The organism is Ochrobactrum sp. 19YEA23, from assembly GCF_029909865.1.
GTDB classification, from domain to species: Bacteria; Pseudomonadota; Alphaproteobacteria; order Rhizobiales; family Rhizobiaceae; genus Brucella; species Brucella gambitense.
In genome coordinates, this window is the sequence record NZ_JASAMQ010000003.1 from 173,015 (window position 1) to 230,685 (window position 57,671).

Below are 57,671 nucleotides of genomic sequence, written 5' to 3' on the forward strand. Positions count from 1 at the left end.
AACCATCAGGGATTCCTGAATTTCAGGATAATCATTCTGGTCGATCGTATCGATGATGCGGTCGAGCGTGAGAATGAAATTGAACAGGATTTTATTCGTTGCGACGTTGGAGGGAAGCACCAGACCGTGCAGGTTTTTGCCTGGGAAAGCCTTGTTGAGCTCCTTACGTGGAAGAGCGAGCGTTACGCGCGCGCCAGCATCCTTCTTGCTGGCCATCACCTGTGTCAGATCCATAAGGAATATATCGCCGGGTTTCACATCAACATTTCTGCCGTTGAAGTCCCCACGATAATCGCCTGCCAGCACGAGTTGAATGAGATAAAGGTCGAGGTCCGTTCTCGCGATAATTTTCGGCGTCCGATCACAAAACTGATTGCTGAATGTGGTGTTGCCGACAACCATGTCGCCAAACAGGCGTGAGCGGACAGAACCGCTCATGACCTTTTCGCCGCGTTCAAGGGTAGGTGAAACCTCATAAATGATAGACGACGTATCCCGCCAGAAATCATTGCGGTTTTTCTCGTCGACCATATCTGCCGATATATAATGGCCGCTCTTCATGTGCCCCACCCCCGACAGCTATCAGCCGATAACGCGGCATGCGGACACTCCCATGCAATCGTCAGGCATCAAACCGTGTCGTATTACTCCCTAGTTGAAATCGAATCTATCAAATTTGTCCCTCTAAACGCAATATGGGACAAATTTGTTCTATATTGGGGATTCGAATGTATTGCATGCTGAAACACGCAGGCTATTTCTATGTATTCGGGATCTTTATTGTCATAATTTGATAAAACGTCGAAATAAGCATCTGTATTTTGATATATCACGTGAGATACAGAGCAGATTTTCCTAATAGATTCATCCTGACGAGATGTGAACGGGAAAAAAATTGGGCTCTAGGATCAAATATTTCTTATGTTTAAAGAAAATGGTCGGTGATAGGGGTAGAATTATACAGTGGTTACAATTCAGGATTGTCGAAATTTCGTTCTGTTTGCGACAGACGAAGTCGTATCAGGTCAATCCGTCATCGAAATTATCCCCTGCAAAAAATACGATCTGATCGGCAGCTTCAGACGCCGTCGTCGCCTGTCGAACATGGGCCAATCAGCATTTTGAACGGTTCGGCTGGAATGAAATCGCCCTCTCATATCGCAATGAACCGCTTTATCAGAAAGGATCGATAATGATCATAAAGCGAACAAAGCTGTTGCTCTCTTGCATGGTGGCGCTGGCACTTGCCTCGCCGGTGCAGGTCGCGTTCGGTCATGACTGGCATCATGACCACTGGGGACATCATGACCATGATTTCCCCCCCTTTGGCCATGATCATGATTTTCATCACCATCACGACCATGCGGGTGCGGCCGTTGCCGCTGGTATTCTCGGCCTGGCAATTGCTGCAGCAGTCGCAGACAATGGCAGCAACCGCCACTCTGACGTTTACGCGCCGCCGCAACCTTACTATGCGCCTCCGCCCCCTTATCGCTTGAGCAATGGCAACACCTGCTATCCGGCACAGCGGGCCTGTTACCTTCCAAACGGGCATTACGCAGGCATCACGACCCATACCCAGTTCGGCAATTAGGACATATTATGAAGTTTCATCATCTTTTACTGGGCGCAGCTCTGCTTGCAGCCTTTCCGAAAGTGGCTTTTGCGGAAGATGCTTCCAATAACCGCCTTCATGCGGCGTGGGACGCATTGGCGAAAGGTGAGGGCGAGTTTCTGTCATCGCAGCAATTTGCAAGCTTGAACAACCTCGCCTATCAGGCGGCCATCGTGAGAATCTGCGAAGGTCATGAGCTTGACCATGAATCGTTCCGCAGGAAAATCGAAGACGTCATCAACCATGCCGATAAAGACCTCAGCGACGAGCAGGCCGACCTGCGCGAGGCAGCCGTTCTTGTAGCGTTCGGCGCGCGTTTCGGTCTGTTTTTGGCCGAAGGCAGTGATGACAACGGTAAAGCAGGCTTTTGTGCATCTGCTGACGAGATCAAGGCCTCGCAGGATATTTCTGTTCTGGCCAAATAAAATTACCAGACAAAACAAAGCCTCCCGCGTGGGTGAATGTCCACGCGGGAGGCTTTTTTATTGACGATCAAGCCGTATGAGGCTCGACTTTGCGCCTGCGGAACCAGCGAGCGCTGGCCAGGCGGTCAATCTCGACGAAGATCACCGGCGTGATAAACAGTGTGAGAACCTGACTGAGCAGAAGACCGCCTACCACTGCAACGCCGAGGGGCTGGCGCAGTTCGGACCCTTGACCGCTTCCAAGCGCTACTGGAACTGCTGCCAGAAGTGCGCAGAATGTCGTCATCATGATCGGCCGGAATCGGCGAATGGCAGCTTGATGGATGGCCTCTTCTGCCGGATGATTTTCATCACGTTTCAAAAACAGCGCGACGTCGACCATCATGATTGCATTTTTCTTGACGATGCCGATCAGCATCAGCAAGCCGATCAGTGCAATAATCGACAGATCGAAGCCGAAAAGCTGGAGCGTGATCAGCGCGCCGAAGGCGGCTGACGGCAAGCCCGACAGAATGGTCAGCGGGTGCGCGAAGCTTTCATAGAGAACGCCGAGCACAATATAGATGGTCGCGACGGCAGCGAGGATCAGAAGTCCCATATTGCCGGTTGATTGGGCGAAGATCTGCGCTGCGCCCGATGGCTGCGCCGATACGGATGCTGGCATTCCGATTGCGGTGCGCAGGGCTGTCACCCGGTCCGTGGCCGTGCCAAGCGACACCCCTGCGGGCAGATTGAACGACAGCGTAACCGATGCGAGCTGTCCGGACTGGTTGACGGTCACAGGCCCGTTGGTTCGCGTGATGGTGGCAAAACTTGCCATTGGAACGAGGGTACCTGACGATGATGGAACGCGCAGCGCACCGAGCTGCGTTTCATCCCACTGGCGGCTTTGGTCGAGTTCCAGAATGACGTCGTAGCTGTTGCCGGTGGTCTGTATTTGCGAAACGGTCAGCGTGCCATAGGCTGCTTCCAGCGTGTTGCGGATCGCGTCCGAAGAGATGCCGAGGCTTCCGGCCTTGTCATTGTCGATCTCGATACTGGCTTGCAGAGCATTGTTCTGAAGGTCAGATGCGACATCGACAAAGGTTTGCGGCTCGGCCTTCATGGCATCGGCCAGCTTTGCCGACCAGGACCGGGCTTCATCCGCATCCAGCGACTGAAGAACGATCTGATATTGACTCTGCGTGCTGCGTCCGCCGAACCGCAGATTCTGCACCGGCGTTATATAGGCGGTGATACCGGGAAGAGCGGCCAGCGATTTGCGCAATGCACTCAACGTCTGCTCCAGTGGCGGCCGCTGATCACGCCCCTTGAGCTGCACCAGAAGCGAACCTGTGTTGAAGGTCGATCCGCCAGGCCCGCTGCCCAGCGAAGCTGTGACATGCTCCACGGCAGGATTGCCGGATACGATAGACGCCGCCTGTTGTTGCAGGTCTCGCATCGCTTGATAGGAAATATCCTGTCGCGCCTGCGTTGAAATGGTGAGGATGCCAATATCCTCCTGCGGGAAAAAGCTGCGGGGCAGGGTCATGAATGACCAGACCGAGCCGAGGAAGCTCAGGCCGAAGGCGAGCAGCACTATCGCGCGATGTTTGAGACACCAGCCGACAGCGCGCCCATAGCTTTCGGTCACCCGATCAAACAGGAGGGCGATCCTGCTGGGTTTGATTTCCTTATGCGGGAGGCGCGCGGCCAGCATTGGCGTCACGGTTAGTGAGACGAGAGCCGAAGAAAGGATGGCCAGTGTCACCACCATGCCGAATTCGTTCAGCACGCGTCCGACAATGCCGCCCATCAGAAGAATGGGCAGGAAAACCGCGACCAGCGACAGCGACATGGAGATGATCGTTCCGGTCACTTCCTGACTGCCCTTGATGGCAGCTTCAAACGGCGGCATCCCTTGTTCGGTATAGCGCACAATGTTTTCGAGCATCACGATGGCGTCGTCCACCACGAGACCAACCGCCAGCGTCAGCGCCAGCAGCGAGATATTGTCGATGGAGAAACCGCAGGCGTACATAGCCGCGAATGTTGCGACCAGTGAAAGCGGTACGGCGAGGCCGGGGATCATGGTTGCCCAGAACTGGCCGAGGAAGAGAAAGATGACGAGCACGACAAGCGCAATCGTGATGCCCAGCGTCTTTTGAACATCGGCCACCGCATCGCGAATCGAACGAGACACGTCGTTCACGACAGAGATGTGCATCTGTGCGGGCAGGGCGGATTCGATCTCCGGCAGCTTGGCCTTGATCGCGTCGACAACGGCAACTGTGTTCGAGCCCGGCTGTCGTTGCACGGCAAGCGCAATGGACTGTTTGCCGTCGAGCCAGCTGCCCTGATTGACGTTCTCCACGCTGTCGAGAACTGTCGCGACATCTGATAGCCGCACTACGCGATTGCCGCTGCCGGAGATGATGAGGGTTTTGAACTCATCGGCATTGGTGCGCTGGGTCTTGGCATTGACGGTCAAAGCCTGCGACCCGTTCTGCAAGGTGCCGACAGGTGTCTGGCTGTTCGCTGCGGCGATGGTATTGCCGAGGCCGAACAAGGACAGATTGCGGCTGTCTAACTTGTCGGGATCGACCTCGACGCGAACGGCGTAGGTTTTGGAGCCATAGACCTGCGCCTGGGCAACACCCGAAATGGTGGAAAGCGCTGGCGATATGATGTTCTGCGCAATGTCGTCCATCTGCGTCAGACGCGCGCCGTCGCCTGTCAGCGCCAGAATGATAACCGGCGCATCGGCGGGATTGGCCTTGCGATAGCTGGGCGGGGTGGTCAGGTTGTCGGGCAACTGACGCTGGGCGCGGGTAATTGCAGCCTGAACGTCTGCCGCTGCCGCGTCGATATCGCGCGATAGGTTGAACTGCAGCGTGATCGACGTATTGCCGAGCGACGAGGTGGCGCTGATCGTATCAATACCCGCAATCGTCTCAAACTGCTTGATGAGCGGGGTTGCGACAGACGACGCCATCGTGTCGGGCGAGGCACCTGCCAGCTGGGCGGACACGTTGATAGTCGGAAAATCCGCTTCCGGCAGAGCCGCAACAGGAAGCTGGAGATAAGCCGCAACGCCGCCGATCAATCCGCCAATGACAAGGAGGATCGTTGCAACGGGGCGGCGAATGAAGACTTCGGAAATGTTCATCGCCTTGATGCCTTCATTCAGTTGGAAGAGACTTTTGTCTCTGCGTCGGTACTGGCCAGCTTCACCTTGCTGCCATTGGCAAGCGAGGCCTGACCTTCCGTCACCACTTTTTCACCGGGTTGCAAGCCAGCGCTCAGACCAGCCATGCCATTGGCTCGGAGCGCTACCGTGACCGGACGCACTTCAATGCTGTTGTCCGTCTTCACGACATAGCTGATCGAACCGTTTTCTTGCGGCTGTACGGCAACGCCCGGCACGAGAACCAGATTGTCCGCTTGGCCTGCTTCCACCAGCACACGCAGTGACTGTCCGGGCCAGAAATTGCCGGATTGATTATCCAGCGTAGCGCGCAGGCGGACAGTGCCGCTTGCGGCATCAATGTTGTTGTCGAGGAAATTGACCGGGCCGCTTTCCGAAGTGTCCTTGCCATCTGCCGATACGGCTGTGGCCGTCGCCTTCAGGGTGCCCGTGGACAGAGTTTCGCGGATAAGCGCGAGATCCGTTTCCGGCAGCGTGAAATCCGCGTAGATTGGCTTCATTTGCGTGATGGTCGCGACCGGTGAGCCAGCCGACAGATAAGCGCCAAGCGAGACCGATACAACGCCGAGCTGGCCATCAAAGGGTGCAAGAATCTTGGTGTCGTCAAGCGTTACCTGATCGGCTGCCAGCTGTGCCTGATCGACCTGAAGCTGCGCTTCCGCCACCCTGAGAGCCGCCAGGGCATCGTCACCCGCCTGCGATGTGTCGATGCCCTTGGTCACAAGGTCCTGCGTCCGCTTGAGCACGAGTTGCGCGTCGTTCAGCGTCGCCTGCGATTTGGCGACAGAGGCCTGATCCTTCACGACGGTGGCGCGAATAGCGCGATCATCAAGCTGGGCGATCAGATCACCCTTTTTGACGATGGCTCCGTCTTTCACGTTGAGGATCGCTACATTACCGGCCTCGGGACTGTTGACGGCCGTGGACGCAACGGCAACAACCGTGCCGATCGCGGTGCGCTGGATCGGCAGTGATCCCGCCGTCGCAACAGCTACCTTGACGGCATGCTCTCCGCCGCCCGAGCGGTTGCCGCTTTTCCGGCTATCTGTCTGAACCGTGTTTGGAGCGCTAGCACCGTTCTGCTTCGTGGCATGTTGCCAGCCGACATAAGCGGCACCTGCAACCAACAAAATTGGGACACCCCAAACAACCCAACGCTTCACTCAAAGCTCCTGTCAACGAAGGGATACGCCGCAAATCCGGCAACTCGCACGCTAACACAAAGAAGACGTCCAGCAATTAAATTGATTGAGAGCGCCAGTTGTTCAATTCGTGATAATTAGCGAGATCACCATTTGCGGCGTTCGTTGCGCCGCAATTGTCGCTATTTGAGGATGCGGAGAATGTCGCGAACGACTTCCGCCTGCAGTGGGCGTTGTTTCTCGATATTGAAATGGCCGACTTCCTTCATGCCGGCAAAATCGCGATTGTCCAGCTTGCCCTTGAAGCGAGGGCCGGGCACCAGCGGCAGCCCCCAGCCGTGCTGCGAAAAATAGAAATTCACGACGCGACGAATGTTCCCGGGCAGGGGATCAGGTGCGGTTGCGGCGAAGGACGCCATGTAGTCCACGCGAATGCCGCGTTTTTCCAGAACTTCGGCGATGGAAATAATGGCATTGGCGCCCAGTGAGTGCCCGACGAGGATAACCGGCTGCGGGCCGTATTTCTGCCGGTCGGCGATGATCCGGTTGGCGACGAGACGCCATGCGGCGTTGCCCTCGACATGAGCATCAACGCCTGCTGCCTGCAAATCGGCACCGATTTCATCAATGCCGGTGGAGAAGATATTGGCAAAGCCGCGCAGGAGATAAACGTCAGGTCGCCCGGCTTGAGCGCCGTTTCCCTGTTTGTCGTTTGTGTTGGGAGACGGCGCGGCGGTCTTGGCGGATTTGGCAAGTGCTGCGACCGGCATCGCAGCCATGAGAAGGCTAGAAGCCAGCCCGGAGGCCAGCAGAGAGCGGCGGCTTATGAAATACTTCGCCGAATTGCCTGATTTGTTCGTCATGTAAATTTACCAAGGTTATGGCCAAGGTTTCGGAATGACACGTCCGGTGCGCTTGGCATATTCGTCATATGAAGCGCCGAATGCCTTGCGCATCATCGCTTCTTCATGGCCTACGCGGTAAAAATAAAGAATGCCGACACCAACGATACCCGCCAGACCGGCGAACCAGTTGGGAAGCAGGCAAAACTGCGCTATCGCCCAAAGCCAGAACGATAAATACATCGGATGACGGACATATTTATAGAGCCCATCCGTCACGAGTTTGTGTTCCTTGCGGATTTCCAGCGAGACCGACCAGTTCTTGCCGAGCTGGCGATGGCTTGCATAAAACAGCCAGAGAAAAGCGAGTTCGACCACGAGCCCGATCCAGCCAAGCCATGGCTGAAAGGTGTAATCCGCGACAGCCGGAAAACCCGTTGCGACATAGATGATAGGGATCAGCGACAGGCCGAGGCTGGCCGCACCCAACGCTGCACGGTCGGGAAGCGTTTTCGCATTGGTCGTGACCTTGATCTTGCGGGCGCGACGCTGGTGCGGCACCCGGATAACCACCCAGGCGACAAGACCAATTGCCCAGACGATCATTGCCAGGGTGGGCGTCATTCGGAAGCTACCTTTTCTGGCGACAAACCGCCCACAATATGGTCGTTCACGCGCTCGGACAGAAATTTCGGACCGCAGCAAATCTGAAAGAAATCATACCAATAGGGCTTCGTATTGCCGAAGACATATTGATAATGCACGCGAAAAAGGTTGCGCTTCACCCGCTTGTAAGTCTCGGCCAGCAGCATATCCTTAACGCGCACCTGACGCACGAAGGGAAACCGTCGGCCTTCGGCCCGCCTGAGCTTCATTTCCGCCACCGGGTCGGTCTTGTAAAAATTGATGGCATCGGTCAGGCACTGGATTTCAACCCATTCGAGCTTACCATCATTGGTAAGTCTTTGCACGCCTTCACGAAATTTCGTGGCAGCGGGATGATACCCGGCCTTGAGCGCCGTGGAGCCAAGCGTCAGAACGGTGACTTTGGGTGCGCGCCCTGAAAAGGCGCTGTCGATGGCCAGACAGCGGGCGGCGACATCCAGCATCAGCATGCCGCCGGTACTGTGGCCGATCAGGATGACCTCATCATATTTGCCCGCGCTGACGCGCTGGACAATGCCTTCTGCAAAGCGCTGCATCAGCGCTTCGGCATCCGGTCGCCTGCCGCGAAAGAAGTTCAGCGAGAACGACCAGAGATCCATCAGATGGTTGGTGGACCAGCGTTTACCGAGCACCATCAAAGCGACCGAGAATACGACAAGCCCGATGATCCAGCTGATTGTGCCCAGCCAATGCACCGTCAGGCGCGCGGCGGCCAGTCCCAGAAGCGCAAACAGAATGATCGCCAGAAAAGGATAGAGGAAATAAAGCCCGAAGCGCCATGCTTTGGAAAAGAAATGAAATGCCGTGCCGGAAAAGACGAAGTCGGCGAAGGCGCGCAAATATTTGCCAAGTCGCACGGGCAGGGGTCGGGCGAAATCTGCCAGAACGATAGAGTCGAGTGCGAGGAAATTAAAGTCGGTTGTTGTTGACCAGCCTTCGTGTGCAGCCCGGGTTTTGATGGTCGCAAGCCCGATCTCGTGATCAGACGTGTCATCGCCTCTGGAGACCGTTGATTGGTAACCCCAGAGCGTATCGAAACGGGAAATTTCCTTACGCAGCCGCTTGAAAAACGCGTCCGGCGTTTTTGGATCATACCCGCCAATGAAGAATACGGCACGCCGCTGGACCGACTGATTCATACGAAAAGCGTAATTTGCATCTTAGGCATTGTCGAGATCAAACCGCGCCTCGTTTTCGTGAAATTCGCCGATGCTTTTTTATGCAGGCCAATTTTTTGGGGAGAAAAGGCTTTTGAGCCGTTTCAGCCGGTCTATATATAAGCTTTGTGTCAGAAACATTTTTAAAACAATTGGATAGCCGGACTTCTTCAGTCGATGTATTGAATCTCGCATTTAGCGCTGCCGTCTAACAACCGCTTTGCAACGAACGAAAACGTGATATGCGAAACTGGGGCGATCCGGGGAGGACGCTGTCAGTCACGCATTTGGTTGCAAGTTCTGGATCGCATATCATGAGCCGCACTATTCTCTGCCTGGGCGCTTTGACGCTCGACACAATCCTTCGCCTTGACGCTTTGCCGGAACAGGCCGGGAAATATCTGCCGAGTGAAGCGGTGCAGATCGCTGCCGGTATGGCTTCAAGTGCGGCTGCTGCCATCGCTCGCCTTGGCGGGGATGTAGCGCTTTGGGCTTCGTCGGGCGATGATGCCACGGGCGAACGGGTGATCGCGGAACTCCGTGCCGAAGGAATCGATTGCAGCCACATTCGCAGGCTTGCGGGCGCACGTACCGCTTTTTCTTCTATTCTGGTCGATCCGTCTGGCGAGCGTGTCATCGTTCCATTCTATGATCCACAGCTGGGCAGCCCGGCTTCGATCGTACCACCTGTCGAGGCGGGTGCTTTCGCGGCCGTTATGGCTGATGTTCGCTGGGCATGGGCCGCAGAAACCGGCCTCAAGGCTGCTCGTCGCGCCGGTATTCCGGCGATTCTCGATGCCGATACGGCCCCGGTCGAACTTCTCGAGCGGTTGTTGCCGCTTGCGACCCATATCGTTGCTTCCGAACCGGCTGCCATCAGCCTGACCGGCACGACAGATTTGAGCGAATGCGTCGAGATACTGGCCAGCCGGTATGATGTTTTCACCGCGGTAACCGCCGGTGCGAACGGATGTTACTGGACGGAGCGGGCCGGACATTCGGTGCAGCATGTCGCCGGTTTCAGCGTCAAGGCGGTGGATACGCTCGCCGCGGGCGATGTCTTCCATGGTGCTTTCGCGCTTGGCCTCGTCGAAGGCGGGTCGATGCACGACATCATCCGTTTTGCCAATGCCGCCGCCGCTATCAAATGCGCACGCTTTGGCGGACGCTCCGGCTCGCCAAGCCGCACAGAGGTCTTGGCGTTTATGGAGAGCGGTCTGCTTCCTGCCTAACATTTAAACCCCCAGATTTTGCATAAATACACAGTGATCCCGAATTGACTATTTACTAACATGTTAGTATGTGCCAGCTTACAGTTCAATCTTGGGAGGAGACGGCTTTGCCGCGAAATCATTCTGGGCAGGAGCGCTTTGGGCTCTCTGCAGCGCTGACGACGCCATTCGATGCCGATGGCAAAATCGATGTGACCCGCGCGCTCAAGCACGCGCGTGCGCGCCTCGATAGTGGCTGTTCCAGCGTCACTTTGTTCGGCACCACCGGCGAAGGTTCGTCGATTGCCGATGCCGAACGCGCAGCTCTTCTCGACGCCTTCATTGCACAGGGCTTCCCGGCCTCCAAAATCGTTGTTGGCGTGATGGAAAATTCGGTGGCCGATGCGGTGCTTCAGGCTGGTGATGCGCTGCGTCGCGGCTGCAAGGCCATTCTTCTGGCACCGCCTTCCTATTTCAAGAATCTCTCCGATGATGGTCTCTTCAACTGGTTCTCTGCCGTGTTGAAAGGTCTTGGTTCGGATGCGCGCGATATCATCCTTTACAACATCCCGTCGGTGACGGCGGTTGAACTGTCCGTCGACCTGATTGGTCGTCTGCGCGATGCTTTCGGCGGGATTATCTCCGGCGTGAAGGATTCGTCGGGTAATTGGGCTTACACCGAGAAGCTTCTGGCTGCGCATAAGGACATTGCCATCCTCATTGGTGACGAGCGCGATCTCGCCGCCGGCGTCCGTCTGGGCGGGCAGGGTGCGATTTCCGGCATGGCCAATCTGTTCCCGGATCGTCTTCTGCGCATGGTCAATGATGGTCAGGACGATGCCGAGTTGGTCGATGCCGTGCGCAAGCTGCTCAACTATCCGGTAACGCCTGCGGTGAAGGCGCTGGTGGCGCGTCATACTGGCGATATGGAATGGCGTCATGTCCGCGCACCGCTGGTTGCGCTGAATGATGCGGATTTCGATGCAATTGGCAGTGTATTTGACGGATTGCATATGGCAAAGGCTGCCTGAGCCGGGCATAAGCGATGCAGGCATGCTGCGGAAAAGTGGGAGAACTTTCCGCAGTATAACCAAAGCGGTTGGGAGAGGACGAAGCCTTGGCGGAAGATCAGAACGAGCCGGTGAAGTTGCGGGACAAGGCCTATCAGAGCTTTACCCAGCATTTGCTGGCGCGCGATTTCCATCCGGGCCAGTTCGTATCGCAGCGCCAGCTCGTCACCATGACGGGCCTGCCGCTCGGCGCGATCCGTGAATTGATCCCTCGTCTGGAAGCCGAAGGTCTGATCAAAACCGTACCACAGCGCGGACTTCAGATTGCCCATATCGATCTCAATCTCATCCGCGAAGCTTTCCAGTTTCGCCTGTTCATAGAGAAAGAGTCGGTTGCGATTTTCTGCCAGTCGGCTTCCGACGAGTTGTTGCGTTCGCTGCGTGCCGAGCATGAAGACACGCTGAACCGTGCCAAGAGCGAAGGCGAGACACCGGAGCTTGAGGAGCAGGCGCAGAATATCGACTGGAGCCTGCATGACACCATTGTCGCCTCGCTCGACAATGAAATCATCTGGCGCGCTTACCAGACGAATACGATCAAGATGCGCCTGATCAATCAGGAGCGTTTCCGGATCACTGGTCGCGTTATCCCGGTCATGCAGGAGCATCTCGCTGTTCTTTCGGCGATTGAAACCCGCGACCCGCAAATTGCCATGGATGCTATCGCCGTTCACATCAACAATGCACGGACGCTGGCATTGCACATTTAGCCAAATAGAATCAGTGGCTTGGCAAGAGGAGTTGCCAAGTTTGGAACATAGGGGAGGAGCAAAATGAAACTATTTCATCCAACACGCCGCCAGTTTCTGGCGGGTTCTGCGGCAATCGCCGCATCGGGCGTGACCGGCATCAGCCCGTCTTTCGCCGCTTCCACGGTTGACTGGAAGAAATATGCGGGTACCACGCTTGAGGTGAACCTTATCAAGAGCCCGCGCGGCGAAATCCTTCAGAAGCATCAGAAGGAATTCGAAGAACTGACGGGCATCAAGGTTCATTCCGAACAGATGCCGGAACAGCAGCAGCGCCAGAAGGCGGTCATCGAGCTGACCTCCGGTCGCCCGAGCTTCGATGTCATTCACATCAGCTACCATGTTCAGAAGCGTCAGTTTGAAAAAGGCGGCTGGCTTGCCGATCTTAACCCGTTCCTGAAAGATCCAACGCTGACCGACGCCTCGCTGACCGAAAGCGATTTCGCAAGTGCTGGTCTGACCTTCGCCAAGGACGCCAATGGTCGCTTCGGCGCTCTGCCATTCTCGGTCGATTACTGGATCATCTACTGGAACAAGGATCTGTTCGCCGCCAAGGGCATAGAATATCCGAAGACCTTCGAAGAACTGGTCAAGGCTGCGGAAGCGCTAACCGATCCGTCTTCGAACACCTACGGCTTTGTGGCCCGCGGCATGAAGAACGCCAATGTTCCGGTCTGGACGAGCCTGATGCTTGGCTATGGCCAGAGCGCGGTCGATGCCGATGGCAATCTGAAGACGGACTCGGCAGAAGCCGTCGAAGCCGCCAAGCTCTATCAGCGCCTGATGACCAAAGCTGCACCTCCCGGTGTTGCCGGTTTCAACTGGGCGGAATGCCAGTCGAGCTTCCTTCAGGGCAAGGTCGGCATGTGGCTCGACGGTATCGGCTTTGCGCCGCCGCTCGAAGATCCGAACAAGTCGCGCGTTGTCGGCAAGGTCGGTTATGGCGTTATCCCGGCTGGACCGAAGGCTCAGGCCGCACCGACGACCGGCGACGGTATTGGCGTGACCGAAGCATCGACCAAGAAGGAAGCCGCTTATCTTTACTGCCAGTGGGCCATTTCGAAGGAAATGGGCGCACGTCTGCTGCAGACGGGTTCGGGCGTTCCGTTCCGCAAGTCGATCATCGACGATGCGGAAGTGCGCAAGGGCGTGACCATGCCGGAAGGCTGGGTCGAAGCCCTGTCGAAATCTGCACCGATCAGCCAGCTCTGCCTGCCGGTTATCGTCCCTGTCACGGAATTCCGCGACATCATGGGCGTTGGCCTCACCAATCTTCTGAATGGTGCCGAAGCGGAAGCTGAAATGAAGCGCGCGACGGAAGAATTCCGTCCGGTCCTCGCACGGAGCGAAGGAAAATGACATCTGCCGCCCCGACAGGAGCAACAAAGAGCATGAATGGGGAGGCCGCCACAAAGGCGGCTTCCACACCCAAAGCTGCTGGCAAGGGTGGCAAAAGCCATCTGAAACCGAGCTATTGGCCATTTGTGCTTCCCGCCTTGATCACCGTCGGGGCGGTGATCGTCTTCCCTTGGCTTTTCACTCTCTGGATGAGCGCCAATCAATGGCAGCTCGGCGGTGGCATCAGCTTTGTCGGCTTCGACAACTATATTCGTCTGGCAGGCGATGCCCGCTTCTGGGATTCCATGTGGCACACGGCTGTCTATACGGTCCTGTCCGTGGTGGCGCCCATGGTGCTCGGCACGATTGCCGCTCTCATCTTCGACAGCAAGCTGCCGATGCGCGGGCTGTTACGCGGAATCTTCGTCATGCCGATGATGGCGACACCGGTTGCTGTCGCGCTGGTCTGGACGATGATGTATCACCCGCAGCTCGGTGTGCTGAACTATGTCCTGTCGCTGGTCGGCATTGGCCCGCAGGAATGGATTTTCAACCAGAACACCGTTATTCCGTCGCTGGTCGCAGTCGAGACCTGGCAGTGGACGCCGCTGGTCATGCTGATTGTGCTCGGCGGCCTTGCCTCCATGCCGCGCGATCCGTTTGAAAGCGCTGAAATCGACGGCGCGAATGGCTGGCAGAAATTTCGCTACATCACGCTTCCGATGATCCTGCCTTTCATCATGGTTGCCGTCATCATTCGCTCCATCGATGCGCTGAAAAGCTTCGACATCATCTTTGCGATGACGCAGGGCGGCCCCGGTACGGCATCGGAAACCATCAACATCTATCTCTATAACGTGGCGTTTTCCTATTATGACATCGGATATGCTTCGGCGATTGCCGTGGTGTTCTTCATCGTCATTATCGCCATGTCCATGATCCTGCTGGCCTTGCGTCAGCGGACCAAATGGAATGCTTGAGGACCGGCTAATGGCACGCAAGTCAATTCTGTCGAAGCTGGGCACTGCGCTTCTTGTTTTCGTCATCGTTTCGCCAGCACTTTTCTTCTTCATCTGGATGCTGTCGCTTTCGCTCAAATACGAAATCGACAATGGCGCTTATCCGCCGATCCTGATCCCGGAACGTTTCGCCTGGTCGAACTATACGCAGATTTTCGAAGCCAATGATTTTCTGCTGTATTTCTGGAACAGCCTTCTGGTGACCGGCATGGCGACGCTGCTCGCCCTTCTGGTCGGTGTTCCAGCGGGCTACGGCATTGCCCGGCTTCGGGCGCATAAATCGGCGATTGTCATCATGATCGCCCGCATGACGCCGGGTCTGTCCTATCTGATCCCGCTGTTCCTTCTGTTCCAGACGCTGGGTCTTTTGGGCACGCTCTGGCCGCAGATCATCATCCATCTGGTCGTGACCGTACCTATCGTGATCTGGATCATGATCGGCTACTTCGAAACGACGCCGATGGAACTGGAAGAAGCGGCGATAATCGACGGCGCGTCCTCGTTGCAGGTGTTTCTCAAGGTGGCGCTGCCCATTGCCAAGCCCGGCATCGTGGTGTCGCTTATCCTTGCGGTGATCTTCTCGTGGAACAATTTCGTGTTCGGGATCGTGCTCGCAAGCCGCGAAACGCGCACATTGCCGGTCGCCGTCTACAACATGCTTTCCTTCGAACAGGTGAGCTGGGGTCCGCTTGCTGCCGCAGCACTTGTGGTCACTCTGCCTGTTCTGTTGCTTACCGTCTTCGCACAGCGCCAGATCGTTGCAGGTCTGACCGCAGGCGCCGTCAAATAAGAGTTGGGGTTCAAGATGGCATCTGTATCCATCCGTAATGCAGTCAAGAAATATGGCAATGTCGGCGTTCTGCACGGCGTGTCGGTCAGCATCGAGGACGGCGAGTTCGTCGTGCTCGTCGGCCCTTCCGGCTGCGGCAAGTCCACGCTTCTGCGCATGATCGCAGGGCTTGAGGAAATCAGCGATGGCGAGATCGCCATCGGTCCGCGTGTGGTCAACGACCTGCGCGCAAAGGAGCGCGATATCGCCATGGTGTTCCAGAACTATGCGCTTTATCCGCATATGACGGTCGCCGACAATATGGGCTTCGCGCTCATGCTCAAGAATGCGCCGAAGGAAGAGCGTGAAAACCGTGTTGCGCGCGCGGCTGAAATTCTCGGCCTCAACAAACTGCTCGACCGGTTTCCGCGCCAGCTTTCCGGCGGTCAACGCCAGCGTGTCGCCATGGGCCGCGCCCTTGTGCGCGATCCGCAAGTCTTCCTGTTCGACGAACCGCTTTCCAATCTCGATGCCAAGCTGCGCGTGCAGATGCGCGGCGAGATCAAGGGTCTGCATCAGCGGCTGAAGACCACGACAATCTACGTGACTCACGACCAGATCGAAGCCATGACCATGGCCGACAAGATCGTGGTGATGCGCGATGGTCTCGTGGAGCAGATCGGCGCGCCGCTTGATCTTTATGATCGCCCGGCCAACATGTTCGTTGCAGGCTTTATCGGCTCGCCATCGATGAACTTCATCAATGGCAAGATCGAGGAAGGTTCGTTTGTGGCCGATGGCGGGTTCCGCCTGTCAATGCCGCAGGGTGATTATGCGAGCCTTTCGGCTAAAGCCGTCTATGGCGTGCGCCCCGAGCATATGAAGATAGCCGAAGGCGGCGTTCCGGTTACGGCTGAGATCGTAGAGCCGACGGGCTCGGAAATCATGGTCATGGGCAAGCTCGGTACACAGCCGATCACCTGCCTGTTCCGCGAACGCCTGACTGTGCGTCCGGGCGACGTGCTACCGATTGCCATTGATCCGGCGACGAGCCACATCTTTGAGCCGGAAAAGGGGATGCGCGTCAGCGCCTGACCCACACGATACGGATTATCTCAAAGAGCGGTTTTGGCAGCTATGTCGAAGCCGCTCTTTGTTTTTGTTCGGGCATTTTTCTGGTATTTCCTTTTAATGCCGAATTGCACTAACACTTTCTCTGAAATTCAGGAATGTGGAGGGCTTTATGCAGCCAATCTGGGCCGTAGGTCTAATGACCGGCACCGTTCTCGATGGAAATATCGACGTCGCGCTTTTGAAAACCGATGGCGAAACGGTCGATATATTCGGTACTTACGCGCTGAAGCCTTATCCGGACGGTATTCTGGAGCTATTGCAGCAAGCGCAGGCCGAAGCGCGGGTCTGGAATTTCGAAGGCCCGGAACCAGCGATTTTTGCCGAAGCGGAAGATGCCCTGACCCGGGCGCAGTCAGCTGCGGTACGCGAGCTGGTGGAAGAAAGCGGTCTGATGATGACCGATATCGGCGTTGTCGGCTTTCATGGCCAGACGGTGCTGCACCGTGCCCCGCAGCCGGGACGGCTGGGTGATACACGTCAGCTTGGCGACGGTGCGCTGATGAGCGAGTTGCTTGGCACCAAGGTCGTCTATGATTTCCGAACTGCTGATATCCGCGCTGGCGGGCAGGGCGCGCCTCTGGCTGCAATCTATCATGCGGCTCTGCTGCGTAGTGCTGATGCCAGTGGCGACACGGCCATTCTCAATCTCGGCGGTGTCGGCAATATTACCTGGTGGGATGGCGGCGATACGCTGGTCGCTTTCGATACCGGCCCGGCCAATGCGCCGATCAATGATTTCATGAAAGCGCGTGGTCTGGGCGAGATGGACCGCGACGGCGCACTTGCCGCGCGCGGCCATGTGGACGAAGCGCGTCTCGCCAAGCTGCTTGAGCATCCCTATATGACCGCGCCTTTTCCAAAATCGCTCGACCGGTTTGATTTTACCGCCGCTATGGCAGACGGTCTCAGCGACGAGGATGGCGCGGCGACGCTCACGGCCTTCACAACGTCGGCTGTGGCAAAGGCGCTCGATATACTGCCGCATCGACCGAAGCGGCTGGCCGTGTCCGGTGGCGGTCGTCACAACCCGACGATGATGCGGATGCTGGTCGAACGCGCGGGTGTCGACCTTGTGCCGGTCGAGACCTTGGGTTGGCGTGGCGATGCCGTCGAGGCGGAGTGTTTTGCCTTTCTCGCTGTGCGCGCATTGCGCGGCCTGCCGATCAGCTTTCCAAGCACAACGGGCGTCCCGACGCCGATGACAGGCGGAACGATCGCAGGCTGAAAAATCTGGGACAGGGAAATCTGGATAGCAAAACGCCCGCAGCAATTTGGGAGGAGGAGAAGTTGCTGCGGGCGGATTGGTAAAGCGCGATTGGGAGGAGGAGTATCGCGCTTCAGGTTCGGTTTTTGGGAGGAGGAGTAAAACCGAACAACTGCAAAATAGAACCATGGGCTGATCGGCACAATGACCGATCCTGCAACCGAGATATGCGTATTTTGCAAGGCCCTAAAACTAAACCGCCCCAGCCGCGAATAAACGCGCTAGGGCGGTGAATCTCCGCCAAAGCCCCCAATGGCGAGACGCAAGATCAATAGCATGAGTCGCGCCCGGGTAAACGTTGTCAAGAGCAGATCATCGCAGAAAGACGCGCACTATGTCAAAACGGCAACAATGTGGCGGCGTTCAGTGCAGTTTTTCGGTGTCCAGTCTGGGAAGCGTGGCCAGAACCTCAGGCAATTTCCTCACCTCACATGCCGCGCTGAAATACCAACCCTGCAAATGATCGCATTTCATGTCGCTCAAAAGGTCGATCTGCTCGATGGTTTCGACGCCTTCGGCGGTCACGGTCTTGCCGAGACTATGGGCGATCTGAATGACGCCGCGCACGATGGCGCGGTCTTCCGGCGAGGCGGCGATATTGGCAACGAAGCTGCGGTCGATCTTCAGGCGATCTATCGGCAGGCGGCGTAAATGCGTCAGCGAGGCGAAGCCGGTTCCAAAATCGTCGAGGGCAACTTCTACGCCCGCCATATGAAGCCGTTTGAGACCCTGTTCCACACGTTTCTGCGCGAGGCCGAGCAACATGCCTTCCGTCATCTCTGCGCTGAACCTCTCAGGCCCAATCCCGGTTTCGGCACATAGCTCAAAGAAGCGGTCGAGAAAGATGTCCGAACGGAAATCGGAATTGGTCAGGTTCATCGCAATGCGGTGCAAAGGCGCTTCAGCTTTGACCAATGATTGAACATCGGCAAAAATCCGCTCCAGCATGAACATGCCGAGCGCTGCGCGGATGGCTGGATCTTCGAAGCCTTCTCCGAAATAGGCTGGCGTCAGCAGTCCGCGTTCAGGATGACGCCAGCGCATCAGCGCTTCCAGCGAAAACGCCTGCCCGGAGATCAGTGGGATGATCGGCTGATAATGCAGCTCGAATTCGCCGTGCTCCAACCCGCCTTCAATTTCTTCGTAGAGTGCGGATTTTCGCCGGGCAACTTCACGCAATTGCGGCTGAAAAACCTCCACGCGGTCGCGACCCAGCGCCTTGGCCTTATAGAGCGCGAGATCTGCGGCCTTGAACAGATTGCCAACATCCTTGCCGTCGCGCGGAAATCTGGCAATGCCGAAGCTCGATGATATACGCCGTGGTGTCGAACCGATCACCATGGGCTGGCGAATGGCTTCCAGAATTTCTTCAAACAACATGTCGGCTTCGCAATCTGTCGCGCCGACAAGGATAAGGCTGAATTCATCGCCGCCCATACGTGACATAAACAGCTGGCTGTCTTCGAACGAGCGCAGGCGCTTGCCGATATTTTGAAGCAGAACGTCGCCTGCATGATGCCCGAATGTGTCGTTGACCTCCTTGAAGGAGTCCACATCGAGCAGCGCCAGATGAAATATTCCATTGGAGCGCTCGTGGTCCTGCACCTGCATCTCCAGAAATTCCTGGAAGCGGCGGCGGTTCGGCAGTCCGGTCAGCGGGTCGAGATTGGCAAGCTGGTCGAGATGTTCCTTACTGGTCCGCAAGGCGCTTTCCAGCTCCTTGCGCTCAGAAATATCAAACCGAATGGCAGTGTAGCTATCCACTTTGCCAGCGGGCGACAAATGCGGAACGATGGTCGTATCCACCCAGTAACGCGAACCATCCTTGCGGCGGTTGCAGATCTCGCCGTGCCAGATCTTGCCATGCGCGATATCGCGATACATGTCGCGAAAGAAATCCTTGTTATGGATACCCGAATGCAAGATGCGGTGGTTGGCGCCGATCAACTCGCGGGCCGTATAGCCGCTGATCTCGCAGAACTTGCGATTGACATAGGTGATCGTGCCGCGAACATCCGTGTGGGCGACGATGGCAGCGCTGTCGAGCGCATAGCGTATGAAGTCGTCTTCAAGATCGGGCTGCAAAGGCTTTTGCAGCTTCCGCGCAATCTCTTCGACAGCGTCAGTAAAAGACGATGCCTGTTGTTCCAGAGCGTGCTTCTTTTCCGGCGCCGCTTTTTTCTCGGTCATGCGGTATGTCTCAGCATGGGGGATGTTGCTGCTTAATCATATCAAATTAAGTCCGTATTTTCCAGAATAGAGTATTAATATTTAAAAATGTATAATCATATGAAGAGCTTAAATTGCACGAGCATCCTAGTTTTATTTAAATTCAATTTCAACCTACGGTAATCAATTGTATTTCCAGGTTGCTTCTATGTATGGTTGTTTAATTCATGGTCATTGCAATGCGCCTATTTCCGCAAACGTTCGGCGATACGGGCTCTGTTGATGGCCATCGCTTCGTTGGAAGGCTCCCAATCGCAACACCATTCCGGCGGAATGTCGATCAGCAATTCATGGGTTGCCGTGAATTGGGGTGTGTAGCCTCTAGCCTGCATTTCGGCCACAAGAGAGGCCTGACGCTTCGCCAGAAAACCGAGGCGGGTATAGAAAAACCGGACGTGACCCGTTCCAAGTGTGTAGGCGCGCGGGTTTCTCCGATCTTCGGTGGTTTCGCCACGTAGGATTGCTGCTTTCACAAGGGCGAAAACACGCGGCAACTCCCGGTACTCTGCAACGAGATGCGGCCCGGTCAGCTCCGACGGAGGGATGCAGTTAATACGTGTCAATTCTCAAAATCCGCTCGCCCTGAGATTGAATTTGAGATTCGAATAAGCGAAGTGGGCCTGATGCTCAAGCTAATTTAGTTAGTAATAAGATTAATAGGGCCGGCAATACACAACAAGATAAGCTCTTGAGAATAAATGAAAATGGCGGCAAAGCTGCCGCCATCCCAAATCGGTTATAGGCTCTGTGATCGCTCAATGCGCAATCATGATATGACGCACGGCGGTATAGTCCTCCAGCGCATAGATCGACATGTCCTTGCCATAGCCGGATTGTTTCAATCCGCCATGCGGCATTTCATTGGTCAGCATGAAATGGGTGTTGATCCAGGTGCAGCCATATTGCAGGCGGGCTGCGGCCTGCATGCCCTTGCTGACATCCTTCGTCCAGACCGATGAGGCGAGACCGTAATCGCTGTCGTTAGCCCATTGCACGGCTTCATCGACATCGCTGAATCGCGTGACCGATACAACCGGACCGAAGACTTCGCGGCGCACGATTTCATCATCCTGTGTCGCACCGGCAATAACCGTTGGCTCAAAAAAGAAGCCGTTGGCCCCGGCTGTCTTTCCGCCCGTGGTTATCTCGATATGCTTGTGCTCGCGGGCGCGGGCGACGAAGCTCTCAACGCGATCCCGCTGACGGCGGGAGATGAGCGGTCCGATCTCGTTTTGGCTGTCGTCTTCCAGATTGTAGCGGATGCTGGAAACGGCGGAGGACAAGTCGGCGACGAAACGGTCGTAGATGCGTGCATCGGCATAGATGCGGCAGGCAGCGGTGCAGTCCTGTCCGGCATTGTAATAGCCGAAAGTACGAATACCGTTGACGACGGCTTCAATGTCCGCATCGTCGAAGACGAGGACAGGCGCTTTGCCGCCAAGTTCCAGATGAGTGCGCTTCACGCTCTTGGCTGCCGCCTGCAAGACCTTCTTGCCGGTCGCGACATCGCCCGTGATCGACACCATGTCGATACGCGGATGATTGATCAGCGCGTTGCCCACGGTTTCGCCGCGTCCCAGCACAATATTGACAACGCCCTCCGGTAGAATATCCGCCAGCAGTTTTGCCATTTTCAGCGCAGTCAGCGGCGTCTGTTCGGACGGTTTGAAAACCACTGTATTGCCACCCGCAATAGCGGGCGCGAGTTTCCATGCCATCATCATCAGTGGATAGTTCCACGGAGCGATGGAGCCGATAATGCCGACCGGATCGCGGCGGATCATCGATGTGTGGTTCGGAAGATATTCGGCGGCAATCGGCCCGTGAAGATTGCGCACTGCGCCAGCAAAGAAGCGATAGCAATCGACGATGGCTGGAATTTCATCATTGATGACAGCATTGATCGGCTTGCCGCAATTGAGCGCTTCCAGTGTGGCGAAGGCTTCCGCATCTCGCTCGATCGCATCCGCAATCTTCAGAAGATAGTTGGAGCGCTCGCCGGGTGTGGTGCGCGACCAGGTCTTGAACGCCTTGTCGGCAGCGGCCACGGCGGCGTCGATCTGGCCGAGCGAGGCTTCCGGCAGCTTGAGAACGGTCTCGCCGGTCTTGGGATTGAGGACGTTTTCCTCGACCTCTGTGCCAGCTTCAAAGCGTGAGCCAATCAGCATTTCGGTGTTCATGTCGTTCTCCCTTTTTTCATTTCCCGTGACCGGCGACCTGATCGCCATCGCGGGTGAGATAGTAGGCGGCGAGGATGGGCAGGAAGGTCACCAGCACCACAACCATGGCCACCACATTGGTGACGGGGCGCTGGCGTGGCCGGATCAGTTCCTGAAGCATCCAGATCGGCAGGGTCATCTGCTGGCCGCCGGTAAATGTGGTGACTATCACCTCGTCAAAAGACAGTGCGAAAGCGAGCATCCCGCCTGCAAGCAATGCGGTCCCGATATTGGGCAGGATCACATAGCGGAAGGTCTGAAATCCGTTTGCGCCAAGGTCCATCGAGGCTTCGATCAGCGAACCCGACGTGCGCCGGAAGCGGGCCACAGCATTGTTGTAGACGACCACCACGCAGAAGGTCGCGTGACCGAGCACGATGGTCCACATCGAAAACGGAATGTCGAACAGTGAGAAAGCCGAGCGCAGGGCGATGCCGGTGACAACGCCGGGCAGCGCGATGGGTAGGATGACCAGTAGTGAAATGCTTTCACGTCCGAAGAAGTGAGTTCGACTGACGGCAGCAGCACAAAGTGTCCCGAGCACCAGCGCGATCATGGTGGCAATCGTGGCCACCTGCACGGAGAGCGCAAGCGACGACCACACATCGGCCCGGTTCCATGTCACTGCAAACCATTGCAGTGTGAAGCCCGGCGGCGGCCATTGATAGCTCTTTTCTTCCGTGGTGAAGGCATAGACGAAGATGAGCAGGATCGGCAGATGCAGGAAGGCGAGGCCCAGCCCGGCAGCAAGCTTCAATCCGAAAGAAGCACGGTTGTTGCGATCAGAGCGCATCGAAAGCCCCCTGTTTCTTGGCGATCCAGAGATAGATGGCCATGATGACGATCGGCACGACGGAGAAGGCGGCGGCGAGCGGCACATTGCCTGCCGTCCCCTGCTGGGTATAGACAGCCTGCCCGATGAATAGGCGCGACGAGCCGATGATCTGCGGAATGATGTAATCGCCGAGCGTCAGCGAAAAGGTGAAGATCGATCCGGCGATGATGCCCGGCATGGCGAGCGGCATCAGCACGGTTCGGAAAGTTTGTGCAGGCGTTGCGCCGAGGTCGGACGAGGCTTCCACCAGATTGCCCGGCACACGCTCCAGCGCGGCCTGTGTCGGCAGGATCATATAGGGCAGCCAGATATAGACGAAGACGATGAAGGTCCCGAGATAGCTGACTGACAGGGAGTTGCCGCCGACGACTGGCAGGGACAGAACGCCGTCGAGCAACCAGGACAGATGCAGTTTCGCGAAGATCCAGGTCAGGATGCCTTCCTTTGCGAGGATCAGCTTCCATGCATAGACCTTAACCAGATAGCTCGACCAGAGTGGCAGCATTATGCCGAGATAGAACAACGCCTTCCAGCGGCCGCGTGCATAGCGGGCGGCGTAATAGGCGATGGGGAAGGCGACGAAAGCAGAGGCAATTGTCACCAGCGCGGCCATTGATACGGTGCGGATGATGATGTCGAGATTGGCGGAGTTTAAGAGCTGCGCATAGGTTGCGAGCGTGAAATTATAGTCGATCAGCCCGGAGAAATCATCGACCGAGAAGAAGCTCTGCAAGAGCAGCGCGATCAGCGAGCCGATATAGATGATGCCAAGCCACAAAAGCGGCGGCGTGAGCATGAGAAACAGAAGCAATCCCGGACGACGCCAGAACAGGTCGGAGAGGCGACCGAGTATCCCGCCGCGCTGCGGCATGATGGAGGCCGGATTTGCCCCGGGATTTGCTCCGGAGTTTCCGAGTGTGGAAGCCTGCGCGCCGCTCATGCTGCCTGATCCATGTAATGAACGTCACCCGGATTCCAGACGATACGGATATCGGAACCGTTCTCGGGAACACTTGCGCCAGCAGGCAGCATGACATGCAGTCTGGCACCTTCAGCTTCCACACCGAGACGCGTGGCGGAGCCAAGGAAACTGGCGGTTTCGATCCGCGCTGCAACGCCGACTTTCTCGCTTTTGTCTGCGAGGCGAATGGATTCCGGTCGAAGGCTGGCCCAGCGGCGCTCGCCGCCAAATGCGGCCATGATTTCTGGCGCGACGACATTGGATGAGCCGACGAAATCCGCAACGAAGCGGGTTTGCGGGCGATTATAGATTTCCTGCGGTGTTCCGGCCTGAACGATGCGGCCATTGTTGAAGACCGCGATGCGGTCAGCCATGGAAAGCGCTTCGCCCTGATCGTGCGTCACGAAAACGAAGGTGATGCCCAGCGCCTTTTGCAGGCTCTTCAGCTCTTCCTGCATCTGCTCGCGCAATTTGAGGTCGAGCGCGCCGAGCGGCTCATCAAGCAGCAGCACTTTCGGTTTGTTGACGAGGGCGCGCGCCAGTGCAACGCGCTGCCGCTGCCCACCTGAAAGCTGACTGGGCTTGCGGCCGCCATAGCCGGGCAGCTTGACCAGTTCCAGCATCTCCTCGGCGGAACGGTGGCGCTCGGCCTTGCCAGCGCCGCGCACCATCAGCCCATAGGCCACATTGTCCAGAATGCTGAGATGAGGAAACAGCGCGTAATCCTGAAACACCGTGTTGACGTTGCGCCGATAGGGCGGCACGCCGCCAGCGCTTTCGCCAAAGATCTCTATTCTGCCGTCGGTCGGCTGTTCGAAACCCGCGATCAACCGCAGGCAGGTCGTCTTGCCGGAACCGGAAGGGCCGAGCATGGCAAAGAACTCGCCGGACGCGATGGTCAGGTTAACGTGATCGACGGCCCGGACTTCGCCGAAGTGCCGGCTCACATTTTCAAAACGAACTGCTGCTGTCATGGTTCTACCCATCATGGAGAGCGCCAGCATCTGTTTGGCGTGCGGGCGCGTCTGTCCGTTCCCTTCCTTCAGCTGAAGGAAGGGCAATCTTCGTGCTTACGATAGTCGATGTCAGCGACCGCCAATGACGCCGATATAATCCGACACCCAGCGATGGTAGGGCACGCATTCGCCCTGGCTTTCGCATTTGGCAGTCGGTGTGCGCCAGAAGCTGATCTTCGCAAAATTGTCGTAGCCGTTGGTCGCGCAGCCTTCGTCGGTCATGAGCGCATTGCCCTTACAGGCTGCCGGAACGGACGGCACTGCGCCAAACCATGCTGCGGCGTCGCCTTGCACTTTCGGCTTTAGCGAATGTTCGAACCACTTATAGGCGCAGTTGGGGTGCTCGCTATCCACGTGCAGCATGGTGGTGTCCGCCCAGCCAGTCGCACCTTCCTCGGGGAAGGTCGAGCCAACCTTGGCATTTTCCGACTTAAGAAGATTGACCTGGAACGGCCAGGAACCGGAAGCCACGACGCCTTCATTCTTGAAGTCATCGATCTGGATCATGGCGTCGTGCCAGTAACGGCTGACGAGCTTGCGCTGCCCGCGCAGGAGATCGAGCGCCGCCTTGTACTGGTCTTCGTTGAGTTCATACGGGTTCTTGATGCCAAGTTCGGGCTTGTGCTTCATGAGATAAAGCGCTGCATCGGCGATATAAATCGGCCCGTCATAGGCCTGTACACGGCCCTTGTTGGACTTGCCGTCCGGCAAGGTCTGTTCTTCGAACACAACGTTCCAACTCTTCGGCGCTTCGCCCTTGAAGACGTCGGTATTGTACATCAGCACGTTCGGGCCCCAGAGATAGGGCACGCCGTAATGTACGTCCTTCACGGTGAACCACGGCGCATTCTGCAGCCGCTCGTCCACAGTTTTCCAGCTTGGAATGAGGTCGGTATTGATGGGCTGCACGCGCTTGCCAGCCACGAGACGAAGCGAGGCATCGCCAGACGCGGTGACGAGGTCGAAGCCGCCTTCATTCATCAACGCCACCATTTCGTCGGAGGTGGCGGCGGTCTTCACGCTGACCTTGCAGCCGGTTTCTTTCTCGAAATCCGTGACCCAGTCGTAATTTTTGTCGGTTTCACCGCGTTCGATATAGCCCGCCCAGGCCACGATGCTCAGCGCGCCTTCACCTTCGCCAATCGCTTTCAGCGGTTCGGCGGCAATGGCCTGCGTGGCAAAGCTCGCGACGGCCATCAAAGCGGTACAGGATTGCAGAAATTTTCTCATCGACCACTCCCGTTTTATTCACATTCAGTGATTTTGTTCCCGGAGCGGATGGTGTGCTGAAACCCTGCCTTTCGCAAATTCATTTATCGGAAAGCTGGTATCGGTTTTTCCGATATCGCGTTCTACCTTAATCTTCCAGAACGAGCCGCTTCCGCAATGCCGATAAAGTCCCGCGCGGATTGGGGCAGGCTGGACCCCTTGCGCCAGGCCATGCCGATCTGAACGACGGGCAGAGATCCTGAAACATCGCGGCTTTCGATCCGGTCGCCTTCCAGCGACCATGGGCGATAGACAAGATCGGGGAGGAGGGCTATTCCCGCACCCGTGGCGACGAGACTTCGCACGGCTTCCACTGAACGCGTGCGGAAAGCCACATGCGGGCGCGCACCGAGAGCGGCCAGAAGTTTGCCGGTGTTTTCCTCGATTTCATCCACGGTTAGCATGATGAGTGGTTCTTTCGCGATATCGCTCACTGAAATGCTGTCGATTGAGACGAGTTCATGACCGAGGGGCAGCCACAGCCGATAGGGCGAGGTTTCGAGAATTTCCGCGTGCAGCGCCATGCGGTCGCGCAGGTTGGAAATGACCATCACGGCCACGTCCAGCTCGCCGCCAACCAGCAAATGTTCCAGATAGGAGCCGTTGTCTTCGATGGCGCTGATTTCGACGCCGGGAAAGGCACGACGATAGCGGGCGAGCAATTCCGACAGGACGTAACCGGCGACCAGCGATGTCACGCCCAGATTGAGCTTGCCCTTTTCCTGGATGCGCTGGTCGGCAAAGGAGCGGCGGGCGTCCGAAACGCCGGTCAGAATCTTCGTAGCGTGGCGCAGAAACTGGTGGCCGTTATGCGTGACTGTCAGGCCACGGGGATGGCGCTCGAAAAGCTCGACATTCAGGTCAGTTTCCAGCTCCTTGATCGCTTCTGTGACCGAGGATTGCGAAATAGACAGCTTTTGCGCCGCACGGGTAACGGACCCTTGCTCCGCGACTGCAACGAAATACTGTAACTGCCTTAATGTAAACGCCATTTAGGCAGTTAACCGTGGCCAGCAAAGGATTGCAAGAGCGGTGGATAGGAACTAAAAGCGGATGATCTGGCCAGCGTTGTATGCTAGTTTTGCAACACTGATGGATGAATAGCTAAAATAAAAATAATTCACTTTCTTATTTTCACCAGTTTGAGTAGTGGCCTGCGCCAATAGCGGTCTTCTTCACCCGCAGTGAACGGTTCGACGACAGATTATGCCTCATTGCAGGCAAGCGTGCCGCCTAACGCGTATAATTGCCCGTTGATGCTCGACCTTTGGTCAGTGAGTGTTGAAAATGAACTATGAAAATCGCGGCGCTGGACACGGCGAGGCCGCAGCGACGACAAGCGATAATGGTCTGCCCAACGATGATACGCGGGCAAATGAGCCTCTGCGCCCTGCGGCGCATTTGATCGCAGACGGCCAGATTCTGACCGGTGCTGATTTCGCCGAACCGGGAAAGCCGGGCGAGCGGCTGGACCTGTTTTTTGAGCAACTGGCAGACAAGTTTTCGGATTCGGTTGCCGTTGTTTCAGACGGGCGCAACTGGACCTATCGGGAACTCGACAATCGCGCCAACCAGTTTGCGCGGCTGTTGATCGAACGCGGTGTTCGTCCGGGCGACCGCATCGGCCTGCTGCTCGACCGTTCCGCCGACACGTATATCGCGCTGCTCGCCGTCATGAAGGCGGGCGCGGCCTATGTGCCGCTGGCAACCGCCTTTCCGGAAGATCGCATGGCCCTCATCATTGAGGATGCCAATGTCCGGCTCGTCATTTCGCTTGAGGCCTATACGGCCCGCGTTGAACAGATGCCCGTGCCGCATGTGCTGATCGATGGATCGGGCGCTGAAATTTCCAGGCAATCGGTCGCACCGCTGGACAAGGCCGCCAGAGCCGCAAACCCTGACCAAATTTGCTATATTCTCTATACGTCAGGAACGACCGGCAGGCCGAAAGGCGTCGCGATCCTGCATCAGAGCTTCTGCAACTTCCTGCGTGTCGCGGCGACGTCCTACGGCTACAAGCCGGGGGACCGTGTTTATCACGGTATGACCATTGCCTTCGACTTCTCGGCGGAAGAATATTGGGTGCCGTTTACAGCAGGTGCGACCGTCGTGCCCGCGCCGGGGCCGATGACGCTGGTTGGCGAAGAACTTGCCGATTTCCTGCGGAAGAATGACATCAACTGCATGGCGTGCAGCCCGACGCTGCTGTCCTCCATCGAAACCGATGTGCCAAAGCTGCGCCTGCTGATGGTGGGTGGCGAAGCTTGTCCGCTCAATCTGGTGACACGCTGGACGAAGCCGAGTCGTCTGCTTCTCAATACTTATGGCCCGACGGAAGCGACCGTCACGGCCACCATGGGCGTTTTGACGCCCGACAAGCCGGTGACAATCGGTGCGCCGCTGCCAACCTATTCAATTGTGATCATCGAGCCGACGGAATCAAAGCTGACCGACCCGGATGAACTGGGCGAAATCGGCATCGCCGGTATTGGCCTCGCTGTCGGTTATCTCAACCGGCAGGATCTGACCGACCAGAAGTTCATTCCCGATTTTATCGGTCTGCCCAACAACCCCTCCGCGCGTATCTACCGCACGGGCGATCTGGGGCGCATCAATGCTGCGGGCGAGATCGAATATCACGGGCGTATCGACACGCAGGTGAAGATTCGCGGCTATCGCATCGAGCTTGGCGAGATCGAAGCCGTTCTGCTCGATCAGCCGGGCGTTGCACAGGCCGCTGTCACCACCTGGGAAATAGAGCCGGGCCGGGTGGAACTGGTGGCCTATTACGCGCCAAAATCCGGCGTGCCGCCGCTGCAGCGCGCCGATATCGCGCGCGAACTGAAGCGCCGTCTGCCGTCCTACATGGTTCCCGCCTATCTCGAAGAGCTGGCGGCCATTCCAATGACGGTCTCCAACAAGGCCGATTTGAAGCGCCTGCCGAAACCGACCAATGTTCGTCTGTCAGCGGAACGGGAAATCGTGCCGCCGAGCAATGACGATCAACGCTTCATGGCGGATGCGCTGGCGGATGTGCTCAATCTGGACGAAGTTTCGGTCGAGGATCATTTCTTCGACGATCTGGGCGCCAATTCCTTGCTGATGGCACGTTTCTGCGCACGCGTGCGCACCGCGCAGGGCTGGGAAACAGCATCGATGCGGGATATCTACCTGCATCCGACCATCGCAAGTCTGGCGACGCATCTCCATGCACCGCAGCAGAAAACAGCAGCCACAGTCGAGCGTCAACTTACCCATAAGGCATCCAATTTCGCTTACTGGGCCTGTGGCGTTGCACAGCTCGCCTTCTACGGGGTCTATGCCTATATCGCGCTGGTTTTCTTCGATGGTGGTCTCGACTGGGTTTACGATGCGCTCGACAACCCGCTTCAGCTCTATTTCCGATGCGTTGTGCTGGCGGCAGCAAGCTTCTTCGCGACGACCGGTTTTGCCATTGTTGCGAAATGGGTGTTGATTGGCCGCTGGAAGACGGAAAGCTTCCCGATCTGGGGCCTGCGTTACTATCGCTTCTGGGTGGTAAAAACGCTGATCCGCACCGCGCCTGTGGTCCTGTTCCGCGGCAATCCGCTCTATAGCCTCTATCTGCGGCTTCTCGGCGCAAAACTTGGCCGCAACACGGCTATTGAATGCCGGGCTATTCCGGTCTGCACGGATCTGATTTCCATTGGTGAGAATTCCATTCTGCGCCGCGAGTCCAATATTCTCGGTTTCAAGGCAGAAAGCGGCTATATCCATACGGGCTCGATCACCATTGGCGATGGCGCTTTTGTGGGCGTCGGTTCTACCATCGATATCGATACCAGGATCGGTAATGGATCGCAGCTTGGCCATGCGTCCTCGTTGCAGCGCGGTCAAAGCATCCCCGATGGTGAACATTGGCATGGGTCGCCTGCAGCGCCGACCACGGCAGATTATTGCAAGGTGCGCAGCATTACCCTGTCCAAAACCCGCCGCATCGTCTTCGAGATCGTGCAGCTTGTCGGACTGTTCATGCTGGTTACGCCGTTCCCGTTCCTGTTCCACAGCTATTGGCAGAATGTCAGCGACGACTATCAGGAAACCATCGGTATCGTGGCCATCGGCACGACCGTCACGCTGTTCGGTGCGCTGGCCGTCGCCTTTATTGCTGCGGTTGCAGTCCCGCGTCTGGCCAGCCTGTTCCTGAAGCCGAACCGCACCTATACGCTCTATGGTTTCCATTACTGGCTTCAGTCGATGGTGGAACTGGCCAGCAATTCGCGCCTTCTCAACCTGCTGTTCGGCGATAGCTCGGCGGTGGTGCACTATATGCGGGCTATCGGCTGGAACCTGAACAAGGTGGTGCAGACCGGCTCCAATTTCGGCACCAACCAGCAGCATGAAAACCCGCTTTTGTGTGAAATCGGCAGCCAGACCATGGTGTCGGATGGTCTGTTCATGATCAACACGCACAAATCGGCAGCTACATTCCGGCTGGAGCACACGAAGGTCGGCGAGCGCAACTATTTCGGCAATAATATCTTCTATCCGTCCGATGGACGGACCGGGGAAAACTGTCTGCTCGGCACCAAGGTCATGGTGCCGATCGAAGGACCGATGCGTGAGAATGTCGGACTTCTGGGTTCGCCTTGCTTCGAAATCCCGCGCATGGTCAATCGTGACAAGGAACTGATTGCCAATATCGACGAGGATGACCGCCTGCGCCGTTTGCGCCGCAAGAACTTTCACAATTTCCGTACCGGACTGATGTTCCTCGCGGAGCAGTGGCTGATGCTGTTTGCCACGCTGGCGATCTGGGACCGCGCGCTGAACTATTATGACGACTGGAAGTACAATGCGCTGTTCGTGGCCGTGGTTCTGACGGCAGGCATTGCGATACCGTTTTATATCTTCATTGAACGGCTTTCGCTGGGCTTCGGAAAACTGAAGCCACGCATGACAACGATCTATGATGAAGCCTTCTGGCGGCATGAGCGCCATTGGAAATTGTCGGATTCGCCGATTACGCAGCTCTTCGCCGGAACGCCATTCCGCCCGATGATCCTGCGCTGCCTCGGTGTGAAGGTCGGTCGCCGCGTCTATGACGGTGGCGCCAATCTGACAGAGCGTTCGCTGGTCGAAATTGGTGATGATGCGACCTTGAATGAAGGTTGCGTGATCCAGCCGCACTCGCTGGAAGAGGGCGCTTTCAAGTCCGACTTCATCCGCATCGGCAATGGTTGCACGCTCGGCCCATCGGCATTTGTCCATTATGGTGTTGTGATGGGTGACGGCTCTATCGTCGATGTCGATTCCTTCGTCATGAAGGGCGAGGTGCTTGAGCCTTATTCAGTCTGGCGTGGCAATCCGGCCAAGCTCAACCGTTTCGTCGTCCCGGTGACGAAGGACGGAACGGTGCTGGCCAATGTCAAGCAGGCGGCGGGTTCTGCCGCTCTTCGTCCGGTGGGGGCTTCCGCTTGACCAATCCCGCCTCAAGCTCCAGTGAGATTAGGCTTCAATCCGTGACGGACGACTTGCGGTCACGGATTGCAGCGCTGGAGCTGGCCCCGGGACAGGAAAACCTTGTCGCGGATAATGCCAGCTCGCTGGAAGAGGCAGATGAAGATGAGGATGCCCGGCCACGCGCTGTTTTTGCAGGCGACGAGCTGGTCGGTTTCCTCATGTATGATGCGACGAGCGATGGCGACAATGCGCAGATCTATCGCTTCATGATTGACCGCGCTTTTCAGGGGCGCGGTTACGGAAAGGCCGCATTGCAGCTGGTTCTGGCCGAGATAAAGGCGCTGGGTCACATTCACCGCGTTTCTATCTGTTACGAGCCGGAAAACGAAGGCGCGCGCCAACTTTATGCCAAGGCGGGCTTTGTTGAAGACGGTCTCGACGAAGACGGCGAGATGATCGCCCATCTCGATCTTCGCGGTTGAGACAACCGATATGGCAGAAGCTAAGCCCGCCTTTTCCGAAATATCGCTTTTGGAAAATGCGCTGAACGAAGCCATGCGCGCCGTTGCGCCAAGGGGCATTTCAACCGCTTGCCGGGTCATTCGGGACGGGGACGATAACCGGCTGCTGGCCGATGAGAACGCGACACTTCCGGCACGAAATCCGGTTCGTCGTCGCGCCAGCGGCGCAGCACGCATTGCCGCGCGGGAATTGCTTAAAACATATGGCAAAGATGACTTTGCGATTTTGCGCGGCGCTTCGGGCGAGCCAATCTGGCCGTCGGGCATTGTCGGCTCCCTCGCTCATGATGACGATATGGCTGTTGCTGCTGTGGCAAGCAGCGCCGTTTTTCTCTCAGTCGGGATTGATGTGGAACCGGCTATTGCGCTGCCGGAGGATATTGCCGCGTTGGTGAAACAGCCGGGCGACCGGTTACCAGAGGGCACAGCCGATACAGATCGTATTCTGTTTTGCGCCAAGGAGGCGGTCTATAAGGCCGTCTATCCGCTGGACCGCGTGATACTGAACTATGACGACATCATCGTCGATCTTCAGCAAGGCCATGCGCGCACCACAACGGACAGAAATGTCCGGGTTGTTTTTTGCAGCGCGCCGAAAATTATAGTGCTGGCCTATCTCTAAAAAGCATCGAAGGCCGGAACCTGGCGGGCTTCCGGCCTTCGACATGTGTGGAGATGTATCAGGAATGAGCTGATACGAACTCCGACATTCTGACGATCAGGAAGGTGCCGACCGTGGCGCCAGCGTCCTGAAGACCAATGGTCTTTTCCTGGAAGGCAGCAGCCTTGCCATGCTGGGCAACCAGAGATTTGGTTGCTTCCAGTGCGTCTTCGGCAGCCTTTGCCGTCGCGGCCAGTGCGTCGGGCAGGGAAGCTCCGGCAGCAGCCTGAGCTTCAAGCGTGACAGCAATCGGGTCGAGGACGTCGAGCAGAGTCTTGTCGCCAACCTTGGCCTTGCCCCGTTCGGCAACACCGTCGCGATAGGCGCGCCAGAAGGCGGCCATTTCGGCAGTGCCAATCGCGTCAACGCCTTCACAGGCCTTGCTTGCACGCAGGAAACCCGTTGCCGTCAGTGTGCCCATGGTGGACGGAGCGACGCGGGCCATGGTAGCGCCAGCCAGACGCAGCAGCTTGGCAATGCCAGCAGCTTCGCCTTCTTCGGCGGTTGCTTCAGCAGCGGCTGCGAAGGCCTTGCTCATAGTGATACCGAGATCGCTATCACCAACCTTGCCGTCGAGCGAGATCAGGAATTCGCGCTGTTCTGCGAAGAGCTGCTTCCAGCTGTCGAACAGATTGATGAGATCAGAAGCCTTGATGGAGTTCATGGCGTCACCTCAACCGGCAATGTGCTTGAAGAACGGCGTGTTCGCCGAAGCAGCGATAAGCGGCTCCAGTTCGTCGTCGAGATGCAGCACGGAGATCGAAGCGCCAGCCATTTCCATGGCGGTGGCGAATTCGCCGATCCAGATGTGCTTTACCTTGACGCCACGCTCGTCGAAGAGCTGCGCAACGCGGCGGAACATGATGTAAAGTTCTTCCAGCGGCGTGCCGCCGAGACCGTTCAGGAGAACGGCAACTTCATCGCCCTTGGCATAATCCTGCTCGGCGAAGATGCGGCCCAGAAGCTGATCGACAACGGAGTCAGCCGGAGCAAGCTTGGTACGGCTGATGCCCGGTTCGCCATGGATACCCATGCCGATTTCCATTTCATCGTCGCCGATGGAGAAGGTCGCGTGGCCGATTTCCGGCACAACGCAGCTCGACAGGGCAACGCCCATCGTGCGGGTGCGCAGGCGAGCCTTGTCGGCGAGACGCGTTACTTCATCGAGAGACAGGCCGTTGGCTGCTGCTGCACCGGCTGCCTTGTAGATGAAGAAAATGCCTGCAACGCCGCGGCGCTTGTGCTCTTCACCAACAACCGACGAGGCAACGTCGTCATTGCCGACTACCTGCTTGACGGTGATGCCGTCGAGATCGGCCAGTTCGGCAGCCATGTCGAAATTGATGATGTCGCCCGTGTAGTTGCCATAGATGTAGAGCACGCCTGCGCCCTGATCGATGGCCTTGGTGACCTGATACATCTGTTCAGCACTTGGCGACTGGAACACACCGCCAACGGCTGCGCCGTCGATCATGTTCTCGCCGATATAGCCGAGGAAGGTCGGCAGATGGCCCGAGCCGCCGCCGGTTGCGATGCCGACCTTGCCAGCCTTCGGCTTGGCAGTGACCATGCAGCGCCTGTCGTCGTTGACAAAGGTCAGTTCGGGATGGGCCCGATAGATGCCTTCCAGCATCTCATCAACGAAATTGACTGGATCGTTCAGGAACTTCTTCATGATTTCCTCTTGAGATTATCGGGTTATTTCTTGCGTTGCTGGGTGACGAAGAAGGCGGCGGCCAGAAGAATGAAGCAGCCGACGACGAGACGCTGCCACGTGCTGGGAATACCGACCAGAACCAGAACGCTGTTGATGACGGTGATGAGCAGAACACCCAGAATGGTGCCGAAAACGCTGCCCGTGCCGCCGGTAATACGTGCGCCACCCAGAACCACAGCGGCAATGACGCTGATTTCGGTTCCGACAAAGTCGAATGGGCTCGACTGACGGTTGGCGCAAACATGGATGATGCCTGCGAGACCGGCAAGACCGCCGGCATATCCGAACAGGAACAGATGGATTGTGCGCAGATTATAGCCAAGGCGGCTTGCAATCTGGCTGTTGCCGCCCATGGCGAAAATGGCGCGGCCCATCAATGTGCGGTTCAAGATCCACCAGGTCAGGATCGCGGCCACAGGCAGGATCAGGAAGTAGAACGGCATGGTGATGGTTGCGCCGTTGGCGGATTCGAACTGGAACAGGGGCAGGCGGCCAAAAGCGCCCATCGTTGGCGGCAGCGACATGATCCAGACCGTGCCGACAAAAGCCAGCAGGAAGCCACGGAACAGATATTGCGTGCCGATGGTGACGATCAGCGACGGTACTTTCAGACTGTGCACGAGAACGCCGTTGATCAGGCCGAGAAAGACACCGCCGGCAATCGCCATCAGTATGACGAAGACGATGGGAAGCGTCGGCATATAGGCCTGTACCAGCAAGGTCAGCGAATAGACCGTACAGGCGGCAATGGCCGTGAACGATACATCGATGCCGCCAGCAGCGAGAATGATGAAGACGCCAAGCGCGAAAAGGCCCATCACGACGCTGGCGCGACCGATATCGATCAGCGTCGAAGCCTGCAGGAATGCAGGATTGACAATCGACACGATCACGCAGATCGCGACCAGAAGGAAGAAGGTGATGGATTCAGGGCGCCTGCGAATGAAGTCACCCAGCTTGAAGGACCGGGTCTGGCCCAGTTCCGGCTGATACTGCGACACGCTCATTGCGGTAGCTCCTTTTGCGACGACATCATGGCTTGGTAGAGCTGGTCTTCCGTCGCCTCGGCGGCGTCAAATTCCTTGACGATGCTTCCCGCATTCATGACGAGAATGCGGTCAGCGTTTTGCAGCAGTTCGGGCAGGTCATCGCTGACGATGATGAGGCCCATGCCGGCTTCGGCCAGTGTCTGGATGGCGCGATAGATCGTATCCTTCGATCCGACATCGACGCCGACAGTCGGGCCGTGCAGCACGAGGAGCTTCGGGCCGATGCTGAGCCAGCGACCGATGAGAACGCGCTGCTGATTGCCGCCCGAAAGAGCGCCGACCGGCAGATCCAGGTTCTTGGTATTGAGGCGCATCTGCTCCATCAGCGAGGCTGCGATTTCGCGGCCCTTTTTCTGATTGATGATGCCGAGGCTGTTGCTGAGACGCGTGAGGATCAACGCGACTTCGTTTTCGAAAATCGACTTGTCGAGGAAAAGCCCCTCAGCCAGACGGTCTTCCGGCACGTAACCGATGCCCAGTTCAATGGCTTCGGCAGGGCTTTTGACGTTGATCTTGCGGCCTTCGAGCGTGATCGCACCGTTGGATGCCGGATCAACGCCGGTGATCGCCATCGCCAGCTCGTTGCGGCCTGAATCGGCAAGACCCGTAATGCCGAGCACTTCACCTTTGCGGAGCGTCAGATTGATATTCTTGAAATCCGGCGACGACAGCCCGTCCAGTTTCAGCAGCTCTGCCTCGCCCGGCGTGCCGGTGCGATAGCGTTCGGCGTCGATCTCACGGCCGATCATCAGCTCGGAAAGCTGCTTCTTGGTGTAGTTCTCAATCGGGCCCTGCGCCACACACTGGCCATCGCGGAACACGACGGCGTTACCACCGATGCGGTAGCATTCGTCGAGCTTGTGGGTCACGAAGAGGACGGCAACATTGTCTGCACGCAGACGATTGACGACTTCGATGAGGTTATCGACTTCGCGGCGCGTCAGTGACGTGGTCGGCTCATCCATGATGACCAGCTTGGCGCTCGTCGCGATCGCACGGGAAATGGCGACCAGCTGGCGCATGGCAAGCGGAAGTTCGGAAACGATGGTGTTCAGGAAGGCGCGATCCGTCGGCAGGCCGACAGTGCTCAGCGCACGTTCCGCTGTTTGGCGCAGCTTGGTGCGGTCGAAGCGGCGCAACAGCTTGCCATTGCCTTCGACGAGCTGCTGATTAAGCGCTACATTTTCGGCAACCGTGAGGTTGGGGATCAGAGAAAGATCCTGATAGACGGTCTCGATGCCCGCAGCCAGCGACTGGATCGGATCGAGTTCTTTATAGGTCTTGCCATTGAGAACAATTTCACCCTCGCTCGGACCATGCGCGCCGGACATGATCTTGATGACGGTGCTCTTGCCGCATCCATTTTCGCCGAGAAGGTGATAAGCCTCTCCGAGATTGAGCGTGAGGTCGATGCCGCGCAAAGCATGCACGCCGCCAAACCGCTTGTGGATGTTGCGCAATTCGAGAAAACGCTCCGGTGTCCGGCCGTTTTCCGTCTTATTGTTCATCGTAGTTGACACGTTAATTCCTCTGCCACAGTGCATCATCGCGCTTGCGCGCAACGGTTCCGCTGTCGGCTGGTTGGCGGCAAAATCAACCGGGGTTAGTTGCCCGGATGCTTTCCATTCGCGGAAAGCACCCGAGGCCTTGACGCTGGGAGGCGATGGTGAACGGAATTGTCGCCACCCGCAGTCGGATCTTCTAAGGCTTCTTAGAACAGGTGTTCCTTGTAGGAATCCTTGTCGGCAATAACCATGCCGTTGCCGATGACGAGGAGGCCTTCGCCTGCACCCTTCTTCACGGAAACCTTGTTGTAGCCTTCAACGCCGAGGTCGATACCGTCCTTGACTTCCTTCTTTTCCAGAAGAAGCTTGGCAACAGCATTCATCGCCATGCCAGCCTTCTGCGGATCCCAGAAGCCGATAGCCGTGATCGCGCCGGATTCCAGAAGATCAGCCGATGGGTTCGGAAGGCCGGTGCCGACGAGGCAGACCTTGCCGCTCAGACCGGCTTCATCGATCGCGCGGCCAATGCCGAGAACGTCGTTGCCAGCCGAGCTCTGGAAACCCTTCAGGTCAGGATGCTTGCGCAGGATTTCCTTGGCCTTTTCGTAGGTGCCGTTGGCATCGTCGAAGGATTCGTTGTTCGGGTCGACAAGCTGCATGTCCGGATACTGCTTGGCGTTTTCTTCAGCCGAGCCAACCCACTGCATATGCGTACGGCTGCCGAGCGAGCCGACGAAGGTCGTCCACTTGCCGCTCTTGCCCATGCACTGTGCCAGGCGTTCGTTCAGGGCTTTGCCATAGTCGGCATTGTCGAAGGCTTCGACGTCAGCCATGGTGTTGATCTGGTTGTCGGCTTCGTGGGTCACCACAACGATGCCGCGTTCGATAGCGCGCTTGAACGTGCCTTCGAGAACAGCCGGGTCCATTGGAACGACGGCAAGCGCGTTGACGCCCTTGGCGACCAGATCCTGAACGATCTGAAGCTGCTGTGCCGCGTCGGACGTCGCCGGGCCGCTCTGGGTTGCAACCACATCCGGATTGGCCTTCTGGAAGGCTTCAACGCCGGTGTTCATGCGGTCGAACCACGGAATACCGCTGATCTTGACAACGGTTGCGATGACCGGCTTTTCCTGCGCGGCCAGGGTGCCTGCGCCGCCTGCAAGGGCAGTGGCAGCAATGAGCGTTCCAGCGAGCAGCTTCTTCGTCTTGGCTTTCATGATTTCCTCCTCAGTGAGAGTCCCTCAGTATTACGGTTTGGTGCTTGAGGGTTGAGCACCAATTGGTGCCTTGTTGCTATTGCCCAAGGTAAAGAAACTGGCGACGTCGTACCGTCCGACAGCGAGGAATGCGAGCAGCAGCAGGCCCCAGGCAAAGTCGCGGACAAAGTTGGACAATCCACCGAAATTCAGCAGGCTCGACATGAGCTGCAAGGCGATGGCGCTCAGCACCACGCAGATGATTCGACCATAACCACCTTCCGGCTTCACACCGGCCATGACGGCGATGAGAATGGCCACCAGCAGATAGGAGCTGCCGTAATCATATTTCACGTTGACGTTGCGTGCGGCGATGATCACGCCTGCAATGCCAGCCAGAAGACCGCTCGTTGCATAGGTTGCGATCAGAACGCGGGCGCGCGGGAAACCAGCGAAGACAGCTGCCTTCGGATTGGTGCCCATTAGCATCAGCCATGCGCCGAAAGGCGTGAACCGAACCACAGCGCCGATCAGAAGAGCGACCGCCAGAAAAATCAGGAAGCTGATCGGTACGGCCAGAAACATGTCATTGCCGATGCGCGACAGAAGGTCGGGGCTGCCGACCATCACGGCGCGCCCTTCCGAAACCACAACAGCAAGACCCATGAAGGCCATCTGCGTGCCGAGCGTACAGAGAATGGGTGTGATGTTGAAACGCGCGATCAGGATGCCGTTGATAATACCGCCTGCAAGGCCAACGAGCAGCGCCAGCACGATGAATGCTACGCTAAAGGCGAGCGGGTTCACGGAGGCGGACACGAAGGACGATGCGATAACCGCCGCAACCACGCCCGCCAGATTGGCAAGTGCGATGCCCGACAGATCGATGCCGCCGTTGCCGGCACACATGGCCAGCATCACGCCAATGGCGAGAAGGCCGATTTCAGGAATCTGGCCAGCCATCGACTGCAGGTTGAACAGGGAGAGAAAAGACCCGCCGGAGATGTACGCGCCAAGCGCGAGCAATCCCACATTAATGACAACAAGCATGGCAAGCGGGTTGCTTGTCCTCTGCATGGTCTCCTCCTACAGCGTTTACTAAACAAAAAAATATTTCACTAAACCTATTGCCTTGATATTGGCGCTGTCAAGCGGAGCCTGCTTAAATTTTGGTTGATTTTCGCAGGTTTTCAGCTTAATCGTTTTAAAAACACGGCAGTTATGTTTACTAAACAAATAGTGTTTTATCGCCGTGCTTTCTGAGTGGCGTGATGCAGATTTCCGAATAAGATACGCAGTAGAAGAGGAATCCAGCCTGTCATTCTGGCACTGCTGAAGCGGGCCAGTCGGGTGGGCGAGGCCTGAACGGGCCAAGAAGGGGAATGACGTGCTGATGACGGCAGCCGTGCGGAGCGTATGAAAAAGAAGAAATCTTTTACGATCAGGGATATTGCCGAGAACGCGGGTGTTTCACCGGCCACGGTTTCGCTTGTGCTCAATGGCAAGGGCGAGATTTCCGGCGAGACCCGGGCGCGTGTTCTGGAGGCTGTGTCGAGGCTGAACTACGTGCCACGCGTCGCCAAGACCGGCAATGGCACGACCGGACCGGGTGAAACCATCCGGTTCCTGAAGATTTCCAAACATGGCGGCACGGTCAATCGCGATCACAGTGTCTTCGTTTCAGACTATATCGACGGCATGTCGTCGGAAGCGTCCCGCCGCAACTACACGCTGGAAGTCGCCAGTTTTGAAGGGCAGCCGGTCAGTGCTGTGGCGGAATCGCTTGCAGGCGCGCCGGTTCGGGGCGTTATTGCGCTCGGCACCGAATTATCGGCGGTCGATATCCATATGATTCAGGGCATGGGCCTGCCCACTGTCTTCATCGATACGTTCTACGATGTCGTGGAGGCCAACTTTGTGGACATGAACAATGAAGATGCTGTCTTCAAGGTCTTGTCGCACTTCAAGCAGTCCGGCTTTTCCCGTATCGGCTTTGTCGCCAGTCCTACCGAGACGATGAACTTCCGTCTGCGCCGCGAAGCCTATGTGAAGAATATGCAGCGACTCAACCTCAAGGTTCAGCCTGACGATATTCTGTCGGTCGAATCGACCTATGAAGGTGCGTATCGCGATACGCGGGAATTACTGAAGGCCGGGCACGATCTGGCGGAATGCTATTTCTGCACCAATGACATCATCGCCTATGGCTTCATCCGGGCGCTGAAGGAAAGCGGCGTGCGCATTCCCGAAGATGTTTCGGTGATCGGCTTTGACAATCTGCCGCAAAGCGCCACCATGGAGCCTATGCTGACCACGGTTGACGTTTCCAAGCGCAAGATCGGTAATGTCGCGGTGTCGATACTGGACGATCTGATCAATGCGGCTGACAAGCAGCCCGCAGTCAAGGTGCTCGTCGGCGCTGACCTTGTGGTCAGGCAGAGCGATTCGGTTCTGTCATCCCGCAAAAAGAAGCGGCCTCAGCTGGAAGACGCCGGCGAATAACGCCACTGGAGCAGTTTCGGCTAACGCAGAATCGTGAAGCTGCTCTATCAGTTTATTTTGACGCATTATCCAACGCAAAACCGCTGCGCACTTTTGCTGGAAATGCTCTATTCCTGAAGAAGCGTTGCGATCCGTTGCAGGATCAGCGCGCTGGCATCCATGATGTCCTTGACGAGTGCAGCTTCTGCTGTCTTCCCGTCGCGCGCCTCAATCGCCTTCATCACATCGTAGTGGTCTTCGATCATCAGGCGTCCGCCCTGTTCGTAAACGCCCGCAATCAGCGGTCCCATCTGTAGCCAGAGCGTGTTCTGTATAGTCGCCAGCGCGGGCATTTTTGCGATTTCTGCAAATGCGGAATGGAACAGCTGGTTGCATTCCAGCGCGTCCTGCCAGCGCTGTTCTTTCAGCGCGCTTTCATTGTCATTGATGATAGACCAGAGCCGGGCAATATCTTCAGGTGTCGCTTCAGTCGCGGCGCGGCTGACTGCCAACCCTTCCAACCGCACGCGAATGTCGCGTATCTCGCAATAGCGTTCCGGCGTCAGGATCGGCACACGCACGTCACGCGGTGTTTTCTGGATGAGCGCATTGTCCTGAATAAGCCGCAGGATGGCATCGCGAACCGGTGTGACCGATGTTCCGAGCGAAGCCGCCAGTTCTCGAATTGTGAGTCGTGTGCCAGGGGCGAACCTGCCACGCATCAAGGCTTCCGAGAGCTTGCGATAGACGATGTCACCCAGATTCTCGTGCTCGACCGCCTGAAGTTCAGCAATATCGCGCATATGGCCTTTCTCTCCCCGGAAACGGTCCTGGTTCACTTGTCTAGCACATTTGAAGTTTGATGCATCAAATACGTTGCGCCGTGATTGTTTTGTTTATAGCTTCCTCATAATGACCAGTGGTTTTCTGTAACTCGGTACTTGCAGAGTAAAAAATGCCATCAATGATGGCGTCTACGATGAGGAAACTGAAAGCTGCTCGGCTCGGTTTTAAAAGGGGAATTCAGATGACCAGACAGCCCAACTCCGTTGAAGCCCGCGATATCGCCTATCATTTCCATTCCAATACCAATGCGCGCCGTCACGAAGAGATCGGCCCAGTGGTGATTGAAAAGGGCGATGGCATCTACGTCGAAGACAATAACGGCAAGCGTTATATCGAGGCGATGGCAGGCCTTTGGAGTGTCGGCGTCGGCTTTTCGGAAAAGCGTCTGGCTGATGCAGCGCATAAGCAGATGCTGAAGCTGCCTTACTCGCACACCTTTACGCATCGTTCGCATCCCCCCGTCATCGAACTGGCCGAAAAACTGATCAGCATCGCGCCGGTGCCAATGAGCAAGGTCTATTTCACCAATTCCGGCTCGGAAGCCAACGACACCATCATCAAGATGCTGTGGTTCCGCGCCAATGCCATGGGTCAGCCGCAGCGCACCAAGATCATCGGTCGCAAGCGCGGCTATCATGGCGTGACGATTGCATCGGCAAGCGCCACTGGCCTGCCTGTCAATCACAACTCGTTCAATCTGCCGCTGCCGGGTTTCCTGCACACGACCTGTCCGCATTATTATCGTGATGCACAGCCGGGTGAGACGGTTGAAGAATTCACCACCCGTCTTGCCAAGGAACTGGAAGACATGATCCTCGCCGAAGGACCGGAAACCGTTGCGGCTTTCATCGGCGAACCCGTGATGGGGGCTGGCGGCGTTGTTGTTCCGCCGGAAGGTTATTGGGAAAAGATCCAGGCCGTTCTGCAGAAATACGATATTCTGCTGATCGCTGACGAAGTGATCTGCGGTTTTGGTCGTACCGGCAATATGTTCGGCTCGCAGACCTTCAATATGAAGCCGGATATCATGACGCTGTCGAAGCAGATTTCGTCATCCTATCTGCCGATCTCGGCCTTTATGTTCAACGACCGCGTCTATCAGCCGGTGGCGGATGAAAGCGCGCGCCTTGGTGTATTCGGTCATGGTTATACAGGTTCGGGTCATCCGGTTGCGGCTGCTGTTGCGGTCGAAAACCTCAAGATCATCGAAGAGCGTGATCTTGTGACCAATGCTCGTGAAACGGGCGCCTATATGCAAAAGCGCCTGCATGAGCTGGCCGACCATCCGCTGGTTGGCGAAGTGCGTGGCGTTGGCCTGATTGCCGCGCTTGAACTGGTTGGCGACAAGGCAACCAAAGCGCCGCATGAGAAGGTTGGTGCGCTCGGCGGTCTTGCCAATGCGGCGATGTTTGGCAATGGCGTTATCACCCGCAACATGGGCGATGCGATTGCGTTTTGTCCGCCGATGATCATCACGCCTGCGCAGGTGGATGATGTTGTCGCGGCAACCAAGAAGTCGCTGGATGAAGTTGCAGCCTCGATCGGCCGCAGCTGATCTGAAAGCTCCTGCAAAGGACAAACAAAAACCCGCATCAGCGATGATGCGGGTTTTCTTTTTGCAGATAGAGAACGTCAGATCGGGTGACGCTCTGTGACGAATTTGGTTGTGAGATAAGGCTCGATGGCTTCGCTACCGCCTTCGGAACCGTAACCGCTGTCCTTCACCCCGCCAAACGGCACTTCCGGCAGAGCCAGACCAAGGTGGTTGATGGTCAGCATGCCAACCTCGACGCGGCGTTCCAGTTCGGCAATCCGCGCCGCTGATTTTGTGAATGCATAGGATGCAAGGCCGAATGGCAGGCGATTGGCCTCATTAAAGGCTTCTTCCGCATCGGAGAATGGAATGATCAATGCGACAGGGCCAAACGGCTCATCATTCATGATATTCATATCGCGCGTGATATTCGTCAGAACCGTCGGTTCGTAGAAGTTGCCGGAATTGCCGATGCGCTTGCCACCGGCGGCAACATTGGCGCCCTTGTCCCGAGCATCGGCCACAAGTGCTTCAATGGCTTCCACGCGACGCTGAGAAACCAGCGGCCCCATGGTGCTTTCGGATTCGAGACCGGAGCCAACCTTGACGCGCCCGACTTCCTGAAGAAACACGTCAACAAACTGATCGACAGCCTTGTCTTCAATCAGGAAACGGGTCGGCGAAACGCAGACCTGACCGGCATTGCGGAATTTCGAGCGCCCCATCGTGGTGGCCGCTGCCGTGATGTCGGCATCGCCAAAGACCAGAACCGGCGCATGGCCGCCCAGTTCCATCGTAGCGGGCTTCATATGCGCGCCTGCCAGCGAGGCAAGGTGCTTGCCGACCGGCACCGAGCCGGTAAACGAGACTTTGCGAATGGCCGGATGCGCGATCAGATAGCTCGATATGTCGGCTGGTACGCCATAGACGAAGTTGACGACGCCTGCCGGAAGACCAGCCTCATGCAGCACTTCGGCCAGAACAGTTGGGGAAGCGGGGGTGTCTTCCGAAGGCTTGACGACGAGCGAGCAACCGGCGGCAAGTGCCGCACCCAGCTTGCGCGCCGTCTGCGAAACCGGGAAGTTCCACGGCGTGAAAGCTGCCACCGGACCGATCGGAGTCTTGAGAACTGTCTGGCGCACGAAACGGTCGCGCGCCGGGATGATGCGACCGTATGCGCGCCGGGCTTCCTCGGCGAACCAGTCGAAAATATCTGCGGAGACATTGATCTCTGCGAGCGCTTCGGCGAGCGGCTTGCCCTGTTCGAGCGTCAGAATACGCGCCGTTGCCTCGGCGCGCTCGCGCAGCAGCGTGGCGGCCTTGCGCAGAATATTCGAGCGTTCGAAGACGCTCATGTCGCGCCAGATGTGGAAGCCACGTTCGGCGGCAAGCGCTGCGGCTTCAAGCTGGGCTTTCGAGGCAACGCCAACCGTTCCGATGGTTTCATTATTGACCGGATTGAGCACGGCGATGGGCGTGCCGCCTTCGCCTTCAACCCATTTGCCATCGATGAACAGTTTAGTGTCGCGGTAGTGGGGATTGGTCATGATTTACTCAATTGTCTGTTTGTAAGCGTTGGAAGATCAGATTGCCGATGGGTATGGCCGAGGTGGCTGCGGGAGACGGCGCATTGCACACATGCAGCACACGTTTGGTCTGGTGGAACTTGAAGTCGTGAATAAGCTTGCCATCTCGCGAAACGGCCTGTGCCCTTATTCCCGCCCGGTAAGGACGCAGGTCGCTCTCCTGCAGGGAAGGACAATATTTTCGGCACTTTTCCAGATAGCTCTTCTTGAACAGACTATCCTTCATTTCTTCCAGCCCGGACGAAATATTGGCGGTAATCACTTTCCAGAAGCCCGGAAAGGCCGCATAGGTCGCCATATCGCGCAAATTGGCCGAGAATTTCGGATATCCCTCGCGTGACAGGCCCAGAACGGCGTTAGGACCGACGGTCAGGCTGCCGTCGATCATCGGTGTCAGATGAATGCCGAGAAAGGGCATTGAAGGGTCTGGAACCGGATAGATCATGCGTTCGACAAGTTTGTTCAGTTCAGGCCGCAAGGCGTAATATTCGCCACGAAACGGCACGATCTGGAAGTCGACATCGACGCCGGACCGGCGGGCAAGGCGGTCAGCCTGCAAGCCAGCGCAGGCGATGACCTGCTTGCATTCCCAGACTTTCTCACGCGTATGAACGCGGACAATATCGCTGCATTCTTCAATGCGGTCGACACTGACATTGAATTCGATATCGCCGCCTGCGGCGCGAATGAGATCAGCCATTGCGCGGCATACCGCACGATAATCGACAATGCCGCTCTGCTCGACCAGCAAAGCGGCAAGTCCGGTCACGGCGGGTTCGAATTCGTGCAATTCGCCGCCACTGAGACGACGGCAAGTGATACCGTTCGCGGCTGCATTGGTTTCAAGCGCAGAGAGGCGCTGCACTTCGATATCGTTTGTCGCCACGACAAGCTTGCCGGGAACGCGATAGGCGATGTTGTTCTCGTCGCAGAACTGCTTTGTCATGCGCTCGCCAGCGCGGCAAAGCTCCGCCTTGAAGCTGCCGGGCTGGTAATAGATGCCAGCGTGAATCACGCCGCTATTATGGCCGGTCTGATGCATCGCAACGGCATTTTCTTTCTCCAGCACCAGAATACGGGCTGAAGGCTTCTGCCGGACAATGGTGAGGGCCGTGGCAAGGCCGACAATGCCGCCGCCAACCAGACAATAATCATACATGATGACGCCCGATATTTGCTGTATGATGCATCATAATTACCTCCCATAAAGTGACCCACACGTCAACCGCAATGTAACTGCTGTTGCGCAGACGAATAGCCCTTAGTGGAAGAAAAACATTACGGAATTGGTGGAGGAAGGCGGTTCGCAAATACAGCTAAAGGACGCCTGTCAAAAGGCGTTTTGCGTGTCCGGCTAAGGATAATGCCGCATGGCAAGGCAAACGAATACTGACTGGTAGACAGGCGCGCTCCGCAGTAGCGGCAAGCGCGCCCGGTGCGTCAATTTACCTTGCCGATGAAGTCGCTGGCAAAGCGCTCGGCGATGGCCTGAATGGCTGCGTGAATGGGGCCTGCGGTCAGGCTCGGCAGAACAGATCCATCCACCACATAGACATTATCCAAACCATTCAGGCGCAGGTCGGGATCGACCACCGCTGCTGCATCCTTGCCCATGCGGCAGGTTCCCGATGGGTGGTGATGCGTGATGGCAGCCTTGGCAATGAAGGTGTCGATATCGTCCTCGGTTTCAACGGCTCCGGGGAGAATTTCGTGGTCGCGCCATTCGTCCAGCTCGGGGCGATGGCCGATTTCCCGCGCAGCCGCAAGGGCTGCCCGAAACAATCGCCGGTCGTTCTCGGTCTGGAGATATTGCGGGTCGATCCGCAGAGGATCGTCCAGTCCTGCGCCGGTTATGCGTATTTCACCCCGGCTTGTGGGGTGCGTAACGCCGAACAGGAAGGAATAGGCGCTACCCGGTGCCGGTGCCGTGAAGAGTTCCGACACAATGGGCGCAACGCCACATCCGACGACGATTTCAGGCTGGCCGTCTGTCGCGGTGCCATCGGCGCGCATATAGGCCATGCTCTCCGAATGTTGCAGACGGGATGGCGCAAGTTTTTGTCTGGCAGCATAGAGATTGCCCGCGCCCAGCAGGTGATCCATCAGATTGCGACCCAGTTCAGGCGATTTGATGCGGCAGATCACACCAGCCTCACGCAACACGCCTTCCGGCCCAATGCCGGAACGCATGAGAAGGGCCGGGCCTTCCAGTGAACCCGCCGAAAGGATGATGTGGTCGGCAGTGATCGTGGCGGAACCTTCCGGGCCGACGACTTCAAGACCCACGACGCGGGTATTGTCGAAATTGAGATGTCGGGTCTTTGTACCTGTCAGTATCGTCAGGTTGGGACGCGCGCGTACGCTCGGCGTCAGCCATGCTTCGGCAACCGTGATGCGTCGGCCGTCGCGGATCATCAGCGAGTTCGGCGTGACGCCAATCATCTGCCCGGTGCTATGACCGGGAATTCGGGGCAGGCCAAGTGCAGCACCCGCTTCGATGAAGGCACGGGTCAGGGGGCTGACCTCCTCATCCGGTATCCATACCGGCATCGGGCCGTCCTTGCCGTGGACGCCGTCGCCGCCCAGCGCATGGTCTTCGTTGGCCATGAAGGCTTTCTGCAAACCTTCCCAACTCCAGCGCTCATCGCCCGTCGCTTCCGCCCAGGCGGCAAAGTCGGCAGGATGGCCGCGCATATAACCCATGGCATGAAGCAGGCTGGAGCCGCCCAACGCCTTGCCACGCGCCCATGCAAAGCTTCGACCGGCAGCACCCGGCTGTGGGACGGTATTATAATCCCAATCATAGGGGCGATGCTGGATGGCGGGCCACATGGCCGGTTTCCAGATATCGGGGTCTGTCGGCTCGCCGCCAGCCTCGATCAGCACGACCTGCCGCGCCGGATCTTCGCTCAGCCGTGCGGCGAGAAGGGCGCCAGCAGAGCCGGCGCCGATGATTGCCACGTCGTATTGTGCCATGGCCTTACTTCTGATCCGCAGGAACCACGACGCCTTCCAGTGTCATGACTTCGCCATCGAGAGAGACAGAGCAATTGCGCAGCGGAATGTCGAGATGGCATGGCGTATCACGATCGCCGCCGGCTTCGGTATTCGGACCCGACGACCACAGGAAATTGCCTGCGAAGGAGCGCGCATCCATGCCGAGCTGTGCCTCGGGGTTGTATAGGCCGAGCACCGTCCAGTTGGCGCGGTTTTCCAGACCCCAGCCGACATGGGCCATGGCATAGGCGCGGGGATCATTGAAGCTGTCCATGAACTTGCGCATGAACTCGGCGTCGTAACCGCCCTTGATATCGACGATAAAGCCTTTTTCGATGGTGACCGTAATCGGCGCGCGTGCGTATTTTTTGAACGGCAGCAGGATGTCACCTTCGTCAATGACGATGGTGCCTTCGGCACTGCCTTCATCCGGCCAGCGGGCGGAAAAGCAGCTTGGCCAATGGTCCCAGCGGCCCGGCTCATCGGCAAGGCCATATTGCGTCAGAACCGGATATTGACCGAGGCGGCAGCGGAAATCCGTACCGGCTTTCGAGGTCACATGCACTTCCTTGGCCGCGCCGATCTTCTTGGCGGCAGCGAGAACGCGCAGCTTGTCTTCCGGGCGCGGGATCTGGCGCATCATGATTGCCGGTGGTTCCACCGCCAGCAGCATGCGCGTGCCGGTCTTCAGCACTTCTTCCTGTTCCTTGGAAAACAGAAGCTGCAATGTGTCGATGACCATGTCGGACGCCATGAGGCAGGCCAGTGCTGCCGAATTGCCGTCGAGCGGCGTCTTGCCGATATAGCCAGACTTGTCTGGCGAGATCGCTTTTTCGGCGTTGACCGGAGCAAGGTTCAGTTCGGTGACAACTGCGCCAAGATCGGAAGCCGCAAGCTTGGCGATGTAGGCGATCTGCTTGTTGCTGTCGTCACTCGTCAGAATGGTGACCTGTTCGCCAGCTTTCAGGTTGCACATTTCGAGCACCTGTCTCCAGCCCTTCAGGAACTGAGCGTCGCTGATTGACATGATATGATACCTCCATTGGGCGTCTGCCCGTTTGACATTGTGGCTGCACCAGAGAGCACGTCGGCCAGTCCCGATGAAGAAAGTGCTCTATCTATTTGTTATTATGATTTTTCTGGTGCAGCCTGTTCCCACTCTGTCGGGTTGCTAGTGCACATCCCGAAAAGTGCGAAGCTGTTTTCGGATAAGATGTGCGACAAAACAAAAGGCTAGAGCGGTTATTACGATTCAACCTCTGCTGAAACCGCTCTAGAGTGCGTTTTGGTTTGCCAGTGTGAAAAAGTTGCGGTTGTAGTGCAGCAGTGGCGATGTTTCGGGTCCGAAGCGGATTGCCTTTACATTGCCGATGAAAATCGAATGGCTGTCCGTCTCGGAGACCGTGGCGATCTCACAATCGAGATTGGCCATGGCGTCATCGAGAGCCGGAGCACCCGTCGCAAGGTTTGTCCAGCGATAGGGCGCAAACTTGTCTTCGCCCATCTGGCCGATCTGGCCTGCAAAGCGCATGGCGACCTCACGCTGGCGGTCGGCGAGAATATTGACGCAGAAGCTTCCTGCTGAAGTGATGGCCTTGTGCGCCTCGCCGAAGCGATTGACACAGACAAGCATGGAAGGCGGCGTCAGCGACATGGAGCAGACGGCAGTTGCTGTCAGGCCGCGCCGCTGATCGCCTTCACCGGCGGTGATGATGTTCACCGTCGCCGCAAGCTGACGCATGGCAGAGCGAAAATCATCGGTCAGCTGATCGGTAGCTGGCTGGATCATAGGGTGCCTCCTTTTGCAGCAAGCACGGTTTCAAGAAAGAGCGCCGCTGAGGCGAGCCGGTGGTCGGCGCCGCGAGCGCCGACAAGCTGGACGCCGACTGGCAATCCCTTCGGGCCTTTGCCTGCCGGGAGGCAGATGAGCGGCACTTGCAGGACACTCCACAACCGGTTGAAAATCGGGTCGCCAGTCGGCGTTCCTTCCGGCGCTTCGCCCGGGGCGGCCAGCGTCAGCACCGCATCGAAGCGCGACAGGATCGAGTCCATCATGAGGCGGATGCCCGGAATTTCGACCATGGCGGCACGATAGCGGGCTTCATCGACGCGACCCTGATCTTCCATCATGGCGCGGGTAACGGGTGTCAGCCGATCCCAATAGCGGCTGGTCTCGGAGACGAGCGACTGGGTGACTTCCCAGCCCATGACGGCTTCATGCAAATCGAAAATTCCGTCAAACCATGACGGAGTGGCCAGCACGGTTACGTCTGCGCCGGATGCTTCCGCAAGCGAAGCCAGCCGGTTGACGATGTCGATTGCATAGGCTTCCGCCTTTTCGAGCCGCGTGCCGAGCAGGACGCCGATGCGAGGGCGCGCCGGAGGTGTAAGAGCGGCGAGTTCGGATTTGCCGGTCAGCACCGCTGCGCAATGGGCTGCGTCGCCAATGTTACGGCTGAGAATGCCGAGCGTATCCAGCCCATGGCAGAGCACCTTAATCCCGACCGTATTGATCGCGCCGAAGGTTGGCTTGAAGGCGGTCACACCGCAAAAGCTTGCAGGGCGAATAACCGAACCGGAAGTTTGCGTGCCATAGGCCAGAGGCACCATGCCAGCGGCAACAGCAGCACAGGAACCGGATGACGATCCGCCCGGCGTATGGGCGGGATTGTGCGGGTTACGGGTTTTGTTCGGGCTTGCCATGGCAAGTTCCGTGCTCACTGTCTTGCCCAGGATCAAGCCGCCCGCATTGCGGGTGATCTGCACGGCTGGCGCATCCCATGGCGGCTGAAAGCCCTCATAGATACTCGTGCCATAGCCCGTTGGCATATCGGCAGTGTCGATGACATCCTTGACGCCAATCGGGACGCCAGCCAGCGGCCCCTTGGCCCCTGCGGCATCCATCGCATCGGCGGCGGCGCGCACTTGGGCGGCATCAAGGTGCTGCCACGCCATGACCGGGCCGTCTCTATCGGCAATGCGTTCAAGATAGGCTTCCGTTACAGCACGGGCGCTGAGAGCACCGGAGGCTACGGCAGCGGCGATGTCGCGAGCATCAAGGGCAAGGATTTCAGAGTTGTTCATCAAACATTTCCTCAGCCGAATATGGATGGGCGTCGGTCGATCCAGGGAGCGGCGCGTTCAAGCTCCGCCGCCAGCGCGAAAAGCAGTGCGTCGTTTCCAAAACCTGCACCGAGATGCGAGCCGATGGGCAGGCCATGGGAACTCATGCCGAGTGGAACCGACATGGCCGGGCAGCCGGATGTGTTGAAAACAGCGGTGAAAGGCGAATGCGACCAGAACAGATCGTAGAATTCGTCGATGTTCTTGCCCTGACCAGCGAGCTTGCCCAAGAGCGGCGCGGGTTCCGCAGCAGCAGGGGTCAGCATGACGTCATATGTGCTGAAGAAGCGGCCAAGCGCGCGCGCTGAAGCGTGAAGCTGGTTGACGGCCCATAAATAGCGGGTGCCGGGTATCGCCAGCGCTTCGCGGACCCATTGCTGATTGACAGGTTCAAGCTTGGCGATGTTGGCGGAGGCTGCATCGCCGCCGCTGACACCCAAAGCCGCGTTGACGCCGACGATGACACGCCATGCCGCTTTCAGCGCTTCCGCGTCATAGCCCGCATCGGCAACTTCTTCGACACTGTGTCCGAGGTCTTCCAGCAAACGCGCCGTGGCGCGCACGCTTTCAACCATGTCGGGGTCAATAGGGCTGCCGTCCGGCGCAGTAACAATCATCGCGACCTTGAGGCGCGGCGGTGTTTTGTCGACTGCCGCCAGATAGCTGCCCGGCGTGGCGGCGGGAGACGCCCATGGGTCGCCAAGATCGCTGCCGCCTGTCACGTCAAGCATGGCTGCATTGTCGCGCACCGACCAGGTGACAGCGTGTGGTGTGGACATGCCGCCGATGGCTTCAGCGGCGACAGGCCCGACAGGATTGACCAGCCGCGACGGCTTGAACCCGAAAAGACCGCAATGGCTGGCAGGAAGGCGTGTGGAACCTGCGCCGTCCGAACTGTTGGCAAGCGGCACCATGCCGCTGGCGACAGCCGCAGTCGAGCCGCCGGATGAACCGCCCGCCGTGCGGTTGGTATCCCACGGATTGCGCGTTGGGCCGAAGGCGTCGGATTCGGTTGTGAAGCTCAGCGCAAATTCCGGCGTGTTGGATTTGCCGACAATCACCATGCCCGCCGCTTTATAGCGCGCGGTGATAGTGGAATCGTGTTTGCTGACGACATTGCGCAGCAGTTCCGATCCACTCGACAGAAGCATGCCTTCCGCTTCGAAGCCGGTATTCTTCAACAGCATCGGAACGCCTGAAAGCGGGCTTTTGGCCAAGCCGTCAGTGACCTGCTTGCGTGCGAGATCGTAATGCGGGTGCACGACGGCATTGAGCTGCGGGTTGAGCCGCTCGATCCGTTCAATCGTGGTTTCGAGAACTTCGCTTGCGCTGATCTCCTTGCTGGAGATCAGACCGGCAATCGCGATGCCGTCGAGTTTCGCCAGATCATTCATCGTCTCAACTCATCTGCGCTTTGAAAAGATCGAGGTCCCACATGTCTTTGGTGCCCGCCAGCAGACCGTCTTGGAACTCGAATATATGCAGACCGTCAAGCGCGATCTGGCGCGGTTCGACATTGTCGCCACGCGGCGTGAAGGTGCCGGTCATGTGATAGGGAACCGCAACTTGATTGCCCGAGCGGATATAGCCGCGCCGTTCCCATGCAACATCGGGTAGCATGCGCCAGAAACCGGTTAGCCCCTCGGCCAGAGCGGCGTGTCCCTGACGGCGTTTTGCCATGGCGACTTCCTCGTGCCAGCCATCGGCGTGATAAAGCGAAGCCGCTCCTTCGGCATCGCGCGAAGCGTAAGCGCTATAAAAGCGGTCGATAAGCGTGGACTGATCCATCGCAATCTCCAACATGTCGCGAAAGAAGAAACCCCGCCCGATTGGCATCAGGCGGGGTCGTCAGAGCTTTACTCGATCCCGGCGATCTTCTTCACCTGGGCGACATAGCCGTCACGCTTGACTTCATTATAGAGTCGGGCGCGCAGGGCCGGAGCCGGTGTGGCGTTGACGTTTTCAAACAGGGCAACGCGGCCAGCCAGCGAGCCGGAGGTCATATCCCAGATGAAATTCATCAGCTGTTCCTTGACCATGGCCGATACGCCATGTCCGGGCAGCAGTTCATGCAGGAAGTGGCCGACTTCCGGATTGTCGAACGCCTTCTTGCCGAAGCGCATTACCAGACCCTGACCACACAATTCCTGAAGGATATGGATGATCTTCGGGTAGTTTTCGATCGAATACAGGCGACCGGCGGTCAGCATGCCGACATCGGGGCGCATGACATCGCCTTCGGTCGGGACAGCCAGTGCTTCGGCAGCGGTGACGAAGGCGCGGAGCGTCTGCGCATATTCGACCAGCTGGCCCAGCATCATCTGCACGGCTGGAATTTTACCGGTGCCGAGATAATCGAGAACCATCTGGCCTGCGCCGACGAACAGTTCCGCCTTCACGGCGAGACGGGTCAGAACATGCCAATGCGCGAAGACGCAGACCGGGCCGTAATAGCTCATCGCCGTCGGATCGCCGAGGTTGAAAAGCCGTTCCTTCGGTACGAAAACATTGTCGAACACGATGAACTGGTCGGCTTCTTCGCCGAGGCTCGATACCGGATGGTCGAACTTGCTCGACAATGGCTGCGAAACCATTTCGCGCGAGATCATCTTGATGCCGGGCGTGTCGATTGGCACCGAACCCCAGATGCAGGCATCCGCAGGAGTTTCCTGAATGCCGCCGAGATTGGTGAAGAAAATATCGTTGGCCTGAGCTGCAATCGAGCCGACAGTCTTGGCGCCATAGATATAGACGCCGTCCTTCGTTACCTTGCGCGCCTTCAGAAGCGATGCTTCCGAGGCCTTTGGCGAGGAACGGTCGGCCTGCGGTCCGGCGAGGCTTTCCGACGCGGTCAGGTTGTTGTTCTGACCATATTCCATGTAGCGTTCGATGTTTTCGGCGAAGTCCGGATCAATGCCGTCGATAAGCGACTTCTTCTTCTTGAAGGTCGGCAGATAGGCATAGAGACCAACAACGATGGAAGGCGCGAGATCTGGCGGGCGTCCGAAGGTGCCGGCGGTCTTGAGCGAAGTATATTCGATCATGCGGCGACGGGCGGCCAGATCTTCCTTGGTGCGCGGAATCTGCCACGAACGGCTGAGAATGGCCCCTGCCTTTTCGTCGTAATAGGTGGTGGCGTCGGCATGTTCTTCAGTGAACTGATCGTCGAACATCGAGGCCAGAAGGTCGATGCCCTTGGCCAGCGCGGGCTCGTCATAAACGGAGTTCAGTTTCGAACCGCCGACCCAGATCTGGCGGTTGTCCTTGAGGGACTCCTTATATTCCGCGCCGGTCTTCAGCCGATGCGGCGTGCTGGCTGGTTTTGTAGCTGTTCCCTGTGTCATTGGGCCTCCTATTTGCAATTGGAATCGCCGGTGTTCCCCGGTTTTATGGAGCGTTTCCGGTTATATAAATCAGGCGCTTTCGGCCTTTTCTTCACGCATTTGCCGGATCACATCCGAAGCAACGCGCATGGCGTCGAGCGCGGCAGGCACACCGCAATAAATCGCGGCCTGAAGAATGACCTCGACGATCTCGTTTTCGGTGATGCCATTGTTCAAGGCGCCACGAACGTGGATCTTGATTTCATGCGGACGGTTCAGCGCCGTCAGCATGGCGAGGTTGAGAAAACTGCGTGTCTTGCGCTCGAGACCGGGGCGGGTCCAGATTTCACCCCAGCACCATTCGGTGACGAGCTTTTGAAGCGGTGCGGTCAGATCGTCGGCATTGGCCAGCGACGGCGCGACATAAGCCTCGCCAAGCACTTCGCGCCGAACCTTCAACCCCTTTTGGAATTGTTCACCGTTGAATTCAGGACGAGTCATACATCTCTCCGTTAAGGTGGCTGTGCGCCAGCTTGTCCCCGTGGTTTTGTCTTTCTTATTGCCCCAAGGTTAGACATGCCGGACTTGACCTGTCAATAGATTGTATGACAAGATTACGGTCATACTGTAGGCTAAGATGAAATTGTTTGGCGCATCGACGTCGAACACGCTTGTGGGGTGGGAGGATCATGGCGGAGCCGATAACGGGATCTGACGGGGAAATAGCGCCCTTCGAGCTTTATGCCTTGCGTTACGCCACCCATGGCGGGCGAACGATCAAAGACAATTTTCTGCATGTTTCGGATCCGCATGAGTCGGGTGCCGATCTCGACTATTTTGTCTGGCTTGCCCGGCGCGGTGACGAGGTTTTCGTCATCGATACCGGCTTTGGGCAGGATGCAGCCGATGCACGCGGGCGGACCTTGCTGCGTAAGCCGGTGGATGCGCTGGCGCTTCTCGGCGTGGATGCAGGCAAGGTGTCCCAGGTCGTACTGACACATCTCCACTACGATCATGCGGGAACGCTTGGCGATTTTCCGGCAGCGCATTTTCATTTGCAGGTTGATGAGGCAGGACACGCCACAGGCCCCTGCATGTGCGACCCGAAAGCGCGCGCTCCGTTCGATGTTGAAAACATCGTTGCCTATATCCGAAGCCTCTATGCGGGCAGGATTGAGTTTCATCGGGGTGATCGCGAGCTCTCGCCCGGTTTCTGGCTCCATGCCGTGCCGGGCCACAGCGCCGGTTTGCAGGCGGTTCGCGTCTATACTGCGCGTGGCTGGGTGGTTCTGGCTTCCGATGCAACGCATTTTTACGCCAATATGGAGCACCGTAATCCATTTCCCGTGCTCTACGATGAAGCCTCTCTTATTCGCGGCTATGCCCGGCTGACCGAACTGGCGCCAAGCCTCGATCATATTGTTCCGGGCCACGACCCGGCGGTCATGCAGGCCTATTCTGCCCCTTCGGCTGAACTGGAGGGGATCGTCGTTCGGCTCGACGTTGCGCCAAGTTTGACGTGGGAGGAGCTGGCGCGATGACGCTTGCAACGGGACGTGGCGTTCTGATTACCGGTTCGGCCCTTGGCCTCGGACTGGAGCTGGCCCGCAGCTTTGCTAAGGCCGGAGATCGTGTGTTTCTGACCGATATTCTGCCCGAAGTAAGCGATGCCGCGACGGCGCTGAGCCGTGAAACAGGCCAGCCGGTCGGCTCGCTGATGATTGATCTTTCCCAGGCCGGTGCAGCAGACCGTCTTGCAGCGACTGCAACCGAACAGTTGGGCGGCATCGATATTCTGGTCAATAATGCCGTTATTCGTAAAATGTCGCCGGTACAGGCGCTGGCCGATTCCGATTGGGACAAGGCGCTGGAGGTCAATTTGTCTGCGCCCTTTCGGCTGATTCGCGCCTGTCTGCCTGGCATGCAGGCCCGGGGTTGGGGGCGGATCGTCAATATGGCGTCGGTTTACAGCCTGATCGCGCTGGCCGGTCGTGCGGATTATGTCACCACTAAACACGCAATGATCGGCCTGACGCGGACGGTCGCGCTGGAACTGGCCTCAACCGCAATCACCTGCAACGCGATCTGCCCCGGACTGATGGCAACCGATTCTGCCCTTGGCCGCATTGATGTGCTGGCCGCGGAAAAAGGCATCAGCACTGAAGAGGCGACGCGTCTTTTCCTTTCCACCCGTCAGCCGGGTGGCAAATTTATTCCGATGGAGACGGTGACGGCCTTGGCGCTGTTCCTTTGCGGCGCTGCCAGCGAAGGAATCAACGGTGCGGCGATACCGGTGGATAATGGCTGGTCGTTTGCCTGATGGCGCGACCGCGATAACAGGAGAGTGGAATGAGTGAAGTCGGTTTTGTCGGCCTTGGCAATATGGGACGCCCTATGGCGGAGCGCATCATCGGTGCAGGCTACAAGCTTGCCGTGAATGACCGCGCCGAAGCGGCGGTGGCCGCATTGGTTGCCGCAGGGGCGGAAGAGGCTGGCACCATCGGCGAATTGACCGCGCGCGCAGAGACGATCTTCCTGTCTTTGCCGACGCCCGAGGTGGTGATCGCTGTCGGGCGCAGCATTGCGGCCAATCCCGGCGCGGTAAAGCGCGTCGTCGATTTGTCGACCACCGGGCCGAAAGCCGAGATGGATCTGGCTGAAATATTGTCGGCTGCGGGCATTGCCCTGATTGATAGTCCGGTTTCGGGCGGTGTCGCAGGTGCCAAGAAGGGCACGCTTGCGCTCATGGCTGCTGGTCCTTCGGCGCATTTTTCGGTCGTGGAGCCGATGCTGCTCGCGCTTGGCAAGGTGATCCGTGTCGCCGAAGAGCCGGGCAAGGCGCAGGTGATGAAGCTGATCAACAATATCTGTTCGGCTGCTGCATTGGCGATCACCTCTGAAGCCATGGTCATGGGTGCCAAGGCTGGCCTTGATGCCGATGTCATGATCGAAGTCCTGAATGCCGGTTCCGGCCGCACCTCCGCAAGCGCCGATAAAATCCCGCGCTTCGTGCTGCCGCGCGGTTTCGATTTCGGTTTTGCAATCGGCTTGTCGCTCAAGGATATCCGTTTGTGCCTCGAAGAAGCGGAACGGCTTGGTGTGCCCATGATGGTGGGTAATGCGGTGCGCATGCTTTTTTCGATCACCAAGGCCGATCTCGGTGCGGATGCCGACATGACCGCAATCATTCGTCCGCTCGAGAAATGGGCGGGTGCCGAGGTGCGCGGCAAAGCAGCTGGCGCATGACATGAAGGGTTTAAGCCTCACTCTGGCGGAGTTCGTCCATTCTCCGCCAGCTTTGCCCGAAGCAGTGCGCGCTGCGGGACGGCGCTCATTGCTCAATATGGTCGGAACGGCCATAGGCGGTTCAAACGAAGCGGCGATACAAAAGCTGGCGGCCATGCTGCCAGCTTTTTCAGGGCCGGCGAAAGCAAGCGTCATTGGCCGCTCCGAGCGGGCCGACATGCTTTGGGCTGCTTATATCAATGCCGCTTCCGCCAACATATTCGACTTTGACGACACGCATGTGCCGACAGTCATTCATCCATCGGCACCCGTCGCGCCAGCCATTCT

The 57,671-nt window shown here is 57.5% G+C and carries 50 protein-coding genes (2 of these 50 running past the window's edge); 19 read left to right on the forward strand and 31 right to left on the reverse strand.

Features of this window, described 5'->3' with window-relative positions:
• Positions 1 to 561: the 5' portion of a helix-turn-helix domain-containing protein gene (locus QBD01_RS09815; RefSeq protein ID WP_280992629.1), read on the reverse strand. The gene continues 471 nt to the left of window position 1, outside the view; only the first 561 of its 1,032 coding nucleotides appear in the window; it begins with the start codon at positions 559 to 561; its stop codon lies beyond the left edge, outside the window.
• A 631-nt stretch (positions 562 to 1,192) separates the two neighbouring features.
• Between QBD01_RS09815 and QBD01_RS09820 the strand changes: the two genes are divergently transcribed.
• Complete coding sequence (locus QBD01_RS09820) at positions 1,193 to 1,594, forward strand: hypothetical protein (RefSeq protein WP_280992630.1); 402 nt, start codon at positions 1,193 to 1,195, stop codon at positions 1,592 to 1,594.
• A gap of 8 nt (positions 1,595 to 1,602) precedes the next feature.
• A complete protein-coding gene (locus QBD01_RS09825) occupies positions 1,603 to 2,040 on the forward strand; it encodes a hypothetical protein (protein WP_280992631.1) in 438 nt (145 codons plus the stop codon).
• A 67-nt stretch (positions 2,041 to 2,107) separates the two neighbouring features.
• Here QBD01_RS09825 and QBD01_RS09830 read toward each other — a convergent pair whose 3' ends face one another.
• From QBD01_RS09830 to QBD01_RS09850, 5 genes are all read right to left on the reverse strand, one after another.
• Complete coding sequence (locus QBD01_RS09830) at positions 2,108 to 5,188, reverse strand: efflux RND transporter permease subunit (protein ID WP_280992632.1); 3,081 nt, start codon at positions 5,186 to 5,188, stop codon at positions 2,108 to 2,110.
• A gap of 17 nt (positions 5,189 to 5,205) precedes the next feature.
• Positions 5,206 to 6,390 (reverse strand): efflux RND transporter periplasmic adaptor subunit, encoded by a 1,185-nt coding sequence (locus QBD01_RS09835; protein WP_392391364.1) that lies wholly within the window; start codon positions 6,388 to 6,390, stop codon positions 5,206 to 5,208.
• A gap of 161 nt (positions 6,391 to 6,551) precedes the next feature.
• Positions 6,552 to 7,196: a lipase gene (locus QBD01_RS09840; RefSeq protein ID WP_280992867.1), complete on the reverse strand. Its 645-nt coding sequence runs from the start codon at positions 7,194 to 7,196 to the stop codon at positions 6,552 to 6,554.
• A 51-nt stretch (positions 7,197 to 7,247) separates the two neighbouring features.
• Positions 7,248 to 7,835, reverse strand: a complete 588-nt coding sequence (locus QBD01_RS09845; protein WP_280992633.1) for a protein-S-isoprenylcysteine O-methyltransferase — start codon at positions 7,833 to 7,835, stop codon at positions 7,248 to 7,250.
• A complete protein-coding gene (locus QBD01_RS09850) occupies positions 7,832 to 9,016 on the reverse strand; it encodes a lipase (RefSeq protein WP_280992634.1) in 1,185 nt (394 codons plus the stop codon). The genes QBD01_RS09845 and QBD01_RS09850 overlap by 4 nt, the downstream gene beginning before the upstream one ends.
• A 332-nt stretch (positions 9,017 to 9,348) precedes the next feature.
• On the opposite strand from QBD01_RS09850, the gene QBD01_RS09855 reads away from it, so the two are divergent.
• From QBD01_RS09855 to QBD01_RS09890, 8 genes are all read left to right on the forward strand, one after another.
• Positions 9,349 to 10,266: a PfkB family carbohydrate kinase gene (locus QBD01_RS09855; protein ID WP_280992635.1), complete on the forward strand. Its 918-nt coding sequence runs from the start codon at positions 9,349 to 9,351 to the stop codon at positions 10,264 to 10,266.
• A 107-nt stretch (positions 10,267 to 10,373) separates the two neighbouring features.
• Positions 10,374 to 11,276: a dihydrodipicolinate synthase family protein gene (locus tag QBD01_RS09860; RefSeq protein WP_280992636.1), complete on the forward strand. Its 903-nt coding sequence runs from the start codon at positions 10,374 to 10,376 to the stop codon at positions 11,274 to 11,276.
• A gap of 86 nt (positions 11,277 to 11,362) precedes the next feature.
• Positions 11,363 to 12,025, forward strand: coding sequence for a GntR family transcriptional regulator (locus QBD01_RS09865; RefSeq protein WP_182519675.1), 663 nt, complete (start codon positions 11,363 to 11,365; stop codon positions 12,023 to 12,025).
• 63 nt (positions 12,026 to 12,088) lie between these two features.
• The gene (locus QBD01_RS09870; protein ID WP_280992637.1) at positions 12,089 to 13,423 is read left to right on the forward strand and encodes a sugar ABC transporter substrate-binding protein; all 1,335 of its coding nucleotides are present in this window, start codon (positions 12,089 to 12,091) and stop codon (positions 13,421 to 13,423) included.
• Positions 13,420 to 14,382, forward strand: a complete 963-nt coding sequence (locus QBD01_RS09875; RefSeq protein WP_392391366.1) for a carbohydrate ABC transporter permease — start codon at positions 13,420 to 13,422, stop codon at positions 14,380 to 14,382. Before QBD01_RS09870 ends, QBD01_RS09875 begins: the two co-directional genes overlap by 4 nt.
• Before the next feature lie 10 nt (positions 14,383 to 14,392).
• Entirely contained in the window at positions 14,393 to 15,211 is an 819-nt protein-coding gene (locus tag QBD01_RS09880; RefSeq protein ID WP_182519677.1) for a carbohydrate ABC transporter permease, read from the forward strand.
• A 15-nt stretch (positions 15,212 to 15,226) separates the two neighbouring features.
• Positions 15,227 to 16,285 carry a sn-glycerol-3-phosphate ABC transporter ATP-binding protein UgpC gene (locus QBD01_RS09885; RefSeq protein WP_280992638.1) on the forward strand — a complete coding sequence of 353 codons (1,059 nt, stop codon included), beginning with the start codon at positions 15,227 to 15,229 and terminating at the stop codon, positions 16,283 to 16,285.
• 148 nt (positions 16,286 to 16,433) lie between these two features.
• Positions 16,434 to 17,549, forward strand: a complete 1,116-nt coding sequence (locus tag QBD01_RS09890; protein ID WP_280992639.1) for an anhydro-N-acetylmuramic acid kinase — start codon at positions 16,434 to 16,436, stop codon at positions 17,547 to 17,549.
• A 402-nt stretch (positions 17,550 to 17,951) separates the two neighbouring features.
• Here the strand turns inward: QBD01_RS09890 and QBD01_RS09895 are convergent, their stop codons facing one another.
• From QBD01_RS09895 to QBD01_RS09930, 8 genes are all read right to left on the reverse strand, one after another.
• Positions 17,952 to 19,778, reverse strand: coding sequence for an EAL domain-containing protein (locus QBD01_RS09895; RefSeq protein WP_280992640.1), 1,827 nt, complete (start codon positions 19,776 to 19,778; stop codon positions 17,952 to 17,954).
• A 224-nt stretch (positions 19,779 to 20,002) separates the two neighbouring features.
• On the reverse strand, positions 20,003 to 20,380 hold the full coding sequence (locus QBD01_RS09900; protein ID WP_280992641.1) for a pyrimidine dimer DNA glycosylase/endonuclease V: 378 nt from the start codon (positions 20,378 to 20,380) through the stop codon (positions 20,003 to 20,005).
• 192 nt (positions 20,381 to 20,572) lie between these two features.
• On the reverse strand, positions 20,573 to 21,997 hold the full coding sequence (locus QBD01_RS09905) for a gamma-aminobutyraldehyde dehydrogenase (RefSeq protein ID WP_280992642.1): 1,425 nt from the start codon (positions 21,995 to 21,997) through the stop codon (positions 20,573 to 20,575).
• A gap of 16 nt (positions 21,998 to 22,013) precedes the next feature.
• Complete coding sequence (locus tag QBD01_RS09910; RefSeq protein ID WP_078339175.1) at positions 22,014 to 22,829, reverse strand: ABC transporter permease; 816 nt, start codon at positions 22,827 to 22,829, stop codon at positions 22,014 to 22,016.
• On the reverse strand, positions 22,819 to 23,742 hold the full coding sequence (locus QBD01_RS09915; protein ID WP_280992869.1) for an ABC transporter permease: 924 nt from the start codon (positions 23,740 to 23,742) through the stop codon (positions 22,819 to 22,821). The genes QBD01_RS09910 and QBD01_RS09915 overlap by 11 nt, the downstream gene beginning before the upstream one ends.
• Before the next feature lie 65 nt (positions 23,743 to 23,807).
• A complete protein-coding gene (locus QBD01_RS09920; RefSeq protein ID WP_280992643.1) occupies positions 23,808 to 24,806 on the reverse strand; it encodes an ABC transporter ATP-binding protein in 999 nt (332 codons plus the stop codon).
• 111 nt (positions 24,807 to 24,917) lie between these two features.
• Positions 24,918 to 26,078 carry an ABC transporter substrate-binding protein gene (locus tag QBD01_RS09925; RefSeq protein ID WP_280992644.1) on the reverse strand — a complete coding sequence of 387 codons (1,161 nt, stop codon included), beginning with the start codon at positions 26,076 to 26,078 and terminating at the stop codon, positions 24,918 to 24,920.
• A gap of 122 nt (positions 26,079 to 26,200) precedes the next feature.
• Entirely contained in the window at positions 26,201 to 27,109 is a 909-nt protein-coding gene (locus tag QBD01_RS09930; RefSeq protein WP_182519686.1) for a LysR family transcriptional regulator, read from the reverse strand.
• A gap of 295 nt (positions 27,110 to 27,404) precedes the next feature.
• Here QBD01_RS09930 and QBD01_RS09935 point away from each other — a divergent pair, with 295 nt between their 5' ends.
• The 3 genes from QBD01_RS09935 to QBD01_RS09945 are packed head-to-tail and all read left to right on the forward strand — an operon-like array spanning position 27,405 to position 32,702.
• Positions 27,405 to 31,577 carry a Pls/PosA family non-ribosomal peptide synthetase gene (locus tag QBD01_RS09935; protein WP_280992645.1) on the forward strand — a complete coding sequence of 1,391 codons (4,173 nt, stop codon included), beginning with the start codon at positions 27,405 to 27,407 and terminating at the stop codon, positions 31,575 to 31,577.
• A 41-nt stretch (positions 31,578 to 31,618) separates the two neighbouring features.
• Complete coding sequence (locus QBD01_RS09940) at positions 31,619 to 32,041, forward strand: GNAT family N-acetyltransferase (RefSeq protein WP_280992646.1); 423 nt, start codon at positions 31,619 to 31,621, stop codon at positions 32,039 to 32,041.
• 10 nt (positions 32,042 to 32,051) lie between these two features.
• Positions 32,052 to 32,702, forward strand: coding sequence for a 4'-phosphopantetheinyl transferase superfamily protein (locus QBD01_RS09945; RefSeq protein ID WP_280992647.1), 651 nt, complete (start codon positions 32,052 to 32,054; stop codon positions 32,700 to 32,702).
• Between the two features lie 58 nt (positions 32,703 to 32,760).
• On the opposite strand, the gene QBD01_RS09950 is transcribed toward QBD01_RS09945, so the two are convergent.
• The 6 genes from QBD01_RS09950 to QBD01_RS09975 form a co-directional block, all read right to left on the reverse strand.
• On the reverse strand, positions 32,761 to 33,405 hold the full coding sequence (locus QBD01_RS09950) for a dihydroxyacetone kinase family protein (RefSeq protein ID WP_078339168.1): 645 nt from the start codon (positions 33,403 to 33,405) through the stop codon (positions 32,761 to 32,763).
• A gap of 9 nt (positions 33,406 to 33,414) precedes the next feature.
• Entirely contained in the window at positions 33,415 to 34,416 is a 1,002-nt protein-coding gene (locus QBD01_RS09955) for a dihydroxyacetone kinase subunit DhaK (RefSeq protein WP_280992648.1), read from the reverse strand.
• A 23-nt stretch (positions 34,417 to 34,439) separates the two neighbouring features.
• Positions 34,440 to 35,465: an ABC transporter permease gene (locus QBD01_RS09960; protein ID WP_280992649.1), complete on the reverse strand. Its 1,026-nt coding sequence runs from the start codon at positions 35,463 to 35,465 to the stop codon at positions 34,440 to 34,442.
• Positions 35,462 to 37,015, reverse strand: a complete 1,554-nt coding sequence (locus QBD01_RS09965; protein ID WP_280992650.1) for a sugar ABC transporter ATP-binding protein — start codon at positions 37,013 to 37,015, stop codon at positions 35,462 to 35,464. Before QBD01_RS09965 ends, QBD01_RS09960 begins: the two co-directional genes overlap by 4 nt.
• Positions 37,016 to 37,218: 203 nt before the next feature.
• The gene (locus QBD01_RS09970) at positions 37,219 to 38,229 is read right to left on the reverse strand and encodes a substrate-binding domain-containing protein (protein ID WP_280992651.1); all 1,011 of its coding nucleotides are present in this window, start codon (positions 38,227 to 38,229) and stop codon (positions 37,219 to 37,221) included.
• Between the two features lie 30 nt (positions 38,230 to 38,259).
• A complete protein-coding gene (locus QBD01_RS09975; protein WP_280992652.1) occupies positions 38,260 to 39,285 on the reverse strand; it encodes an ABC transporter permease in 1,026 nt (341 codons plus the stop codon).
• A 339-nt stretch (positions 39,286 to 39,624) separates the two neighbouring features.
• On the opposite strand from QBD01_RS09975, the gene QBD01_RS09980 reads away from it, so the two are divergent.
• Positions 39,625 to 40,710, forward strand: coding sequence for a LacI family DNA-binding transcriptional regulator (locus tag QBD01_RS09980; protein ID WP_280992653.1), 1,086 nt, complete (start codon positions 39,625 to 39,627; stop codon positions 40,708 to 40,710).
• A 107-nt stretch (positions 40,711 to 40,817) separates the two neighbouring features.
• Here the strand turns inward: QBD01_RS09980 and QBD01_RS09985 are convergent, their stop codons facing one another.
• Positions 40,818 to 41,492 carry a GntR family transcriptional regulator gene (locus tag QBD01_RS09985; protein WP_280992654.1) on the reverse strand — a complete coding sequence of 225 codons (675 nt, stop codon included), beginning with the start codon at positions 41,490 to 41,492 and terminating at the stop codon, positions 40,818 to 40,820.
• A 224-nt stretch (positions 41,493 to 41,716) separates the two neighbouring features.
• Here QBD01_RS09985 and QBD01_RS09990 point away from each other — a divergent pair, with 224 nt between their 5' ends.
• Positions 41,717 to 43,090, forward strand: coding sequence for an aspartate aminotransferase family protein (locus QBD01_RS09990; RefSeq protein ID WP_280992655.1), 1,374 nt, complete (start codon positions 41,717 to 41,719; stop codon positions 43,088 to 43,090).
• A 77-nt stretch (positions 43,091 to 43,167) separates the two neighbouring features.
• On the opposite strand, the gene QBD01_RS09995 is transcribed toward QBD01_RS09990, so the two are convergent.
• From QBD01_RS09995 to QBD01_RS10040, 10 genes are all read right to left on the reverse strand, one after another.
• Positions 43,168 to 44,616: an NAD-dependent succinate-semialdehyde dehydrogenase gene (locus tag QBD01_RS09995; RefSeq protein ID WP_280992656.1), complete on the reverse strand. Its 1,449-nt coding sequence runs from the start codon at positions 44,614 to 44,616 to the stop codon at positions 43,168 to 43,170.
• 7 nt (positions 44,617 to 44,623) lie between these two features.
• On the reverse strand, positions 44,624 to 45,814 hold the full coding sequence (gene lhgO, locus QBD01_RS10000; protein WP_280992657.1) for an L-2-hydroxyglutarate oxidase: 1,191 nt from the start codon (positions 45,812 to 45,814) through the stop codon (positions 44,624 to 44,626).
• Between the two features lie 281 nt (positions 45,815 to 46,095).
• Positions 46,096 to 47,631, reverse strand: coding sequence for a GMC family oxidoreductase (locus QBD01_RS10005; protein WP_280992658.1), 1,536 nt, complete (start codon positions 47,629 to 47,631; stop codon positions 46,096 to 46,098).
• A 4-nt stretch (positions 47,632 to 47,635) separates the two neighbouring features.
• Entirely contained in the window at positions 47,636 to 48,679 is a 1,044-nt protein-coding gene (locus tag QBD01_RS10010; RefSeq protein ID WP_280992659.1) for a 2,5-dihydroxypyridine 5,6-dioxygenase, read from the reverse strand.
• Between the two features lie 246 nt (positions 48,680 to 48,925).
• Positions 48,926 to 49,441 (reverse strand): flavin reductase family protein, encoded by a 516-nt coding sequence (locus QBD01_RS10015; RefSeq protein ID WP_280992660.1) that lies wholly within the window; start codon positions 49,439 to 49,441, stop codon positions 48,926 to 48,928.
• A complete protein-coding gene (locus tag QBD01_RS10020) occupies positions 49,438 to 50,736 on the reverse strand; it encodes an amidase (protein WP_280992661.1) in 1,299 nt (432 codons plus the stop codon). The genes QBD01_RS10015 and QBD01_RS10020 overlap by 4 nt, the downstream gene beginning before the upstream one ends.
• 11 nt (positions 50,737 to 50,747) lie before the next feature.
• Positions 50,748 to 52,169, reverse strand: a complete 1,422-nt coding sequence (locus QBD01_RS10025; RefSeq protein WP_280992662.1) for an amidase — start codon at positions 52,167 to 52,169, stop codon at positions 50,748 to 50,750.
• A 4-nt stretch (positions 52,170 to 52,173) separates the two neighbouring features.
• Positions 52,174 to 52,563, reverse strand: a complete 390-nt coding sequence (locus QBD01_RS10030; protein ID WP_280992663.1) for a nuclear transport factor 2 family protein — start codon at positions 52,561 to 52,563, stop codon at positions 52,174 to 52,176.
• A gap of 68 nt (positions 52,564 to 52,631) precedes the next feature.
• Positions 52,632 to 54,119, reverse strand: coding sequence for a 4-hydroxyphenylacetate 3-hydroxylase N-terminal domain-containing protein (locus tag QBD01_RS10035; protein WP_182519705.1), 1,488 nt, complete (start codon positions 54,117 to 54,119; stop codon positions 52,632 to 52,634).
• Between the two features lie 69 nt (positions 54,120 to 54,188).
• Positions 54,189 to 54,599, reverse strand: coding sequence for a carboxymuconolactone decarboxylase family protein (locus QBD01_RS10040; protein WP_182519706.1), 411 nt, complete (start codon positions 54,597 to 54,599; stop codon positions 54,189 to 54,191).
• 188 nt (positions 54,600 to 54,787) lie between these two features.
• Between QBD01_RS10040 and QBD01_RS10045 the strand changes: the two genes are divergently transcribed.
• The 4 genes in view from QBD01_RS10045 to QBD01_RS10060 are tightly spaced (at most 29 nt apart) and all read left to right on the forward strand, a layout consistent with a single transcriptional unit that may run on beyond the window.
• Positions 54,788 to 55,639 (forward strand): N-acyl homoserine lactonase family protein, encoded by an 852-nt coding sequence (locus QBD01_RS10045; protein WP_280992664.1) that lies wholly within the window; start codon positions 54,788 to 54,790, stop codon positions 55,637 to 55,639.
• Positions 55,636 to 56,418 carry an SDR family oxidoreductase gene (locus tag QBD01_RS10050; protein ID WP_280992665.1) on the forward strand — a complete coding sequence of 261 codons (783 nt, stop codon included), beginning with the start codon at positions 55,636 to 55,638 and terminating at the stop codon, positions 56,416 to 56,418. Before QBD01_RS10045 ends, QBD01_RS10050 begins: the two co-directional genes overlap by 4 nt.
• Before the next feature lie 29 nt (positions 56,419 to 56,447).
• Entirely contained in the window at positions 56,448 to 57,344 is an 897-nt protein-coding gene (locus QBD01_RS10055; protein ID WP_280992666.1) for an NAD(P)-dependent oxidoreductase, read from the forward strand.
• A gap of 1 nt (position 57,345) precedes the next feature.
• On the forward strand, positions 57,346 to 57,671 hold the 5' portion of the coding sequence (locus tag QBD01_RS10060; protein ID WP_280992667.1) for an MmgE/PrpD family protein. Its footprint extends 1,024 nt past the window's final position; the window shows 326 of its 1,350 coding nt (coding positions 1–326); it begins with the start codon at positions 57,346 to 57,348; the stop codon falls past the right edge of the window.

What these genes read in the sequence shown, in the direction of transcription:
- QBD01_RS10030 (WP_280992663.1), bottom strand. Translation starts at nt 52,563, where the DNA reads ATGGATCAGTCCACGCTTATCGACCGCTTTTATAGCGCTTACGCTTCG.
- QBD01_RS09920 (WP_280992643.1), bottom strand. Translation starts at nt 24,806, where the DNA reads ATGACAGCAGCAGTTCGTTTTGAAAATGTGAGCCGGCACTTCGGCGAA.
- QBD01_RS09985 (WP_280992654.1), bottom strand. Translation starts at nt 41,492, where the DNA reads ATGCGCGATATTGCTGAACTTCAGGCGGTCGAGCACGAGAATCTGGGT.
- QBD01_RS10005 (WP_280992658.1), bottom strand. Translation starts at nt 47,631, where the DNA reads ATGGCACAATACGACGTGGCAATCATCGGCGCCGGCTCTGCTGGCGCC.
- QBD01_RS09965 (WP_280992650.1), bottom strand. Translation starts at nt 37,015, where the DNA reads ATGAACAATAAGACGGAAAACGGCCGGACACCGGAGCGTTTTCTCGAA.
- QBD01_RS10020 (WP_280992661.1), bottom strand. Translation starts at nt 50,736, where the DNA reads ATGAACAACTCTGAAATCCTTGCCCTTGATGCTCGCGACATCGCCGCT.
- QBD01_RS10050 (WP_280992665.1), top strand. Translation starts at nt 55,636, where the DNA reads ATGACGCTTGCAACGGGACGTGGCGTTCTGATTACCGGTTCGGCCCTT.
- QBD01_RS09975 (WP_280992652.1), bottom strand. Translation starts at nt 39,285, where the DNA reads ATGCAGAGGACAAGCAACCCGCTTGCCATGCTTGTTGTCATTAATGTG.
- QBD01_RS09990 (WP_280992655.1), top strand. Translation starts at nt 41,717, where the DNA reads ATGACCAGACAGCCCAACTCCGTTGAAGCCCGCGATATCGCCTATCAT.
- QBD01_RS09830 (WP_280992632.1), bottom strand. Translation starts at nt 5,188, where the DNA reads ATGAACATTTCCGAAGTCTTCATTCGCCGCCCCGTTGCAACGATCCTC.
- QBD01_RS09825 (WP_280992631.1), top strand. Translation starts at nt 1,603, where the DNA reads ATGAAGTTTCATCATCTTTTACTGGGCGCAGCTCTGCTTGCAGCCTTT.
- QBD01_RS10055 (WP_280992666.1), top strand. Translation starts at nt 56,448, where the DNA reads ATGAGTGAAGTCGGTTTTGTCGGCCTTGGCAATATGGGACGCCCTATG.
- QBD01_RS09890 (WP_280992639.1), top strand. Translation starts at nt 16,434, where the DNA reads ATGCAGCCAATCTGGGCCGTAGGTCTAATGACCGGCACCGTTCTCGAT.
- QBD01_RS09980 (WP_280992653.1), top strand. Translation starts at nt 39,625, where the DNA reads ATGAAAAAGAAGAAATCTTTTACGATCAGGGATATTGCCGAGAACGCG.
- QBD01_RS09935 (WP_280992645.1), top strand. Translation starts at nt 27,405, where the DNA reads ATGAACTATGAAAATCGCGGCGCTGGACACGGCGAGGCCGCAGCGACG.
- QBD01_RS09995 (WP_280992656.1), bottom strand. Translation starts at nt 44,616, where the DNA reads ATGACCAATCCCCACTACCGCGACACTAAACTGTTCATCGATGGCAAA.
- QBD01_RS09910 (WP_078339175.1), bottom strand. Translation starts at nt 22,829, where the DNA reads ATGCGCTCTGATCGCAACAACCGTGCTTCTTTCGGATTGAAGCTTGCT.
- QBD01_RS09915 (WP_280992869.1), bottom strand. Translation starts at nt 23,742, where the DNA reads ATGCCGCAGCGCGGCGGGATACTCGGTCGCCTCTCCGACCTGTTCTGG.
- QBD01_RS09875 (WP_392391366.1), top strand. Translation starts at nt 13,420, where the DNA reads ATGACATCTGCCGCCCCGACAGGAGCAACAAAGAGCATGAATGGGGAG.
- lhgO (WP_280992657.1), bottom strand. Translation starts at nt 45,814, where the DNA reads ATGTATGATTATTGTCTGGTTGGCGGCGGCATTGTCGGCCTTGCCACG.
- QBD01_RS09945 (WP_280992647.1), top strand. Translation starts at nt 32,052, where the DNA reads ATGGCAGAAGCTAAGCCCGCCTTTTCCGAAATATCGCTTTTGGAAAAT.
- QBD01_RS09930 (WP_182519686.1), bottom strand. Translation starts at nt 27,109, where the DNA reads ATGGCGTTTACATTAAGGCAGTTACAGTATTTCGTTGCAGTCGCGGAG.
- QBD01_RS10015 (WP_280992660.1), bottom strand. Translation starts at nt 49,441, where the DNA reads ATGATCCAGCCAGCTACCGATCAGCTGACCGATGATTTTCGCTCTGCC.
- QBD01_RS09850 (WP_280992634.1), bottom strand. Translation starts at nt 9,016, where the DNA reads ATGAATCAGTCGGTCCAGCGGCGTGCCGTATTCTTCATTGGCGGGTAT.
- QBD01_RS10045 (WP_280992664.1), top strand. Translation starts at nt 54,788, where the DNA reads ATGGCGGAGCCGATAACGGGATCTGACGGGGAAATAGCGCCCTTCGAG.
- QBD01_RS10035 (WP_182519705.1), bottom strand. Translation starts at nt 54,119, where the DNA reads ATGACACAGGGAACAGCTACAAAACCAGCCAGCACGCCGCATCGGCTG.
- QBD01_RS09895 (WP_280992640.1), bottom strand. Translation starts at nt 19,778, where the DNA reads ATGACCGAGAAAAAAGCGGCGCCGGAAAAGAAGCACGCTCTGGAACAA.
- QBD01_RS09885 (WP_280992638.1), top strand. Translation starts at nt 15,227, where the DNA reads ATGGCATCTGTATCCATCCGTAATGCAGTCAAGAAATATGGCAATGTC.
- QBD01_RS10010 (WP_280992659.1), bottom strand. Translation starts at nt 48,679, where the DNA reads ATGTCAATCAGCGACGCTCAGTTCCTGAAGGGCTGGAGACAGGTGCTC.
- QBD01_RS09845 (WP_280992633.1), bottom strand. Translation starts at nt 7,835, where the DNA reads ATGACGCCCACCCTGGCAATGATCGTCTGGGCAATTGGTCTTGTCGCC.
- QBD01_RS09820 (WP_280992630.1), top strand. Translation starts at nt 1,193, where the DNA reads ATGATCATAAAGCGAACAAAGCTGTTGCTCTCTTGCATGGTGGCGCTG.
- QBD01_RS10025 (WP_280992662.1), bottom strand. Translation starts at nt 52,169, where the DNA reads ATGAATGATCTGGCGAAACTCGACGGCATCGCGATTGCCGGTCTGATC.
- QBD01_RS09870 (WP_280992637.1), top strand. Translation starts at nt 12,089, where the DNA reads ATGAAACTATTTCATCCAACACGCCGCCAGTTTCTGGCGGGTTCTGCG.
- QBD01_RS09925 (WP_280992644.1), bottom strand. Translation starts at nt 26,078, where the DNA reads ATGAGAAAATTTCTGCAATCCTGTACCGCTTTGATGGCCGTCGCGAGC.
- QBD01_RS09905 (WP_280992642.1), bottom strand. Translation starts at nt 21,997, where the DNA reads ATGAACACCGAAATGCTGATTGGCTCACGCTTTGAAGCTGGCACAGAG.
- QBD01_RS10040 (WP_182519706.1), bottom strand. Translation starts at nt 54,599, where the DNA reads ATGACTCGTCCTGAATTCAACGGTGAACAATTCCAAAAGGGGTTGAAG.
- QBD01_RS09880 (WP_182519677.1), top strand. Translation starts at nt 14,393, where the DNA reads ATGGCACGCAAGTCAATTCTGTCGAAGCTGGGCACTGCGCTTCTTGTT.
- QBD01_RS09960 (WP_280992649.1), bottom strand. Translation starts at nt 35,465, where the DNA reads ATGAGCGTGTCGCAGTATCAGCCGGAACTGGGCCAGACCCGGTCCTTC.
- QBD01_RS09970 (WP_280992651.1), bottom strand. Translation starts at nt 38,229, where the DNA reads ATGAAAGCCAAGACGAAGAAGCTGCTCGCTGGAACGCTCATTGCTGCC.
- QBD01_RS09855 (WP_280992635.1), top strand. Translation starts at nt 9,349, where the DNA reads ATGAGCCGCACTATTCTCTGCCTGGGCGCTTTGACGCTCGACACAATC.
- QBD01_RS09955 (WP_280992648.1), bottom strand. Translation starts at nt 34,416, where the DNA reads ATGAAGAAGTTCCTGAACGATCCAGTCAATTTCGTTGATGAGATGCTG.
- QBD01_RS09950 (WP_078339168.1), bottom strand. Translation starts at nt 33,405, where the DNA reads ATGAACTCCATCAAGGCTTCTGATCTCATCAATCTGTTCGACAGCTGG.